The following is a 57671-nucleotide window of genomic DNA, read 5'->3' on the forward strand; positions in this document are numbered from 1 at the left end:
GGCTTGTTATGCACAGGCTACTGTCCCTACCCCTCAGGACTGTTTAAGCCTGTACGACAGAGCTTGGAGCTTGAGCAGTACCCCAAGGTGTCATAACCTGCCTAACGTAGCCCGATGGGAGTTACTCCCCTGGCTGAGGCTAGTCAACTATGGCTTATACCAAGCCACCACCTCTATAGATGGGGGGTAGTTGACCCCGTACATGAGATCGTCTACTTTTTTCAGAGTCTGATTCAGAGTGTTCTCGAAAGTCGATATTCCATAAGAAAAAGTGGGTCTGCAAGGATGAATTTTTTGAAAATCAGAGAGAATCTTTTGAGCAATTTCACTTGCTTTCTCAACGCTGCATCCTTTCAATATCAATAAGAACTCATCTCCACCCATTCTCACAACGGCATCTGATTGTCTTGTGTGATTTTTAATAGTCTGAACGAGCTGTTTTAGTATCATATCACCCACTTCATGACCATAAGTGTCGTTAATCTCTTTAAAACGATTAACATCCAGATACACAAGCACATCTTTTTCATCGACATTGAATTCTGCAAAAATTCCTCGATTATAAGCACCCGTGAGAGAATCAATCAAACTTTTTGCATGTGTAACAGTGAGTCTAACGAGCATTTCTTTGTAATTATTGACAAGGTAGTACACAAAGCCTAAAAACATGGCTGCAATTCCATAGCTTGAAATCAACTTTGCTCCTTTTATACCGAGCGCTATGACAAGTGCATCACTCATGACACACATGATGAAAAACAGCACGGTACTTAAAAGAACTTTTGACTGAATCAGAACGAACTTCGAAATCAGGTAAAAAACATCCAAAAGAAGAACTATTGAAATACTGCTTATGAATGATTCCAGTGCAACAAGATTCGGTGCTATCCAGAAGGAAAATCCTGCTATCAGATTTATGAAAAGAAAGATCCTGTCAAAGATCTTTTTTTTACTGGGATAATTATGTGAAAAACCAAGAACAAGAAATGACAGTGCAAAATAAGCGGAACTCACGGTGAGCTTGCGATATTGAAGAAGAAAAACTCTACCCACATGTGATAAGCCTATTAGATCAAAAAGCCATATAGAACCAAGAATGGAAGCCATCCCCAGATAAAAGTAGATCTTTTTGTCAGTTGTTGAAAGAGCGAGCGATATAATAATCAGAACAATACCGATTGAAAATGCCATGCCGATGTTCATCAGAATGGCTTTTTCTGTTAAAAAAGAGAGTATTCTATACTTGACCAATTCAGAAGACGGAATGATATAAATTCCCGAGTCGGTACCTACTCTGTACAGCCCAGATATTTCCAGAGTGATCTTTTTAAAATTATCAGGAAGTTCAAAAAGAAGAGGTTGATTCCAGAAATATCCCGATCTTTTCTCTGAAAAACCGTTGCTGCCGATCTTAATTCCATCCACGTACACGGCAATATAAGAATGATAAAGTTGGGGAATGTAAAGATATTTTCTACTTCCATTAAAGAGCATTTCCGAATTCTCGATTTCAGTGGACAGAAACACGGTAAAAGGATCTTTTGAAAACTTTTCAAAAAACGGTCCAGTTACCGGTGTGGACGATTTGTCTTCTATCCAGGAAGTTATGATTATACCTTCTATGTTCCTGGTATAAGAAAAAGTGAAAAACAACAGCAAAAACAAGGCACATGCTATTACTATAGACACAAAGTGATACTTCAAAAGATATAAAAGACCCATTGATGTCCCCCTTTTTTAGAAAATTATACCAAAAATTAAACTTCACACATGCTGTTATCCCATCTGTCTTTTCAAAAGCAGTCACCGTGTCAGTTGTAATTTATGCCGCGGGCTAAAGTAACTGGTAGCTCACACAGACCATATATGAAAAAGCGATGGTGCATACACACCACCGCGTCTAACACAGCCATGTCATTATTGGCTGCCTGACATCATTTTCTTGCTCAACTTCGCGTACACTTCTGCCAATTTGCCTATTAGATCAAACAGTGTGCTGAAGCCTTCACTTGCATCTTTCTTGAGAGTCTCAAGCTGCTGAAGTATTTCTTCGTCATTTGAATTTTCTGCAATAGTACCAAGCTCTTGAAGTGATGTTTCAAATTTGGCTATTGCCTCCTGTATCGCATTGCTGTAATCTGTCATTGCCTTAAAGAAAGAAGTAACCATGTTATTTCCTCCTTCCAAAATAGCATCTCTCTTAACATTTTCATCGTACATAATCACTGTAACGTTCTCGACAATCCTCGCAAGCGTGTCGTTTATATCCGTCGGACTAACAGGCAAATAGTAATGTACCTTACCGTCTTTAAGCACTGCATTTGTAAGCACTTTAACGCAGCTGTCCTTTTTTGAATTTACGAATGTAATAGTCAAGAACATCTCAAGACCTTTACTTTCATCGTCTTGGCGCACACTTGAAATGGTCGCGTATGCATGATCTGCTGCAAGAATCTTGAAATCTGCGGCATTCACTTTGTACGTTGCACCGTTCAATTTGAGTATTTCCGTAAGTGTTCGCTTCAACGCATCCGGTAATGCCTCAAATGCTTTTGGTATACATGACAACCCAGCCACCTAATCACTCCTTTTGATTAACCTGTGCCTATACCTGTTTTTGTCATAGGACGTGCTGTATTTTTTGCGGCATACTATCCAAAAAACTTTTTTATGAATATTGCCGCGGCTTAACAACACTTCTGGATTACTTTACTTGAAAATTTTACATCACCCCCCGCGCTTACTTTCTTAATACCAGAACAACTGTGAAAAAAATCATCTTGATCGTCAACGCAAGAAATTCCAGCAGTCACAACAACTTGGATATGATGAAAGCAAACGTTCTTGCGTGGCGTATACGATGGTATAGCGTTATACGTAGGTCTTACATATTGGGGTTGTTCGATCTGTAAATTTGCGCACTCAAAACGAGGTTCGTGCACTTTCGTATGGTGGCGTTTGCAGAAATACCGAGCAATTTGGCTTTGGAACTTTCGCTTGCACCCTGTTCAAACAGCGCTAACCTGTATATACTACCAAATTTTGCCGCAGCGGTTGACGCTGTTTTCAATGGTGTAATTTTATTTAACAAACCTGTTTCACCGAGTATTTTTGCAGCAAATACTTTTTATCATCTGAAACAGTAAGTGCAAAACCGGATAGTTTTTCATTCGAGTTTCTGTGATTTAATCATAATAAGAAAGTGATTTTTCAATTCAGTGATTTAGATCTCAGTTTCAACTAAGTTCTGTCTCTGGCTTTTAGAAAGAGTTCATTTTGGTTTTTTGATCAAACAGCTTTTTACAAGAGGCTTTTGGTTATTTTTTGGATAATCCATTTTCGTATAATATATTATGGAAGGCGCCTACCAGGATCCTGGAAAAACCATGAATCGTATTATGGCATAGGTCTAATCTCTCAGGAGCGAGCTACCATTCACATAGTCAAGGCTTTTGCTTCATCTATTCATTTTATAGAGGATGAAAATTTCTTTTGGACTTTAAAAAAGTGGATGTTGTGCTGAATTGAACAAAATAGCATACAATAATGATCATCTTTTTTTGAAAAATTCATCTAAAAGCGGTTTGAACACATCATAGAATTTCACCATTTTTTCTTTTCCCCAATTTATGTTTTCTTCATCAAGGTTATTACTATCCCTCTTTATATAAATTTGTGCCCACTCTCTACCCCACTTCTTCATAAATACCAGCCCATCTTCCATGAGCTTTTTCTCAATTTCCTCTTTTTTGGATAAAAAGTACTCGATCAGCTTTTCATTATCCTCATACCTTTTAAGTTCAAAGTGCAATGCAACATAAAATCCTTTTGTAAACCCTTTGATAGGTTTTTCTTTGAAATACCATTCGAAGTGAATACCACTGTGACCGGTTGGTAGTGAAAACCAAGATTTTTCTGGGGCATCTTGTTTTTTGACATACGGTTTTACTTTTTTGAATTCTTCCAAAAGCTTAGACCAGAATTCAAAATATCTTTTTTGACGCTCATTAAGTTCATGGTCTTTCGAAAACTGCACAGTATGTGGTAATTGCCTGTTTGGAAGAGTTTCTTTTATAAAATACTGTTTCTGTCTGTTCTTATAAAGATTCTCGGCATTTTCTATTGTCCTATCAGAAACAACATTCTCTTTTGATAAAAACTCTTCAAATTTCTTGGCAATTTCTTCACTTTTTTGATCGTATATATCAATAGCATAAAACTTTCTCTGCTCCCAGCTTCCTTCACGCAAGGGCAAATAAAACCACCAACTAATTCCATTTGTTAAAATTGCAAGTTTTACTCCTTCCCGAAAAGAATAATTCAGAAGCTGTTCCTGATGTCTTTCCAAATTCTCACTGACTTTTTTCACCTCAATAAAGGCTTTGTTTATACCGCCATGTCTAAGAACATAATCCACCCTTTTACCACCAACAGAGTATTCTGGACAAACCTCATCTATGTTGAATGGATCCCAGCCCAAGGCTTTCAAAACCCTTAAAACCAGAGCCTGTTTGGTACGCGCTTCATCAAAAAAGGAAAGTCTGTCATCTTTTTTGAAATCCTCTATCAATCCAAGTAATTCCTCACTCATATTCACCAGCCCCTTAAAATCCCAATAATGATCTTTTGAAAAGCCCCGGCTTATTTTCTCGGGGCTTTTGTTTTATTCCTGTACAGTTGATTTTCCTTTCTTTTTCAAAGACAAGCCAGTTATGAGACGGTCGCTATTGAAGATCTTTGTAATCAAACTCACCAGTACGAACGCGAGTATGCCATTATAAATACACCCGTATATTACGAGAAGATCTTTGCCAAAAAGCAAGTTTCTTATAGAAATCATGGGATGCGTGAAAGGTATGGCAAAGACAACTACCTTGAGCGGAACGGATAGCGAAGAGAAATCTTTGAACATAGTTATGAGCATGCTGAAAACAGCAAGAGCCGTGATTGGAAAGGTCATCATCTGAGCGCTTTTGAAATCTTTTGATATAACTCCAAGCAACATCGCCATGCCGATACCACAGAGCAGGGCAGTGAAGAGCGAAATTCCTATCATCAGATAATCTGACATATCAAGACTAAGTCCTAAAGAAGCTGTTGAGGAAAAGGTAAATGATTTCATGTAAAAATTGAAACCAATCATGTATATGCCAGCCGTGATAGAACCTGCTATTGTTGCAGCAAGAATTTTCGAAAAAACAATATAACTTCTTTTCACAGGCATCGTCATGAGTGTCTCCAGAGTCTTGTTTTCTTTCTCCAGACCCATTGACGAGATGACGGTACTACCTGCCATTATTATCAGCATCATTATAACCACCGATGTCATAGTCGTTTGAGAACTTGTCAGATTCAAAAATTCCGACGGCGACATCTTTTCAAATGTCATCTGTCCAAAAATAGTCGTGTCTGTCTTTTCAACTGGATCGATTACAAACTGCGGATTCTTGATACCGTGCTGAGCCATGATGGCTCTTCTGATTTGGTCTTCGATACTTTTATAAAATCCTTCAAAAACGCTCGACGAAATCGTGTCGGCTATACCAAGGCCTTTCAACAACCAGAATACATTTATTCTGGCTTTTTCTTCGGATTTAAGATGTGCAGTAAAATCCCTGTCTATGAGAATGAGTGCTGTTCCACTTTGTTTTTTCAGCTTTTCAAGACCTTCTTGAAAGCTGCTGCCGCTGTACAGGACATGTGCGAAGCTCACAATACTCTGTTCGACTGTCTTTCCAAATTCACCTTCGTCGAGATTGACAACGACTATTGATGGTTTCTTTGATGCTTCTTTCTCGATATTTCCCACCGATCTACCGATAAATGCGTAAACAAAAGAAATAACCACTATGGTGACTATGCTGGAAACGGTCAGAACTTCTTTCAGTTCTTTTTTCAACAGGTTCCAGAACATCGTATCACCTCTGTGAAAACCTCCTCGATATTCGATGCGTTGAATTCTTCTTTCAAACTGCTGGGTGTGCCGGTTTTAACGATCAATCCTTTGTTTATCAGAGCCATTCGATCACACAAAAACTCAACTTCAAGCATATTGTGCGACGAAAGCAGTACTGTTACACCGCTGTTAACAAACTCTTTGATGGTATTTCTCACTTCACGGGCATTCAAAACATCCAGTCCGGATGTCGGTTCATCGAGAACTGCCAGTTTTGGATTAACCATTAGAGCTCTTGCTATTAAAAGTCTTCTTATCATACCTTTACTGTACGTGCTTACTTTTGCATTCAAGCGGTCAGACAGATTTGCTATTTGCATTCCCCTTTCCACCATCTGCTGAAAGTGCTTTTCATCTCTTGAAAAAAACCTGGCGATGAACCTTAGATATTCTATACCTGTGAGTTCTTTGTAAGCACCGGCATCTTCCGGCAGATAACTTATGACCTTTCTGATTTCATCAGGTTCACTTAAAAGATCATGTCCAAAAACCTTCACAGTTCCCGCATCTGGTTTCAATAAAGTACAGATAATTCTCAAAGTGGTAGTTTTGCCGGCTCCGTTTGGTCCAATGAGACCAAATATCTCACCTTCTTCAATCTCAAAGGTGATTCCCTTTAGGGCTTCAAAGTTTTTGTAGCTTTTCCTTAGATCATTAACCTCGACTGTTTTCACCGCTTCACCCCCATAAAAATATACGATGAAAATAAAAAGTTTCGTCAATCAATATTTTTGAGTTGATCATACAACATGGAGACTTTTTGCAGAGTATGCTAAAATTGGCTTGAGGTGTTCTGATTTGGCAGTGATTGAGTACCTCAGACATGTTGTGGAAACTGCAATAACAGGCTTTATTGCCGTTGTTTTGGCGGTCGTACCGCGTGAATACTCAAAGGCGCGGGTTGCCGTTTTTTTTGGAGACCAGACCCCAGTAAAAGTGGGGCGTGTTTCACTCAATCCATTTGTCCATCTTGATCCGATAGGCACTGTAACATTCATCTTTCTGGATTTTGGCTGGTCGCGTCCTGTACCAATAAGACCATGGAATCTGAAAGGGAAAAAGAAGACCTTTTTACTGGTTTCTCTTGTTGGACCAATTGTCGGCATACTGTGTTTTTTCGTGTACGGGCTTTTTGCCCGAGCAGTGCAGAGCAAAGAAAGTTATGTCTTTGAGACACTCTTCAAAGCCGCAAAATTCAGTCTGACATACGCACTTTTTTCATTATTTCCAATACCACCACTTGATGGATCAAGGGTACTGGGTGCGCTTCTTCCAGAAAATTACACAGAGTGGTATCTGAAATACGAAGTTTACGGCACACTGTTTTTGCTGGCTCTGGTCGTTCTGTGGATCATGCCGCTTGTGATGAGTCCGTTTGTCAATTTCATCGACAAACTCACGATTTTTGTGACTGGTTGAAAGGAGCTATACAGATGCTGGTGATACGATACCCGCTTTCTGTGAACGTAGTCAGGAGATTGAAAGCATCAGATCTGGTCAAATACACCGGACGGATCATCGTATTGAGCAGACCTGCTTTTGAAAGGATCGTGGTATACGAAAAAGCCGAAGGGCTCATACCCGAGTACATAAATGGCGAGCTGATCTGCTTTGGTTCTGTTCAGGGTGATTCTGTAAAATTGCTTCAAGCCAGAGAATACGAAGATCTTCTGGAAAAGGCTTTTCTCTTCGGTGCAGTTTCTGTTCTGTCAAAAGATTCAAAAATCAGTAATTTTTATTTCAAAAGGTATGCAAGAGCCATGTTCGTTCCAACCTGTGATGTAACTGGCAGATCTTTCAGGATCCTGGCGTATGCAGATTTGAAAAACGAATCGGTCATGGAAGTTGAAGTTGAAGATCTTTTAATGCGTGTTGCCATCGATTCGAAAGGGTGTACAAAGGCTCTGGAGGTTGACCAATGAAGTCCTGTTTTGTCTTTGGCACAAGACCAGAAGTGATAAAAGTAGCTCCGGTATATCTTTATTTCAAAAACCTTGGTGAAAAAACAATTGCAGTTGCAACAGCACAACACAGAGAAATGATGGACATGATGACAAGTGTTTTTGATATAAAACCAGAGTACGATCTGAACATAATGACCCAGAATCAATCTTTGAACGCGATAGTTGCACGTGTTATGGAAAGACTTGAACCGGTTCTGATCAAGGAAAAGCCAGATATCGTTTTTGTTCAGGGAGATACCACCACCGCTTTCAGCGCCTGTCTGTGTGCATTTCACCTTTCTATACCAGTTGCTCACATCGAAGCCGGGTTGAGAAGCGGTGATCTTTACGACCCGTTTCCCGAAGAGCTCAACAGGCGATTGATCGATGTATCCTGTAAATACCTTTTTGCACCAACTAAAAAAGCAAAAGAAAATCTTCTCAAAGAAGGTATCGAAGAAAACAGAATTTTTGTCGTTGGTAATACCGTTATAGATGCACTGCAGCTCATAAGAAAAAGAATAGACATGGCATCTGTGAGAAAAAAACTCGTCGATTCAGACGGCTACATTCTAATGACACTGCATCGCAGAGAAAACATCGGAGAGAGAATGAGATCTATTCTCAGAGCAACAGCCGATTTTGTGCAAAAAAACGGTATCAGAGTGGTCTTCCCCGTTCACAAAAATCCAAAGGTCAGGCGGATTGTCGAAGAAGAGGTCGGTAGAAACCAGTACTTCATTTTGATCGAACCCGTTGATTACCTGCACTTTCTGTCGCTTCTGGACGGTGCAAGATTTGTTGTAACAGATTCAGGAGGAGTTCAGGAAGAAGCACCGTCTTTTGGAAAGTTCGTTGTGGTTACAAGACAAACGACAGAAAGACCAGAACTCATTGAGGCTGGGCTCGGCGTACTGGCTGGAACATCGCAAGAATCCGTTTACGATGCATTGAGCAAAGCAAATGGAAAAAATATCAATTTGCTTGAAAACCCATTCGGCGATGGAAAGACTTCAGAGCGAATATACAAAATCATAAGGGGTGATACCACTTGGCACTGAAAATGGCTCTGATTGGCTGCGGGAGAATTTCTCCAAAACACGTCGAAGCCGTGATTGAAAATCGAGAAACTGTAAAGCTCTCAGCGGTATGCGATCTGGTCGTTCAAAAAGCCCAGACAGTGGCAAATCAGATAGACAAAGTTCTTGGTTACAGACCCAAAGTGTACACAGATTACAGAGAGATGCTGCGGACGGATGAGATAGATTTTGTGGCTATAGCAACTCCAAGTGGGACGCATTACCAGATAGCAATTGATTGTTTGAATTACGGCAAACACGTGCTTGTTGAAAAACCAATGGCTCTGAGCACAGCTCATATGGACGAAATGGTGAGCTTGGCAGAAAAGAAAAATCTCAAACTCGGTGTGTGTTTTCAAAACAGATTCAATCCACCAGTTCAGGAACTGAGAAAAAAATTGCAAAGCAATGCCTTTGGCAGAATATTCTACGGAACAATCAGCGTGAGATGGAACAGAAATGAAGATTATTACAAGCAGGCACCGTGGCGTGGTACGTGGGAACAGGATGGCGGGGTTTTGATGAACCAGAGTATCCATGGTATTGATTTACTCCAATGGATGCTTGGTGGAAAACCAAAAAGAGTGCTTGGTTTGATAAAAAACATGAACCACCCGTATATAGAATCGGAAGATCTGGGCATTGGAATAGTGGAATTCGAATCGGGTGCAGTTGGAATAATCGAAGGCACATCGAACATCTATGACAGAAATCTGGAAGAAGTTCTTTCCATTTTCGGTGAGAAAGGAACGGTGAAGATCGGAGGACTTGCGGTTAATCGCATTCTCACCTGGAGGTTTCCAAATGAAGACAGCCACCCGTATATGAATCTCTCAGACCCAGATACCGTTTACGGAAGTGGACATGTTGCACTGTACAAAGATTTTTGCCAGTCGGTGGTGCAAAACCGTAAACCGTATATAGACGGAAAAGAAGCGCAAAAGGCTGTACAGATAATTTTGGGGATTTACAAATCATCCCTTGAAAATAGATGGGTTGATCTACCAGTTGATTTTTCCACCACAGAGATGAAAAGGTGATTTACTTGAGAAAGTTGAAATGGTCGTTACTGATAACTCTGAGTTTAATAGTTGGATTTTATTACAGACCAGCTGTACCAAGCCTGATAGATATACTCTTCACTCTGTATGCGCTGATTGTCGCTTCTCTTTTATCGAGTGACCTTGGTTCAATACTGATTGTTTTTACAGCGTTACCGTATGCTTTTTACATGCAAAGTACATTCGCACCCTTTGTGGTAAGTCTTGGGGTGCTATTTCGAATAGGAAGAATCAGTTTCAAAAACAGAATATCTGATGCACTCATCTTTTTTGCGACAACCGCAATTTCCATGAGCATATCATGGATGTTTGCTGATCCGTACATTCGCTTTTTGTCTTTTGCCCTTCTGGCAGTTTTCTTGCATGCGCTTTTGAGTTATCTTTTCGATAAACCATCTCTGAGTGTTGATGAAGTTATATATGCTTCTTTCTTTGGATTGATAACTGCAATCGCAGCGAATTTTAGTCATACAATCTCTCCAATTACTGTGATGATGGTATACCCTATTGGCTTTTTGATGTACTTAAAACTCCTTTCCAATAAAAAAACCCTGAAACTGTACCAGTTAGAACACGAAAAATTTAAAAAATTCAGACAAAAACTCGCCGATTTGATAGAGCTGACAAACACGGTTTCGCAAAAAAGTACTGTTCAGCAGAGTCTTTCAGCCGTTGCTGAAGCCGTGAGCCATATCAGTGGTTATAAATATGTACTGATAAACATTCTGGACAGAGAAAATGGCAAAATAATCAGAGCGGCACATCACGGAATGAGTCAGGAAGAATTTGAAAGGCTCAGGTCAAATCCCCCACCGATAGAATTCATTTCAAAATTCATGCAGGAACGATTCAAAATCAGCAACTCTTATTTTATTCCACAGAATGCCTTAGATCTACCGGCTGAGTATGTGGCGGTCTTTTTAAATTCCCAATCAGATCTTTTAAAAGAACCAGATGCATGGCAGCCAGAAGATATGCTCATCGTTCCTGTTTACAGCCCATATCAGGATCTTGTGGGATACATATCGGTTGACGTGCCGTTGGATGGGAAGCGACCTTCTATTGAAGATGTTCAAATAATGGAATTGATCGCAAACCAGATTTACAAGTTGCTCGAGCGTTCCCAGACCTATCAGAGCATCGTGGTCAAACAGCCTTATGATCAGCACACACTGCTTTTGACACACTCGGCTTTTCTTGGAGTTCTTGAAGCAGAATGTCAAAAAGGACAACTATTTGCGGTGGCTATAATCGACATAGACGATCTGACGAAAATAAACTCCCTGTATGGTCATGAAACTGGAGACAGGATCATAGAAAAAATAGCAGAGATACTCAGAAACAAAACCAGAAAATCAGATGTGGCGGCACGCTACGGTGGTGAAGAATTCGCAATTATTCTGAGAAATGTTTCAAAATCCAAAGCAATCGAAATTACCAACAGAATCCTCGATGAAATCAGAAGTGTAAAAGAGGTCGTCAATGTCACAGCAAGTGCCGGCATCGGCATCTTCCCGGACCACGGAACTGACCGGGAAAGTATCATAAAATACGCGTTGAAAGCCCTTGAAATAGCCAAAAAATCCGGTAAAGACAGACTGATGGTGCTTTAAAGGATGAGCGTCAGGACCGGTTCAACTCCGGCAATCTGCAAAAGTTTTTGATCGCTGGTGAAAATTATGATCTGTCTGTGTTTGGATTCTTCTTTCAGTATCTGTACGGCTTTTTCAAGTCGAGTCTCGTCAAATCTTATCAGAAAATTGTCCATGACCAGCGGTATGGGATCTTCTGGTTGCAGTGTGTTGTACAGCGCTATCTTGTAGCAGAGCAACAGTTGGTCCAGTGTAGCCCGGCTGAGCGTGTCGACTGTGCTAGCGAGCTGATTTCTCACAAAAAACCTCACCGAAAGATCCTTCTCAACAACCATGCTCTTTGACAAATCGGTGAATCTGCTGAACAGATCTTTCAAAATCCTTGAGAATTTCTCCGCGTAAGCGCCAGTCAGGTTAGCCAGTTCGCTGTGCAAAAGTTCCTTCACACAGGCTGACTGGCTTCTCAACCTTGAGTATGCCTCTTTTTCGAGCTTTTTCAAGGAAAGTCGATGTATCTGATCTGTGATATCCACCGAAAGATCGATCTGGGAGATTTGTTCATCTATCTTTTTGATTTTCTCTGAAAGATTTTCCTGCTTTTTCATTAGATCTGCCACAGATTCTTCTATGCCTTTCTTTTGATCCACGAGCTCTGCAAGTCTCTGGTAGTTCTGTGCCAGAGCAATGAGGTCTCTTCGTCTGGAAATTTGCTGAACTTTGAGTATCTGATCTATTTTCTGTTGAATCTGTTCTATCTTCGAGCTTCTTTCAAATGCCAGTTGAAGCTGCTGCATATTCTCTATTCCAAATGAATCGATCTTCGACGAAAACTGCGCTGACAAATGCGACAGGTCCTGTTTTGTTTTTTCAAGTTCGCCTTTATTCTGTTCAATGGACTGCCCGAGTAAAAAGTATTCCAGTTGCTTTCTTTCAAGGTTTTCAACAAGTTCATTCAGTCTAAGTATCACGCTTGGAACATCTTTTATATCTTCTGCCCCGAATCTTTTGAGTTCACCCACCAGAGCTTCTTGCTCCAGAGAAATTTTTTCTTTGAGCTTTTCCATTTGTTGATCTTCATTCAACCATTTATTGTACTGTTCATAAGCCTCTTTCAGCTCTTCCAGACTGTTCACACCGAAGGTACTCAGAACACGCTGAACGGCTGATTGTTTTTTCTTCTCAGCCGAACGAAACTCGAGCTGGAGCTTTATTTTCTGTTCGTCTTCCTGTTCGAGCTTTTTCATAGTTCTGCTCAGCAGGAAAAAGAACACAGCTGAGCCCGCACCGCTGAGTACAGATACATAAAACCATGCAAAGTTTATAAATCCCAATCCTATTGCAACTGCTGAAAAGACAAGTGCAGCAAGGCTCAAAATACGCTCCAACTTTGCACGATCCCTGTGTCTTGAAATTTCAGATTCTATGAACTGCAATTTGTTGTTTATTTGCCTCATTTCAAGCTCTATAGAAGTGGGCACTTCCGATTCAAGAGAATGAAGGATTCTATCCCCTTCGCGTTTGAAAATCTCCCAGTTTGGGCGGTACTTTGCCCTGTGATTTTCAAGTTGTTCCAACCTGTTTTCCAAAATTCTGTAACTCAGCTCGAAGTTCTTTACCCTCAATTTGACTTTCTCCAGATCTTCCTGCCAGCCAAGCTCGTTTTTCATATCGTTTATCTGTTTTTCAACTTCTGAGCGTTTTTTGATGAGCTCCTCAACTTTATTCTGAAGTTGTTCATATCTTTGCCTGGTGTTTTCAATCTGCTGGTGGAGTCTGATAATCTCTTCATATTCTTTTGCACCGATAATTGGTAACTGTCTTTCTGTGCTGAGCTCTTCTTGAAGCTCCTTCAGTTGTTTATCAAGCTGTTCATCGATTTTCTTTAATTCTTCGTTTATACCAGAATTGACCTGTTCAAGTTCATCGAGTAATTTCTGTCTGTGATTAACAAGCTCGTTCATATCGCTCTGTGCACTTGATTTTTCTTTGATCAGCGCGAAAAGCCGATATCTTTTTTGTTTAAATTCGTCGATCTGTTTTTGTAAAAGATCGATCTGTCCGTCGATGTTTTTTTCAATTTCCAGCAGTTTCTCTTCAAACTCCGGCTGTCTTCTCAAAAATGTTGAAATTCTCTCGGCTTCTTCAAGCTGTGCCATTTTGTTTTTGAGTCTGGCTATGATGGTCTCGTCTGTTTTGAGCAACTCGATCACATCTTCTTCGTCTGAAAGCAAGCTGATCGATTCGACATACCTTCTGTCAAGCAAAGGCTGCTGGATTGCAATCTCTTCCTCTGTATCCCTTTCGACGATCAGAGAGCCACCGAATTCATCCAGATTCCATGGTTTGTAACGGGCTAACTCGTCTTCGGAAAGTCCGCCCAGACCGGACAGTATGAACCGATAAAGAGTGGTTTTACCCGACTCATTCGGTCCAAAAACGACATTTATGCCGTCTGTAAAATTCACCTGACAATCGTGGAATTTCCCAAAGCCTTTTATCTTCAAGCTTTTTATCTTCAGAATGCTCACCCCTCACAGAAATCTATCAGTTGAATTAGAAAACAGACAGCCTTTTGTGTCATCTTCTCGCTGATTCTTCTTTCAAGTGCGTCCTTTGGATCTCTACAAACAAAAGCGACTTTGTTGCCAAACAACTCTGCCTGCTGTGCTTTGGAAAAGGTCACAAAATCAGCAAGATAACCAATTACGCCGGTTGGAAGATTGGCTGGATTTTCAATCTGCTTTGGCACGATACCGCCGGTTGAACTTTCCACAACCTGCCATTTGCCGTCATCTGACAGAAGAAAAACCGGTTTTTCAGTCAAAATAGGATTTGAAGAAAATTTCGTGTCGAGTTTCTTTTGAACCAATTCTATATTGCTCAGTTTGAGATTGTCCAAAAGGCCGTCGCTTTGATCGATCTTCAAATTACATGGAGCAAGCGAAAGGATCTGAACAATCTGCGAAGGCAGTGCAAGATCACCGAAAAGATCCACCGCGATATGTTCATCAGCATCAAATCGGAGAAACTCAAGAAAGATCTCCTTTTTAGCGTTCGTCACCTGCTCATAATCCAAGGGAAATTGAGCGTCTTTTGAATCATAAAGCCTCAAACCCAGCAAATAAATCTCTTTCACACACTCACCACCTACTTGAAGTCTACTTCGTACAGGACAAAATCGTAACCTTTCAATCTGCAAGCTAAAGTTTTAGATGGTTTTTCTTCGTTCCAGCCTGATCTGTTCCACATCCTGACTCTTTCAACATCCAGGGACCTGCCACAGGTTTTTTCAAGTTCAACCAGAATTTCTCTCTCATTTTCATCGAGGTTGGCAATTACCACAATCGCTTTGGAGTCCTTCCAGTACGAGATGTTGGCTGTTTTTCCATCCTGCCAGTTCAGGTATACCGGTTTGTACGTTCCATTCACGATAAGATCCGAAAATTGTTTTCTGAGCTGAACGGTTTGAGACAAAAATTCCATTAACTCTGATTCTTTCCAGTGCATCACGTAGTGATCGAAAAATGCGAGTTTTCCCTGAAATTCGTCTTCGCAGGAGAGCGTGAATCTGCCACATGCGTCGTTGTCAAGCCCCAGGTTCATCGGTTGTGTTTCTTCAATTTCCTGACCTGAATTGATCATCAAAACCCCATTTGGAACAAAGGCACAGAGAAATGCCGTCAGGTACTTCAATTTTCCGTCTTTTCTGTAAGCAATTCTTGGAGTATCTGGCGTCTCGGCACATGCAATATATAAAAGAGCAATATCAACAGCCGTTGACTGGACAAATTCATAGGTCTTTTCATGAACCCTCGGAAGCATCCACCAACTGTTTCCAATGATGAGATCGTATCCTGCGTCCTTAGCTTCCTTAGCTCTGTGCATTTCAAGTTCTTCGGCTATGAAGACAAAAGATGGATCGTATGATCTTGCATTCTGAATGATCATCTGTTCAAGCTCATCTGGCAGGGCATGTCCCATGTCCAACCTTATGCCATCGATGCCGAATTTTTTCTGAAAATACGGAATCACCGAGGCAATGTAATTCCACAATTCTCTGTTCACAACCTTGCCGGGAAAGCGGCTCGCTTTGATCACATCAAACAGGACATAAGGCGGTTGGTTGTGATCGACTTTGCCTTCTGCGGTCATGGGATGATCAAGATAAAGTCTCAAGAAAGTTACATCATCCCATGTGGGCTGCGGATCGTTTATCCAGTCTGAAAAACCCGGCGCAGTTACTATACCAAAATGCTTCACAATGTTTTGCATGAAATTCTCTTCAGTTGAATCTTTTTTTATCTGTTCCCATTTTTGAGGGTCGATCGTTTTCGGATCGAAAGTGAATTTCTTAAGATGGTTTTTCACCTGTTCTTTATCGTATATCTCTCTCATATTCTCAAAATCCGGCTGGCAAAAACCAAGTCCCGCAATCTGCGGTGGTCTGTAATCTACCAGTTCATCTACTTTGATCCAGTAGAACCAATCCGGATGCTCCATGATCAAATTACAATCTCTTGCGCTGGTTCTGGGTATGAAATCCAGTACCACCCTTATGCCGAGTATGTGGCATGCCTCGACCAGAGCCAAAAATTCATCATCAACAGTCCAGCCTTCAAGTAATGGATCATGATAAGCAGGATCTATTTTCAAAAAGTCCTTCACCGAATAAGGTGAACCGATCTCACCTTTTTTGAACATCTGACTGCTCTGGGTAATGGGCAAAAGGTACAGCACATTTACACCAAGTTTCACAAGATGCGGCAAAAAAGCTATCATTTTCAAAAATGTGCCGGTTTCACGATACCCGAGTATGTCATCTGGTTCGAACCTGCCGGATCCTTTGTGGTTGTAAGCCGTGGTGCTCCTGACCAGCGAAGAGTATATAACCGCGTCTTTGATCCAGCTTCGATCCTTTATTCCTTTTTGCAAACTCAAAGATATGCCATAATCACTGCCTTTTTTCTTTTCCAAGATCCATTCGATTATTGATTTAAAGTAAGCACCGGGTTCTACGAAAACTCTGTCGTTTTCGAATTTTGCCGGTCCATTGTATTTCTCAAAAAACCAGTTCTTTGGTATGCAATAATCGGCTTTCTTCCTTTGCTTTATGGATATTTTCTCGATCATCTTTGATCACCTCAATAACTTTCAAGGTATCTTTTTTGCTCGACTGACAGTTCATCGATTTTCACATTCATCGCCTGCAGTTTCATTCTGGCTACTTTTTCGTCGATCTCTTTTGGAACTGGATAAACATCGGGCTCAAGATCGTTAGTTGATAGATAGATCAGAGACATAGCCTGAACGGCAAAAGAAAGATCCATTATTTCGACAGGATGTCCATCTGCAGCAGCCAGGTTCACGAGTCTTCCTTCGGCGAGCAAAAACACAGTCCGACCATTGTTTAAAACATATCCCACGACATTTGGACGTGCTTCGAATTTTTCAACGCATAGATGTTCAAGTGCTCTGACGTCTATTTCAACGTTGAAATGACCTGCGTTTGCAAGAATCGCACCATCTTTCATTTTTAGAAATTCTTCTACGGATATCACTGAAGTGTTACCGGTGACTGTGACAAAAAAGTCCCCAAGGGCAGCCGCATCTTTCATCTGCATTACTTCAAAGCCGTCCATCAATGCTTCAAGGGCTTTTACGGGATCGACTTCGGTGATTATAACCCTTGCCCCCAGTCCCTTTGCCCTCATCGCCACACCCTTACCACACCAGCCATACCCAGCCACTACAACTGTTTTACCGGCAACGGAAAGGTTTGTATTTCTCATAATGCTGTCCCATGTAGACTGACCTGTACCGTATCGGTTGTCAAAAAGATGTTTTGTGAACGCATCATTAACCGCTATAACCGGCACCTTCAGCCTGTTTTGTCTGTGTAGGGCACGAAGTCTTTTCAGACCAGTTGTTGTTTCTTCCGTCACACCCCTTAAGTTCTCAAGCGCATCCGGCATCTGAATATGTGCGGTGACAGTGAGATCGGCACCGTCATCCAGCAAAAGATCAGGCTTTGCCTGCAGTACCGAATAGATGCCTTTCATATAAACAGCTTCATCGCTTGTGTGCTTTGCAAACACATTGAGCCCATTTTCTTTGAGAGCCTCTGCAACGTCATCCTGCGTGCTCAGCGGGTTGCTGCCTGTTATGAAAACCTCTGCACCCAGTTTTTTTATCAGCAGGGCAAGATACGCTGTTTTTGCCTCAAGATGAATCGACATTCCAACTCTAAGACCATTCAGCGGCTTTCTTGAAGCGTATTCAGCCTCAATGGAATTCAAAAGTGGCATGAATCTGCTGACCCAGTCGATTTTTTTCTGCCCAGAGTTCATACAATCACCTCACATAAATTTTCTAACAAGATCGATCGCATTGTTGGGACAAACCTCATGACACACATAACATCTAATACATTTATCGTAATCAATCGCATATTTTGAAATTTCAATAGCCCGTGCAGGACATCTTTCTTCACATATTTTACATTGAACACACCGTTTTTTGGAAATCTTTGGTACCCTGATCATACTCCTTGCCACATTTCTGAGAAACCCCGGCACAGGCAAAGCCTGAGCGGTCACGGGAAGTTCTATTGTTGAACTCCATTCTCCATCTATTTCGTAAGATGGCACAAGGTTTCTTTTCAGTGCCTCTTTGAGCACAAAAATCTTTTCTGGCTCGATCCCCAATCTTTTACAGATGGCATGATCAAGTGCAAAAGCGTTTTCACTCACCGCTATGACTCCGAACTTTTTTATCTTTCCGCTGGCTGGTCCATTTTTTTCCATCCCGATGACTCCATCTATGATATTGAGAACCGGATTGACAAGAAGATGAACATCCACAAGCAGTGAAGCAAAATTCTCGTTTGTGGCACACCTTATATGCCATCCTGATTTTTCAAGCCCCGGTATACAGCCAAAGGTGTTTTTCACCGCAAGGGTAAGGATCATCTGTGAATGTGTCTTGAGCTTTGCTATGTTTACAACCTTATCCACCTTGAGTACTTTTGAACTGATCTTTATTTTCCTGTACACCTGCCCGTCCACTTCAGCAGGATCGTCGAGTTCAACTACTGGAACTGAAAGTTTTTCACATACCTGTGCAATCCCAGATTCATAAGCCGCTCTTTTGAGATTCGTCGAAGCCGGGTTGTCCCCAACAACCGGCACAGTTCCAAGATCGATCAGGAACCTGAGAACAGACTCCACCACAGCCGGATGAGTTGTCACTCCCTGTTGCGGTTTTTTTGCAGAAAGCAAATTTGGTTTTACAAGAACAGATTCTCCTTTTTTGAAAAGATCAGAGAAATTTCTCTCGAGCAATGGTTTAAGCACACTGTCCACCTTTTCGTAAGAATCACAATTTTTCAGAAAGACTTTCAAAGGTCTTCCTCCTTTCTTTGAATATTCTACTTGAATTTGGTTAACATTCTCGCTATCATAAACTCCTGCGTGTATGATTGTACTGGAAGGTGATTCTCTGACACAGACCGTGGTGAATCAGGTACTGATGATCTTTTTATTGATAGGTTTTGGATACTTTTTGAGAAAGATAAATATCATGAACGACGGATTTACAAAAGGTGCCACTGATTTGATAATCTACATCACACTACCAGCCATGGTGCTATCTTCCATGGACAGGGATTTTTCAAAAGAGCTTGCTTCAAACGGCATGATCATATTTCTGCTCGGTGCACTGATGTATGCCGTGCTCGCTGCTTTAGCTTTTGTATTTGTTTGGATCAGAAAGATCAATGCGCAGGATAAAGGCGTATACCTGTACATGGTGATCTTTGGAAATGTCGGGTACCTTGGATATCCAGTTGCAAAAATCGCATTTGGGGATATAGGAGTTTTCTACACCGCATTTTTCAACATATGGTTTCAGCTTCTAACCTGGACCTTAGGTGTAAAAATCATGTCAAAAAGCAAAATAAAAATAATTAGATTGATTCTCAATCCGGGACTTTCTGCGACATTGCTCGGTGTGATGATTTTCTTTTTTTCATGGGATCTTCCGACTGTCATCAAAAACACCCTGGAAACAGTTGGTGGCATGACTGTGCCCCTTGCCATGTTTGTTGTCGGCGCATTTCTTGCAGATGCAAAGTTCTCTGACTTTATCACAAAGATCGATCTATATCTTGCCTCGATAACAAAATTAGCCATAGGTCCTTTGATAATGGCAATGATACTCTACAGGACAAATTTGCCCATTATCATTAAATCCATCCCCATAATAATGAGCGGCATGCCGTCCGGTGTGAATACAGCCATCTTTGCCAGAATGTTTGACACAGACTACAAACTCGCATCCCAGGGTGTCGTGCTCTCAACAGCACTGTCTTTGATAAGCCTGCCGATTTTGCTGACATTGGTGCTTTGAAAATCATGTTCAGAAAGACTCTTGTCACCTGCGAAGATCTGTGCTAAAATCATTTTCAGTGCCGAGGTGGCGGAACAGGCAGACGCGACTGACTCAAAATCAGTTGAGGGATGACCTCGTGCGGGTTCAACTCCCGCCCTCGGCACCATCTTCCCCCTTTTTTGAAAAACTCCATGTCAAAGTTCATTCAAAAACTGGTAAAATCTGTATCAGTATAACCTTTCAATTCTGGAGTGATCACGTGGTTGAAAGAAAATATTTTGCCAGATCTTTCATTTTTATAATCCTGATGGGCTTGAGTATAGCTTTCTTTGGCTTTTTTGTACTGATCGACGTTTTTCTCAGGGTGAGTGATTCTGTCAAACAGGATATGTTACAGGAGCTCAGCAGTAAGCTCGACATAGCTTTTCTTTTGATAAACCAGCATTATGAAAGTTATACCAGCGGTTTTTTTGACCAGTCCACAGCACAGGAAATGACAAAACATCATCTGGAAAATATCTTTTACGGTCCAGAAAAACTGGATTATTTCTTTGTTTTGAGCAAAGAAGGCGTTCTAATAGAGCATCCATACCTGAAAGATTATCTGAATAAACCCTATAAACAGATAGAAGATCCCGTGTATCAAAAAACCGTGGAAAAATACTTCAGGCTGTAAAAGACAACAAGCACTATGTAGAATACGAATTTTACAAGTACAAAAGTACTCAGATAGAACAAAAAGTGAGTGCGATAAGGGTTTTTGAACCATGGGGATGGATCGTCGGAACAGGTTACTACAGAACGACTCTTCTGTCAAAGATCAGATCCATTCAAAAAGACATTTCAACAGCTCTGTTTGCGCTTTTTGGTCTGGTTTTTGTGATTTACTTTGCCTTTTTAATTCAGTACAAAAATGACAGCCGCAAAATAACAGAGCTTCTAAGACAGGCTGCAACGGAAAAAGACCGCTTGAGAAAATTGATTCAATCCATACCGCAACCCATAGCCGTTTTTGACCAGACTGGAAAGCTCATTGACTTTAACACGGCATATTCGCAAATACAAAATTATGATCCAAAAACCAATTGCACCGATTCTCCAAAACTTGGTGAAATTACCCTAAAAAATGAATCTGGTACAAGGTTCTACACTGTGCAGTGCCTTTCAGTTTTGAGCCATGATGGAAATCTCGAAGGTTTCATAAAACTCTTCACCGACATAACAGAGCAAAAATTGCAGATTATTTTCTGGCATGATAAAGCCAATCAGGATCCATTGACAAACATCGCAAACAGAAATGCCCTGGAAGAACTGATGGACAGTTTTCCAAACCTTGGACAAGAATTCTCCGTTATAATGACGGACATAGATGGATTTAAGCAAATAAACGACACATACGGACATTTAATTGGCGATCGTGTTCTTGCATATTTTGCAAAGACAGTCAAAAACTCGGTCAGAAAAGATACCATCATCGTGAGATACGGCGGGGACGAGTTTCTTTTCATCCTGCCTCAAAGTGGAAAAGAATCTGCAAAGATCTTTGTCGATCGTCTCAGGAAAGAGTTCCAGGAGCCTTTAAAGATCGATGAAATGCAGATAGCACTGAGCTTTTGTGCGGGAATAGCAACTTTTCCAGAGGATGGCAAAAAACTCAGAGATCTGATTGAGCGAGCAGACAGAGCCATGTATGCGGCAAAATCGATGGGAAATGGTCAAACCGGTTTTTGAAGCTCAGAAGGGAGAGAACAATATGAGGGTTGCTCTTGTTTTTGACAGCAGTATAGATATACCTGCCGGATATGAGTTTCCCTTACCATACTATGTTCTGCCATTGAAGGTTTATGTTCAGGACAGAGAATTTCAAGACAAAATCGAAATCACAGATGAACAATTTTATTCACAGGCATTATCCGGCAAGAAAGTTGGGACTTCCTTACCAAATCCCCTGCAAACTTCCCAGCTACTGACAAAACTCTCAAAAGAATATGACCATGTCTATATCGTGACGATCTCGAGCAAATTGAGCGGTACCTGGAACATGATAAGACTGGCTTTAGATCAGATGAATATCAAAAACGTCACGCTGATAGATTCAAAAAGTGGCAGCGTCAAAAGTTTCTACGTGGTCCACAGACTGATAAAAGACGTGCTCGATCAAAAACAGATCACAGAACAAACAAAACAGCAGTACGTCGAAGACTCTCTTTTGCTGTTCAGTGTCACAACCCTTGATTACCTTCAAAGGGGTGGAAGAATAGGAAAAGCAAAGGCTCTTGTTGGCAAGATTCTAAAAATAAAACCCATTTTATCCACGAACGACGAAGGAGAAGTAGTGAGCCTTGGTCTGGCAAGGTCGATTAAACAGATCATCGATGAAATGGTTAAAAAAGCAAAGAGTTTTTTGAAGTTTGAAGACTACGTTATCATTGGTGGATACGGCGTTCAGCAAATGAAACAGCATCTGGACGAACTTCTATCACATTTTCCAGCTCAGAAAATACTCGGGATTTCCAGGATAGGTCCCGGCGTGAGTGCCCACGTCGGTCCGGAGGTTTTTGGGTTTGTGGTTGGTAAGGCTTGACAGAAAAAGTAATGTAAATCACATTATTCAGAAAATTCCAGTGTTAGGAAAGCAAGATCATTGACAAAGTTCAGCTCAACGTGGTAGAATTTTACTTGCCTGCCGAGGTGGTGGAACTGGCAGACACGCATGGTTGAGGGCCATGTGGGTATGAGCCCGTGCGGGTTCAAGTCCCGCCCTCGGCACCAAAGGGAGCTTTAAGCTCCCTTTTTTGTTATACTCTTACTGGTGATGAATTTGGCAAAGTTAATCTGTATAGATCTTGATGGAACGTTGTTGAACGACGAAAAAAAGATCTCTGAGAAAGACAGAAAAACCATTGAACTTGCCAAAAGGCAGGGCTTTCACATCACGATATTCACAGGGAGAAACTACTATTCTGCCCTTCCCTATCTGCAGGAACTCTCAATAGAGATTCCCGTGGTTTTTCAGAACGGAGCACTCATCGCTACTACATCTGCAAATGAGATCTTTCGGATGATCAGTCTGGATTCAAAAATCGCTCTGAATGTGGTGAAACTGTGCAAAAAATATGATCTGTACTCTGTCGTGTACGAATCTTTCTTCAGTAAAGAAGATATGATCGTCGAAAGGGAATATCATGGTGCATTTGAAAATTATTTCAATTTCAACAGACATCGGATTAAAAAGGTTGATCAGCTGGAAAATGTTCTGTACAAAGTCAAAAGCGTAGCCGAGGTTGCGGTAGTTGGTAAGGACGATCTGGTAGAAAGCCTCGTACTGAGTCTTTCGAACACGATGGATGGGTTCACACCCGTGAAAAATCAGCACTTAGATGGTGAGATTTTCATGGAGATCTTTGGAAAAGATGTTGGCAAGGAAATAGCTCTCGATTTTCTGTTGAAGTTTTTTGGTTTGAACCTGTCTGATGTGGCATACATAGGCGACAACTACAACGATCTGAAAATAATGCAAAAAGTTGGCTTTGCGGTTGCAATGGCAAATGCACCGCAGGATGTCAAAAATGTGGCAAAGTTTGTGACGTCTTCAAATAATGAATCTGGCGTATCACTGGCAATAGAAAAAATCATGGGGGCGATCACATGATACAGCTTTCAAAACCCTATATCACTCAGATCGAGATAGAAACAGTTCTTGAAGTTCTCAAAAGCGACAGATTGAGCATGGGCAAGTACACGGAGCTGTTTGAGAAAGAAATTGCACAGCTTGCCGGGACAAAGTTTTCAGTAGCTGTTAACAGCGGCACATCGGCTCTTCACCTGATTCTAAAAGCACTTGGAATACAGCAGGGGGATTACATGATAGTACCATCCTTCACATTTGTTGCATCGGCGAATGTTGCACTTTTTGAAAAAGCCATACCGATTTTCGTGGACATAGATCCAAAGACGTACAACGTCGATCCTGCGGCTCTTGAGATCCTTTTGAACAAAATAGAGCAGGGTCGAGTGCATATAAACGGTCAGCGCGTTAGAATCGACAGAGTACGCTTTTTCATGCCGGTCGATGTCTTTGGACAGCCAGCCGATTATGACAGGATAGAGCCGATTGTGAAAAAATACGACCTGAAAATGATAGAAGATTCCTGTGAAGCCCTTGGATCTGAGTACAAAGATAAACCATGTGGTAGCTTCGGCAAAGCCGGGGCATTTGCGTTTTATCCAAACAAACAAATCACCACAGGAGAGGGAGGAATAATCGTCACCAACGACGAAGAAATAGCCAGACTCTGCAAAAGCATGAGAAATCAGGGACGGGGAGAAGATGAAGACTGGCTCAATCACGTGCGCCTTGGTTACAACTACAGGATAGATGAACTGTCTGCGGCTCTTGGTTACGCTCAGCTCAAACATCTTAAAGAAATTCTGCACAAAAGAGATGAAGTTGCCAGACGCTATTATCAATTGCTGAGTGAGTTGAGCTGGGTTGAACCACCCTTCCTTGCCGATTACACGACAAAGATCGGCTGGTTCGTCTATGTGATAAAACTCGACGAAAAAATCAACAGGGACAGAGTTATTGACTACATGTCTTCACGCGGCGTGCAGACGAGAAACTACTTTGCCCCGGTTCATTTACAGCCTTTTTACAAAAAGCTTTTTGGTTACACAGAAGGCATGCTGCCGGTTACCGAACGGGTTTCAAAAAGTACACTTGCAATACCTTTCTACACAGATATGACCCTGCAGGAACAAAAAACAGTTGTAGAAGTTTTAAAACAAGCCGTGGAGAGGGTGGGTTGAGTGCTTTTTCTCATTCTTTCGTCTGTTTTGACCGCTCTTTCGATGCCGGGTTTTGTCGCCGGTTTTATCGTCTGGTTTGCACTCATACCGTTTTTCAAATCGCTTGAAGAAAAGGGACCGTTTTTTGGAGCTCTGTACGGTTTTCTGTACTTTTATTTCTTTTCTGCGATAAACCTTTTCTGGGTACTACCAGTACTCACAGAGAACCTGCCGAAGGTCTTTGGTAAATTTCCCGGCTGGCTCGGCTTTTTCATCTTTTTGCTCATGCTTTTTATAGAAGCACTGCCGTTTGCAGCCTTTGGATTTCTTTACGGACTTTTGGAAAAAATTGTGAAAAAAAATCAGATCAAAGAGATACTGTTCACCGCTTCTCTGTACACGCTTTTTGATTTTGCCAGAAGCATTGGTGAAATGGGATTCACAGGTGGTACGCTTTCCGATGCCCTGTACAGAGATTTAGGTGTACTGCAACTTGTTTCGGTAATCGGACCTTACGGCTTGACTTTTTTAATCGTCGCCGTGAACTGCTGGCTATACATAGTTTTCAGAAAAAGCACAAGACCGATTGAAAAGATTTCCCTGTACATACTCACGATAGTTTTTCTGTCATATCTGGTCTCTCTTTACCTACCTGTGGCAAAGAGTACAGACAAAACCATCACTGCGATTCAAACAGATGTATCTCAGGATACCAAGTACAGTGAAAGTCCCTCTTATCTCTTCGGGCAACTTGAGCCGTTTTTGGCACAGGTCAAAGACACTGTAGTTGTATTACCAGAAGATGTTTTTTCCTTCGATCCAAGAAACAACGATGTGGGAACAGAATTGATAAAACTTTGTGCAGAAAATGATTTAGACATTCTAATAGGTGCTGTATCTTCTGATTCGAAGACCTACAATTCTGTTTTTCTTGTCAACGAAAACGGTTTTGTGGACAGATATTCTAAAGTGAAACTGTTTCCATTTGTTGAGACATTGCCGTATCAAAAGGTTTTTGGTGTTTTTTCCTTTCTGAAAGGTCTTTCTTACTTTGAGCCGGGTGAAGAATACAAACCACTCACGGTAAGAGATTATCCACCGTTTGGTGTACAGATATGTTTTGAGTCGTATTTTTCCGAGCCGTCAAGAGAGCTTGTAAAAAAAGGTGCGCAGGTACTCTTGGTCTGTACAAACGATGGATGGTTCAGTTTTGACACAGCTCTCAAACAGCATTTTGCAAAGTCCGTGATAAGATCTGTGGAGCAAAGAAGGCAGGTCATACAGGTCTCAAATGCAGGCATTACCGGTATGATAGACCCTTACGGGAGAATTATGAAAACTGCCAGTCTCAGGCAATTTGAAAAAATAACCTTTGAACTCATGCCGAGAAAAGACAGGACCATTTACTCGAAAATCGGGGACATCGCAGTGTGGTTTTCGCTTGGACTTGTGGTATTCATTCTACTTTTCCCCGGTAAGAAAACAATCAGTACAAGAAGGAGGATATGGCAATGAGAGTAATTGCTATTGTGCTTGACAGTGTTGGTATAGGCGAAATGCCGGATGCCGATCAATACAACGACAGAGGGAGCAACACACTTGTAAACACAGCAAAAGCAGTTGGAGGTTTGAATCTACCAAACCTGGCTAAAATGGGACTGGGAAATTTGGACGACATACCGAATGTTCCAAAAATGGAAGCGATCGGTGCTTATGGTATAATGCTTGAAAAAAGTCCCGGCAAAGATTCAACAACGGGGCACTGGGAGCTTGCTGGAATTATTCTGAAAAAACCATTCGATCTTTTTCCGAATGGTTTTCCTAAAAAACTCATAGAAGAGTTCGAAAAAAGGACAAAAAGAAAGGTCATCGGCAACAAACCTGCATCCGGTACTGAAATCATAAAAGAACTCGGACCTGAACATGAAAGGACAGGTGCTCTGATAGTTTACACATCGGCAGACAGTGTTTTCCAAATTGCGGCAAAAGAGGAAATTGTGCCGGTACAGGAACTTTACAGATACTGCGAAATAGCAAGAGAACTGCTCGATGAGATGGGATATAAAGTGGGAAGAGTAATTGCAAGACCGTTCAGCGGTGAATACCCAAATTACGTTAGAACGCCAAGAAGACATGATTACTCACTGCAACCAGAAGACGAGATGCTACTTGATATACTCACACAAAGCAACATCCCCGTTTACGGTGTCGGAAAGATCTACGATCTTTATGCAGGCAGGGGTATAACGGAGAGTTTTAAAACCGAAGACAACGCAGATGGTATAAATACGACAATAAGACTGATGGAAGAAAAGAAAGGTCCATGCATGATTTACACGAATCTGGTCGATTACGACATGAAATACGGTCACAGAAATGATCCACATGGTTATGCCATGGCGCTTGAAGATTTCGACAGGAAACTGCCGCAGATTTTTGAAAGAATGCTTGAAGATGATTTTCTCTTCATCACGGCAGATCACGGCTGTGATCCCACCACTCCTTCAACAGACCACTCAAGAGAGAAAGTACCAATCCTGGTGTGTGGCGACAGAGTTTGCAGAAACACCAATATCGGCATTCGCGAAAGTTTTTCAGATTTTGGTCAGACAATAGCAGATATCTTCGGTGTAAAAAAACTCAAAAACGGCGAATCTTTCAAGCAACTGATCCTGTGCCAAAAGAGGGTGGATAACTAAACATATAACAAACGACTCAAATTTTCACACAAGTGTTAATATAAAAATATGAATAAGGCTGGTGTCCAATTTTCAACCAGCCAGAAGGGGGTGTTTGTGATGTATTTCAAGAGGTTCTTACCGTTGATCCTTTTAGGAGTATCGCTTTTAGTCTTTGTCCTCTCATGCGCTGGACCAGTTATCGATCAAAATGAGCTAAATGAGCTTGTGCAAAATGCCACAGATTATCTGAACTCCGGCGATATAGATAATGCAAAAAGTGCTTTTGAAGATGTGCTGAAGAAAGATCCACAAAACCCAGAAGCGAATGCTGGTATGTCCGTGATACTTCTGTACGAAATAGTTCAAGAATATTACGACGAAATATCGGACATTGCAAACCAGCTCATGAACTTTTTTGGAGTAGCCAATCCTTTAGATTCTCAAACAAATCCTCTTTCTCTCGCAGGACAGCTCTTTGTGAAAATGAACATACTCCGCCTCCGCCAGCAAAACCCAATAGAAATCTGGAACGATTCTTATCAAAATATCGCCGATACACTCTCAAGACTCCATCCTGAACTTAAAAAAATCGAGAAGCATCTTGAATGTGCAATCACTAAAGATGAGACAATCACACTCTATCTGAACAGACTGGACTGGGACGGAGATGGAAATTGCGAACCAAACGCACCGCTCATATTCACAGACGGCTCAAGCACCTTTACGGCTCTGGACCTGATAAGAGGCAATGTCAACAACTTACATGGAATACCCGAAATTGACAAAAGTGGAGGAGATGCTTGGTTTGACTTTGAAACATTGCTTGCCGGGCAGAATAATGAAAACGTCTCCTTCGACGACAACGACTATCTGCTCCTGGACAAAGGCGAATTTTCTGCCATGCTCTTTGTCGTGAAAACGGCTCTTTCGTTTTCAGATCTTTTAATCACCTGGGATCTGACGATACCTTCTGATCTACCACTACCATCGGACAGTCAATGGCTTGAGGCTATTTTAAATTACCTAGACACCAACAAAAACGGTATCATAGATAACACGGGAGATGGTGGTGAGTGGAACAATTTGAACCCGCTCTGGACTTTCAAAAGCAATGGCAGTGAATATTTGAAAGATCTTTCAGACAGTATTTTGAAAGTAATCCAGTCAATCCTGTGGCTCAATCAGGATATCACAGAGGACAATCCCGGAGATTTGCACAACATTACGCGCTATACTTTTATTGAACCGTTCCTTGATGAAAACATCAAGTCTAAACTGCAAAATATAGTGAACACACGCCGAGTGAATCTTGAAGACGTTTTTGGTCAGAAGATCACTTTCCCATACAAAATGACACAAACAGAAACAAAGGTTGCAACGATCACGGCGCTAGACCTTGGCGTGCTGAAAGACAATCCTTCCAGATTTCAGAATCTCAAGTTTTTCTTCCCAACTGTCTATTTTTCATCAGGGTATTTCGAGTTCAAAGATCCAACCTTTGGAGGATTTTTGGTGATTGAAAGGTGATTGAAACTGAATAAAGGGATGCGAATGCATCCCTTTATATTGATTCTCAATAATTTTTGATATTTTTCAGACAACAGTGGATGTTTACCGATCCTGTGCCAGAAGAAGGTGAGTAGATGACTGAATATCTCATACTCTGGACCGAAGATATTGCGAAATTTGAACCAGAAAAGACCGTGGTAGTATCTGTGCTTTCACCGATTGAAACACATGGTAAGCACCTGCCAGTGGGCACAGATGTTTTCATAGCCCGAGAAGTATTACAAAGAACCTGTCAGATTCTCTCTGAAAGATTCAAAATAATCCGTCTTCCTGATATGTGTCTTGGCTGTGATGCACAACCAGTCCCTGGATCGATATCTTTGAAATACAAAACACTGAAAAACATGATCATCGAGATAGGCGAAAATCTTGCCAGAATGGGATTCAAATACTGGATCATTTTCGACAACCACGGAGGACCAAGACACCAGCTTGCTTTGGTGGATGCAGTTAATTATTTGAAGAAAAAACACAACTTCTCGCTAATAGTACCTTTCCTGCACATATTTCAAGAAATGCTTCAAGATTCTGAGCAGATAGGAATACCAGCCGGTATGAACGGCGATCTGAACGATTTGCACGCAGGCACAAACGAAACTTCCATAATGCTCCACGTGCATCCTGAGATGGTTAAAAATTACAATCTTCCAAAGTATTTTCCATTGAACAAAAGCCACCTGGGGAATTTTCTCAGATTTCTGGGATCAAGGGAATTAACAACCACTGTTGACTGGATCAAAGATCCGAAAAATCCCTATTATCTTGGAGATCCTTCAAAAGCAGATTCTGAACGCGGGAAGAAAATGATAGATTACCACGTAAAAAGATCTGTGGAGTTGTTTCAAGATGCTTTGGATTGTAGATACCGTCCGCCAAAACTCTTCAACATGATCGTGCGCTGGCTTTTGAGAAGATAATTTCAACCAGAGCAATCACGTTGTTTCATTTTTACCAAAAACCAAGCAAGAAGACACCACCGTGAGATTAATTGTTGCAAATATGATACAAAACTCTTAACGTACATCCCGCAAATGAATGAAACCATGATGGCAAGATTGGTTGATGAAACAGAAAATCTTCGGTGAATGTTAGTTCATCGGGTGTATAATACAGTCATCCAAGGGGGTGTCCTTATGAAAAGGGCGTTAATCGCGCTGTTTGTTTTGTGTTTCACTGTCCTTTTATCCTACCAGATCGAGCTCAAGGAAAATCAAGTATGGTGGCCAGGTGAACTGTGGAACGGAGTGTGGTGTTCTGTCAGCGTTAAAGACAGCGCAGGGAATTTTGTGAGAAATCTCAAACTCGAGGACTTCAAAATAATCGAAAAAGCTTACGGAAAAAACGGTGAACTGCTCGAGGAAAAACCAGCCGACTTTCAAGGCAGTACTCATTACAACTTTGGCGGGAACGGGTTCTGGGAAAAATCGATCAACTCAGACAAATTAGACATAGCCTTTTTCATCGACGGGACAGGCTCGATGTCAAAGTATACAGATTCAATTGCAGAACAGCTACACGGATTTTTGGACAGATTGATCAAAACTGGTACTGATTTTAGAATCTTCATAAGTATGTACGGAGCACAGGATAGACCAGGATGGACTATAACTTCTTACACAAACAGATTTTTTGGTCCAACAATGATAGACGAAATAAGAAAAGCCATAGACGATATAGACACCGGGGGTGAATGGTGGGATCTCTCATGGGGCTATGATGTCTTTCTGTGGTCTTTGAACCTTGACTGGCGTGAAGATGCAAGAAAGATAGTGGTCATAATAACCGACGTATATACCGACTCTGTCTATGGACCAAACTGGTATTTTTCTGCAGGCTGTGTATCATCCATGAGCGCAGTAGACCTTGCGATAAAAGAAACAGGCATACAGCTTTATTACTGTCAGCCAGAAGAAAAGCAAATGGCAGAAACAGAACTGTCAGAAAACTACTCAGATAAGGTTAACATCAAAGTGAAGGAAAATAACTTTGACAGACTTGAAAAGAGAAATCCACTGGTGAAAAAATTATCATGGCCATTCAACCAACAGGAAATCGAGCTTAAAAACCTCCCTGTTGTCGATTCAAGATATTACTTTGCATGGGTGAGTGATTGGAATAAATACACTTTTACTTTTATCAGCAGAGTTGATGTGACATTGTCTATCGCTCAAACAGGAGAATCTGTGAGCTTCAGCTTTTATCCCCTTAAGAACCCCGATGGCACAAAAGCCAATGAAAGTGTGCGGAATGTGAAATTCACACTGAAAGATGAATCCGGTCTTTCAATGCTCGGTCAGAACAATGTATGGATCTATTTTTACAAGGTGATGGGAGATCTTGACAGAATGGACATTATAGGTGCAATGCATCAAATAAGTGACAAGAATGGAATAGTTTCAATGGGAAGTGTTACTCCAGGAAAGTACTACTATATTTTGACTGCAGCAGGTTTTTCAGATTTACTGGCTTACCATTACGATATTCTTAGCTACACCGCAAGGGGATGGGTTGAGATCAGCAAAGAAGGCGTAAAACCGGATCAGATAACGGCGTATACGTGCCCAAAAGATGCTGAAATTTACAGAATGCTCGGCTTGCTGGAGGAATTGGAAAATCTGGATATCTCAACTGCAAAGTTGAAAGCACTGGCTCATGATGCTCGCGAATGGCTCGAAGAAATCAAAAAAGATGGGATAACTCTTGTCGAACTTGAAGCGATAAAGAGATTCAACATCGGCATTGGTGCAATGATAAATTGTGCTGGTTATGCCGATGTAATACAAAACCGCACCATTGAAGATTTCGTACAGATAGTACAAAAAATGACAGACATGGTGAGAACAGCGAGAAAAGTGGCAGAAGAAGTTGAATCAGTAATGCCAACGCTTTTGAAAGCGACAAACCTGTTCATCGATATTATCACCGGCAACTGGAGTGGTGTGGCGGCAAATCTCACTATCCAGGAAGTTGTAGATAAATTCGTTAATTACATCAAAAACGAATTAGTGGATGATATCATCAAAACCGTTGAAACGAAGCTGCTCGATGTGCTCAATCATCCAGAAGAAATTCTCGATTACTTTCACATTTATGTCGAAAACTGGGTAAAACAGCAATTGAGACCCGATCAGATAACTCAAAACGTCTTCAACTTCGTCAACGGTCAACTGGTCTACAACAATTTCACAAGTGATCTTGAAGAACAAGCCAGAAAACTCTTGCTTAATTCAAAAGAGCTGGTGCAGGAAAACTATGAAAAATACTGGGATTACGACAAACGATCGGGGCTGATGAGAACAGATTTTTATGAAACAAGAAAGCAATTAATGGGTGATTTATTCGACAAATCTTACAAAGCCCTGAGAGATCAAGAAGCGATAGATGACTGGGAAAGTGTGCTCATACTCTTTCGTGAAACGATTCCAATGATCGTTGAATTCATAGAACTCTTTGAAGTGCGCTATCCAGAATTGAGTGAGGTTAAAAAAAGCCTTAAGACACTCTATTCAGTCCTGGATGCCATTGGAACCCTGACAAGAACTTATGAAATGGCTTTGAAGGTAAATCATCTACAAGATCTGCAAAGTCGTGTGAGGCAACTGGCAGATTCTGTCTACAAAAACAAATAAAAGACCAAAATGTGCACTTCATCTCAATAACACAAATGTCAGTCCAAAATAAAGCCCCGCATCTGCGGGGCTTTTACTTTTCAACCGTCAATTTCTTGGAAAGACTATAAACTTCAGGGCTGTTCTTGTCTCTTTGTCGATCTCGACATCTGTGAAGGCTGGAATACTGACAAGATCAATTCCGCTTGGTGCCAAATAACCCCTGGCTATGGCAATTGCCTTGACAGCTTGATTCACAGCACCAGCACCGATCGCCTGAAGTTCTGCCTTACCGCTCTCTCTGATCATACCAGCAAGAGCACCTGCAACTTTGTTGGGATTGGAATTAGAGGCTACCTTCAATACTTCCATCTTTTCTACCTCCTTTAGAAAAGCGATTTCAATTACTCAGCTACGTTGACCAGGGGATTGGCGCGCCTGGCAGGACTTGAACCCGCAACCATCGGATCCGAAGTCCGACGCTCTATCCATTGAGCTACAGGCGCGCATCCTGGGGTGACCAGCGGGATTTGAACCCGCGACCACCTGATCCACAGTCAGGCGCTCTACCAGCTGAGCTATGGTCACCATACTGGTGCGCCCGGCGGGAATCGAACCCACAACCCTCGGATTAGAAGTCCGATGCTCTATCCTATTGAGCTACGGGCGCTGGAGCGGGCGACGGGATTCGAACCCGCAGCCCTCGGCTTGGAAGGCCGATGCTCTACCATTGAGCTACACCCGCCTGCATAAAGTATTTTACTACACCGCTGGGAAAAATCAAGAGTGAGTCATCGAATACAAATTTCACCGTTTTCAAAAAAGACTCTTTTCTTGAACCCTTCCAATTCGATACTTTTGTAATCATGTCCAGCATGTGCTGGATAGACACCAAAGAAAATCAAATGTCAAATCCTCTTCCAAATCTGTCCGGTGGATATTTGAAAGTTTCTATTGACTGGAATCAGATCGATACCTCAGTTCCAATTGAAAAACCAGAATTACTGCAAAAATTCCTTTCAGATGTTCTTGGAACAGAACTTTTGTCCAAACCAACGCGATTTGGAATGATCGCTATTAAAGAGAAAATTGGTACAGCAGTTTATGTCCACTTTGTGTCAGTGATTATTCTCCAATAACTACCACAAAGGGCACAGCCCGTGCCCTTTGTGGTTTTAAGTTATTTTATTATTCTTGTTCCGGTCTTACCTTCCAGAGCCAGTTTCAATTTTGTCATGTCTGTTATAATGCATTCTCTGCCCGTTTCTTTGACAAAATCTATCGCGGATTCTATCTTTGGTCCCATACTTCCAGATGGAAATTGACCTTGATTCAAATACATCTGGGCTTGGTCCACACTCAGTTCATCAAGGTCTTTCTGATCTGGTTTTCCATAGTTCAGTGCAACCTTTTCGACACCTGTCAGTATCACAAAAAGATCTGCATCGATTTCAATTGCAAGAAGTGCACTTGCTCTATCTTTATCTATCACAGCCTCTACTCCTTTTAGAATGCCATCTTCTCTGATCACCGGTATCCCGCCACCACCAGCGGCAATGACTATCACATCATTTTTTAAGAGCGTTTTTATCACTTCTTTTTCAACAATGTCAAGTGGTTTTGGTGACGGAACAACTCTTCTGTATCCTCTTCCTGCATCTTCTTTCATGATCCATCCTTTTTCTCTTGCAAGTTTTTCTGCCTGCTCTTTCGTATAAAATGGTCCAACTGGTTTTGTTGGATTTTGAAAAGCCCTGTCGTTTTTATCAACAACAATTTGAGTTATGATACCAGCTACTTCGTACATCTTGTTTCTCTTTGCCAGATTGTTTCTAAGCGCCTGAGCTATCATATATCCAAGGCTTCCCTGGGTCTGTGCGTCGTTCACATCGATGGGAAACGGTGGAATGACCTCTTTTGCCATCTCCTGCTGGATCAAAATGTTGCCGACTTGCGGACCGTTGCCATGGGTGATCACAAGATCGTATTCTTCGAGCATATCAGCCAGATATCCCATCGCTTCTGTCAGAGCTCTGAACATATTTTCTGCCGTTGGCTTTTCACCAGGTCTGTTTACCGCATTCCCACCTATCGCAACAACGGCGAGTTTTTTCATCCTCTCTCAACCTCCCTCAAAGAAACAAAAGAGGGACAGATGTCCCTCAAAATCAAAAAGCATTGTTCTCAGAGTTTTATGAATGGCAGAAGAGCCATATGTCTTGCACGCTTTATAGCCACTTTGACCATTCTTTGATGTTTTGCGCAGTTTCCGGTGACTCTTTTTGGTATTATCTTTCCTTTATCTGTGAGATATTCACTGAGCAAACGAATGTCTTTGTAATCCACATAATCGACCTTCATTTCACAGAGTTTGCATTTTTTGATCTTTCTCTTTCTTCTTTTTTTCTGTAACTGCTGTGCCATTAATTCACACCTCCTCAAAATGGTGGTTCATCTGGATCGTGTTCATCGATCTCATGTTCCTCGGGCTCCGAGATTTCTTCTTCTTTTGGATAAAATGGTTCTTTTGGTAAAAGTTCAGCTTCTTCAGTGGTTTTCTTTTCCATGAATCTGATGTCCCTTGCCCAGATCTCGGCAGTTGTCCTGTTTGATCCATCTTTGGCTTGCCATTTTTGAAGCCTCAGCTCACCTTCTACCAGGATCAACTGACCTTTCTTCAGATAGGTCTTTGCAAAATCTGCAAGTTTGTTAAAAGCCACTATCCTTATAAAATCAGTCGTCTGTTGATCATCAGAGGCTTCCTGCCGGACTGGTCTGTTCACGGCAAGGTTGAAATTCGCCACACTTCTGCCGGAGGTAGTAAGTTTGATCTCTGGATCTCTGGTTATCCTTCCAACAAGGATTACCTTGTTAAAATACGACATTACACTCATTCCTTCTTTTCTTCAGCCTGGGCTTGTTCTTCCCTTTCTTTTTTCTCGAGATCTTCTCTTCTGAAAGTCTGCCAGCGAAGAATCTGTGGAGTAACCCTGTAGAATTCTTCAAGTTTGTTCAGATCAGTCGAAGGAGCCTTGAACAGAAGAACGGTGTAGTCTCCCTCTGTCTGATGGCTGATGGGATAAGCGAGTTTCCTGATGCCCCAGCGGTTTACCGTCTGAACAGTGCCCTTAACACGTTCCGCGATGATTGACTTGACTTTTTCGACAAGCGCTTCCCTTTCCTCGTTTTTCAAGCGCGGATCCATGATGAACATGGTTTCATAGATTCTTTCCATCACTTACCTCCTCCCTCGGTCTAATGGCTTTGCCCACCTCCGGCAAAGCGGGAGCACACAAAATTATACACAAATCGGTGGTATGTTTGGTTACAAAAGTGTGAAACACTCAGTTTTCAAGTTGTTTGAGCAAGCACTCTACAAATTCTTCAGGACATTCCTGCTGAGGCAGGTGCCCGCAGTTTTCAATAACACACAAAGCGGCTTTCAAAATTCTGGCAAGTTCTTCACTGTCTTTCAGCGGTATTATTCTATCCTGCCTTCCATGGATCACAACGACCGGACAGGAAATCTTTCCAAGCTGATCTTTCAAATCTGCGTACTTTGCGGCTTTTGTGAATTCCCAAAGCGCCTTTTTCCAGCCCTTGACTTTTGTAGGTCTTGTATAGGCTTCTTTGTCCTGTTCGGTGATCTTTGATGGATCATAATACGCCTGAGCTAGTGATTTTTCAAAGGAGTCTGTTATTATTTTCGCGATCAAATCCGGTCCAACATGATTCACCTGAGGTATGTTCATGACCAATCTGATGAAATCATTTGCCCAATCTTTACTGAAAACAGCAGCGTCCACCAGAACGAGTGCTTCAACCCTTTCTGGATAAGACAGAGCAAAATTCAGCGCAACAAATCCTCCAGCAGAATTTCCAACCAGAACAGCCTTTTTTATACCAAAGTGATCCATCAGCTTTCTGAGTAATTCCACCTGATACTCATTTGTATATGGATTGTACTTTAGATCAAATTGCCTTTCTGTGAGACCAAAACCTGGTCTGTCGTAGGAAATCACCGTGAATCGATCAGAGAGCTTTCCAGCGACCTTTTCCCATGTATAAGTACTTGAACCAAAACCATGCAGAAGAATCATAGATCTTTCACTCTGTCCGTATTTTTTGTAGTGAATCTCAAGTTCATCTATTTCTACAAACTGGCTATCAGGATATGCCAGCTCTCTGTGGGTAAACTCTCCATCCTGATAAAAATAGAAAAACGGTGCAAAGAAAAGAACTATCATTATCGAAAACCACACCATTTTCAAAGATATCACCTTGTAAAAATCATACCAGCACCAATCATCTTTGTAAAAGATATAATTTAAAAAAGGTCACAGGAAAAATCCGAGCCTTAAGGAACAGCAGATTCATACGATGAAATATATGAAAGAGGTGTTTTTATGAAAAAGTACCTGATCATACTGTCTGTTTTGATTTTATTACTGGTCTCGTGTCAGCAGAGATCTGAGATAAACATTTCTTTATCAATCGATCCACCATCGCCAACTGCAGACAGTACTGCAACAGTGAGGCTACTTTCCTCTTTTGATGTTGGAATAACATTGGCTTCAATAAGCATAGACGGCAAAACCGTTAAAAGTGGAGATACACTTCCACTGGAGTACCTGTGGAGACCTTCTGAAGCAAAAGATTACATAGTCGAAGGCTATGTTGAAAATATATTCGGACAGAGAAAAACCAGTCAGACAATTCTCACAGTTGTTGACAAAACTGCACCAGTCATAGATCAGATCAGGATTATACCCACTTTCCCGGAGTCTGATTCTCCCATTTATCTATCGATCGATGCACATGACAGTGAAAGCAGAGTTCTAAAAGCGGTCGCAAAAATTGGATCTGAATCAAAACAGGTTCAGACGACAGACAATCCCATCATTATGGAACTGCCACCTCAGAATCAACCAGGCCAATATCCACTGAGTATCGTTGTATCAACCAGTGATTTTGCAAAAAGTGCCACTTCAACCGTATTGAATGTTTACCCGCCTGATCTATCAGCTCCCACAGTTGATGTGAGTTTGCTGAAAAGTTCTTTTTCCAAAGAAGAAGATGTTGTTTTGAACATAACAGTTGAAGATGACACCGAACTTTCATCGGTTTCAGTCGAATGCAATTCAAGCGTGATATACACAAAAGATTTTTCAAAGACCAATTCTGCGAGTTTTTCGGTCAAACTTGGAAAATTCGACCCGGGTTTTCACTCTGTTGTGGTCACAGCAAAGGATGTTCGTGGTAAATCAACAGTCTCGGGTGCAGTCTTTGCAGTCGGATTGGGACCGGTGGATGTCAGTCTTTGGATCAGCAACTCAAGCCCAAGCCCGGCAGACTTGATTACACTGAGTGCAGAAACCAAAGAAACGCTCGTAAAGCAGATCACCTTTTACGTGGATGACAGGATCATCTCTCAAGGAACGTCTTTCTCTTGCTACTGGAAGGCTGTTTCTGGAAGGCATGTTCTTTCGGTAGTTGTTGAAACAACAGATGGCAGAGTAGGAACAGATTTCATTCAAATAGATGTGCAGGATGAAAAACCACCAAAGATCGATTCTTTCAAAATAGGAAGTACAGAACTGAAAACCGACAGTTACACCACTATCACGGCTGGATATTACGGCGTGAGAATGAACATCAGTGATGATACCGCCTTAAAGCAGGGTGGTACTATCACGGTCATAATTTCTTCCAAGCCTTTTCCTGAAATAAAACCGGTTGGAACTATGATACTCATTCAGGAGAGTATTTCAGATGATCTCAAACAAGCCAGCTATGTCGGAGCCACTTCTTTTGCTCAGGGTACATACTATCTGATGCCAACTGGTATAAAAGACATTTACGAGAATCAGACTGGAAATCTTTATTTTCCAATCGAGGTGAAATGATGAGAAAAACGATCCTGTTTCTATCCATACTATTTTTGGTAGTTTCCTGCGCGATGCTGGATAAAGTTCCACCTGTTCTTGAAGCATCTATCTATAAAATCACTGATATAGCCGGTGAAAACATCGTCTTGAATATCTCTGCCACAGATCAGAGCGGCATAGACAGAATAGAAATTTACGCGAATGATAAACTCATATTCAAAACAACCCAGACAGGGCAGATATCTTTTCCAGCTCCTTATGGTTCATTCACACTGAAAGTCGTTGCATACGACAGGGCAGGTAATCCTACAAGTAAAATAATCGGTTCATTCAAAACCAAGGACCTCATTAAACCAAAGGTGTCAGTCGACTACACACCAAAAGGCGCTATGCCAGGAGAAATTGTCACAGTCACAGTCTCAGCCCAGGACGATGAAAGTGGTATCAGGGTTGCTGGACTGAAAATTAACAAAAAAGAGGTCCAGCTCACCAACAACAGATACTCTTTTCAGGCTCAAGCCGGTACCTACGAACTTGAAGCCTATGCAATCGACAACGAGGGAAATGAAAACTACGACAAAAAACAACTCAACGTTTCAGTCCCAGCAGATACAGCCGGTCCATCCATAGACTTTCCAGATCTTGTCAGAAAAGTCAAACCTGGGACAAACGTGAATATAACAATCTCTGCAACCGATGAAAGCGGTGTTTCAAAGATCATCTTCAACGATGGTAAAGAGACAGTTTATGTGCCAACCATGCCCGCAACACAGCTTTTGTGGAACGTGACAAGAAATGTCGGAACAGAGAATCCATACAGTTTCACAGTCACAGCCTATGATTCAAAAAACAACTACACGATAAAAACCGGTGCAATTGAAATTGGGATAAACCTGCCGCCTTCTGTAACGATAGAAGTCGACAAACCCACACCAAAGGAAAAGGAGAAGGTCAAAATATCAATCGACGCGACAGATGATTCGAGGGTGATACAGGTTGTTCTTTACATAGACAATGTAGCCGTCAGGACATTCACGCAGGAACCTTATGTGTACGAATGGACAGCGGTAAAAGGCATTCACAAAATAAAGGCTGTTGCAACAGACGATTCAAAAGAATCAACTGAAGCCTACTACACGATCAACGTTGGAGTAGTAGATACCGAAGCACCCACAGTATTTTTCACACCACCTTACGGTGTACCGGTGAACGAAGCATATACGTTCTATGCCTTTGTAACAGACAACGTTCAGGTAAGCCAAGTCAGTTTCATTTTCACAGGACCCGAGCAGAAAGGTCCTATTGTTGCCTCAACAATGGGAGGCGGTGTTTTCACGATCACCGAAACCTTTACAAAGAAGGGGACTTACCAGGTGACGGTCATTGCAACAGACAGTTCTGGCAACAGTTCTTCGCAAAATGGTCAGTTCCCGGTTGACGAAGCTTACATAGTGAAAGCCCCAAAAATAGATCAGTTTTCATATTCACCTTCGGTACTAAGTCAGGGAGAAAGAGTCCACTTCAAAGTTGTCGCACAGGATGATCAGAGCCTGAGTAGGTGTGATTTTTATGTAAACAACATAAAAAGAGATTCTATAAACCCATCGGTCAACATTTTTGAATGGAACTGGGTTGCCACAACCCTTGGCGTTCACGATATAAAAGTCGTCGTTGTGGATTTTGAAGGCTTCACAGCACAGGCAACCGGTACTGTAACTGTGACCACTGAAAGACCTGTCGCAAAGATTTTGCAGCCTCAGAATGGTTTTAGAACACCTTTTGCCCAGAATATGAGTCTTTCCTTAAATGCGCAGGTGGTCGATACAAACAAACCTTTGACCGCTTACTTTGATATAAAAGGACCTGTAGATGAAAAAATACCGGTTAACGCCACAGGAGATGGACCAGTTTACACATTCAGCGCGCAGTGGAAAGTTCAAACATACGGTGAGTATCAGATAGATTTTTATTACAAAAACGATATAAACTTATCCGATGCGACCTCTGTTTCTGTGAACATACTTGATCTTGGAATCGTATTTGAACAACCCTTACCCGGTCAAATACATCAGTGCGGACATGATTTGATCTTGCGAGTAAAAGCAAGTGTATATCTGACCGAAGATGAAAAGTTTGAAATCTCCTACGCAAATAGATCAGAAAAAATTCTAACACCATCGCCTGTTGCTACAACTTCGACTTACAACATATATGAAGCAACTGTTTCTTCAACGTTTTTCACAGAACCAGGGTCCTATTCGATAACCTTCAGTGGCAAAACCACATCAGGCGAAGAAGGTAGTGCAAAAACAATCATCAACGTCATCGACAGCGAGCCACCAGTTATAACTCAGGCAAAAATCAATTCAAGTGATATATTAGATGGCGGTATTTACAACGTGTCAATGTCCAGTACTCCCGCGGTGAATGTTACAGCAACAGATAACAGAAAGATAGCCAGTATACGGCTTCAAAAGAAAATAAGCGGTGCATATACAAACATAGCAGTTTCAAGTAGCAACATACTCACTTACAATATACAGAACTTAGATCCATTTGAAAATTACTTCAAAATCGTTGTAACAGACCTCGACAGCAATCAGACCTCATTAGGATTTGTAATTTACGCTTTTGAAAAGAATCAACCACAGGAAAGTGGTTTTAGGACCATGCAGCTTTATCCAAAGGCTGATGTCTATGATATGAATGTACCGGTTCAGGTTCAGATAAGAGGAAGCCTGAACAACAACACTCAGTTCAAAGTCACAGATGACACGGGTATAAAAGAAGTCAGAGTAAGGATCGTGGACAGCCAGACAAATGGAAGCCTTTACAGTGAAACAGTTAAAAAACTATACGAATATTCCACCGGAAATATACCCAAAGAACTTTACATAAACAATCAGGATGTTCCGACGTATACACCTTCACAGGTCGGCACCTTCCTGGTAAATCTGGAAGCTGTAGATGTGTTTGATAATACACGCATTATAGCGCAACAGAACATGGTTGTTGAAGATCTCACACCACCAATCGTGAGCATTGATATACCGCAGGGCAAATACTATGGAACAAACAGCAAAAACCAGAAAATACTCAGAACCGTCACCGATGTAAAGGTCAGTTTCTTGGACAACACAGAACCCATAGACAAAGTTGAACTGTGGATCACAGACGCTTCTGGCTTAAAGCAAGAAATCGGCAAAAAATCAGACCTTGCAACCAGTAGCTGGACCTTTGAAAACATATCACTGACAACTTATTCAGATGGCATTGCCATATTGAGTGCTAAAGCTACCACGGTCTCTGGTGCAACCGGTGAAGGAGAAATTTCAGTGGTGATAGACAACAAAACATCACCAGTTGTCACTATACAACTGCCATCTGCCCCGACATATTCAGGAAAACAGATTTACAGAGGTTCTGTTGATGTCACAGCCCAGATAACAAACACAGATCCTTATGATGTACAGAAAGTGGAACTTTACGTCGATGGTGTGAAAAAAGGTGAAACCACAGCACCTATTCAGGAAAATGATGAATCGAAGTTCAAATTATCACTGGAAACATCAAGATACAGCGATGGAGAACACACTGTTGCCTTGAAAGTTTACGATCAGGCTGAGAACAGCTCTGAGCTGACAGATAGCAGATGTTTTGCAAATGTGATATTCGACAACAGCGTACCCGTTTTACTAACCGACAGTGGAAGGATTTACACAAACAAATCCACTGCAACCTTGAAAATAGATGAAAGTTATGGAATATCAGAAGCCATTTTGAAATATCAAGACATCGCTATATACATACCAACAGATACTCTGTCTTTCTCACACAAACTTTCAGAGAACTCATCCAGAGAATTTTCTCTGTACATAAAAGATACCGCAGGCAATATCGCAAATTACTCAGCAACTTTGTATTACGACACACAAAAGCCTGTGGTAACAGCACAAAGCCCAACTAATATGGCTTCAGAAACTGGTTTAACATTCACACTGAGCTTTTCTGACAATCTCACAAGTGTCTCTACGCTGAATATCTACCAAGACGGTTCACTCATAAAATCCCGCAATTTGTCCTGGAATCAAACCAGTGATACATGGGCGTACAATCCACCGGTAAATTATGAAGAAAACATAACCATCGAATTTGAAATCTATGACAGAGCTGGAAATCTCAGTGATCGTGAACAAAAACAATTAACTGTCGATACATACCCACCAAGAATAGATTCATTCACATGTGATGCTACCAATGAGAATGGAGACTACTATACCAACTCTGGATCGGTCAATGTTCACTGGTCGGTCACAGACAATTACTTCTCAAAGGTCGTTCTGCAAAAAGGTTCAACAATACTGATTTTTGATGGGCCACAAACAGGCAATCACATTGTGGGACTGGATAATGGTTTGAACATTATAACACTTTCCGCATACGATCAGGTAGGTCACAAAACAGAGAAAACGATCAAAATCATCTTTGACAACCAAATTCCACAGATAAGCAATGTCAAAATTGCAAATACCAATGTGTCAGAAAACGCTACCATAACAACAGAAACTGGTAACAAATCTCTGAGCTTTTCGGTGTATGAACCGTATATCGATTGGGAAAACTCTTCAATCCATGTCAATGGCAATAAAGCTTCTTCTGGCATTGATTGGAACAAAACCGGTACAGGTCCAGACTACAATGTTTCAACCTCGGTGAACATACCCGGCGATTCGACAATCGAAATCATTCTGAAAGACTTTGCAGGTAACGAAAGAAGATTCACCTTTTATGTTCAGGTTCAATAGAAAAAACTCAAACACGGGGGGCAGGTTTGTGCCCCCTTTTTTCTTAACAAAAATTCAACTGAACAGAACACTGTTGAAATGATTTTTATTCCTGTACAGCGTGATAATTGACTTGACAAAAACCATGGAGGTGGTTTTTACGAAGGTGGGGTTAGCCTATAATTTACCAAGAGGAACCAGACCGGATGTTGAAGATTGGGAAGCAGAGTACGACAGTATGGAAGTTGTCATGGACATCAAAAGATCTATCGAAAGTGGAGGGCACGAGGTTGTTTTGATGGAAGCTGTGCCCGAAAAATTTATTCCTGCCCTTACATCTGAGAAGATCGACATCGTCTACAATTTCGCAGAAGGCACTTACAGCAGAGCCAGAGAGGCACAGGTTCCAGCTATTCTTTCTTTCTACAACATCCCCTACACATGTTCAGACGCAACAACTCTTGCAGTCTGTCTTGACAAAGCACTCACAAAACAGATACTTTTAACCAAGGATGTCAAAACCCCACGTTTTCAGGTGATCAGATCACCGCAGGAAAAGCTGAGAAAGAACATGAGATTTCCACTCATTTTAAAGCTGAACGCCGAAGGTTCTTCAAAGGGTATCTCTGAAACAGGGCTTGTACACGATTACGAAGAATACAAAAAAGAGATCGACAGGCTGTTTTCCGTTTACAACGAACCAGTTCTGGTGGAAGAGTTCATTCGCGGAAGAGAATTCACCATAGGTGTTCTGCAACAGGGCAATAAATACCACGTGTTACCGATAATGGAGATTCACTTCAAGCACGGAAAAGAATTCTACAGCTACAAAGTCAAGAAAAATTCAGATTACTACGTAGATTACACCTGCCCGGCAAAGATCGATCCTGTGCTGGAAAGAAAGTTGAAAAACATGGCGGTGAAGATCTGCAAAACCTTAGAGATAAAAGACGTGGCAAGGATGGATCTGAGAGTTTCTCAGGAAGATAACAACCCTTATTTCTTGGAGATCAACCCGCTCCCGGGTATGGCAAGAGGATTTTCTGACCTGCCGAGAATAGCTGAAATTGCCGGATTTTCATACGAAGATCTGGTGCTTCATATCCTCAACAATGCCATACAGAGAAATGCCCTGGTTCAGCATGCCCTTGTTTAGCCGGGGGTGATATATGGTGAATCCCATGGACTTTAAGAAAATCGCAATTATTGGTGCAAGTGAAAATGAACAGAAATACGGCAATAAAATCGTGAAAGACCTTCTCAGTAAAGGATTTGAGGTCTTTCCCGTGAATCCAAAGGGTATTGTGATTGAAAACATCAAATGCTTCAAAACCATTGAAGAACTACCAAGGGATGTCGAGCTTCTTGTTTTCGTCATTCCTCCGGAAAAAGGTCTGCAGGAAGTGCAAAAAGCCGTATCCATTGGCTATAAAAGATTCTGGTTTCAGCCCGGTGCAGGTTCAAAACAGATCGAAAATTTTCTGAAAAACACCGATTCAGAATATTCCATAGGAAAGTGCATAATGATAGAGACAAGTTTTTAACCCCGCCAAAAGCGGGGTTAAATTTCACCTGAAAAATGGTTCTCAAAACGAACAACAGTGCAAAATAAGAAGAAAGAAGTAAAAATCAACTAATATCCGTTTATTTTGCTTGAATTAAGACAAATAGAAAAAAGAACAGGAAAAAACAGAGAAGATCGAGAAAAAAGATCTTTTGTACATAATCATTGTAATTGCCTTATCCTTTGTCTGGGTGTATCTAATGGATTGGGTTTTTGGTTTCACAGTGGGTAGCATAATTTTTATGACCATCATATCAATCATAGTTGGTGGAAAAAATCTGAAATTCAGGCAAATGCTTGGCAACATGGTGGCTTTCGCTCTAATAGCGATCGCATTCTGGTATTTACTCGCAAAGTTGCTGGTTGTACCACTTCCAAGAGGCTTACTATTCTAAAAATCAGGAGGTATTCTCATGTATGAAAAAGACATTGAAAAACTTTTGAAGAAAGCTCAAAAGCCTTCTCAGGACGCAATGGAACTTCATCCATTTTACAAGGGAAAAATTCAAATCGCTCCAAAAGTACCTGTTCGAACATACGATGATTTTGCCATCTGGTACACACCGGGTGTTGCAAGAGTATGTCAGGAGATCGCAAAAGACAGGGAGAAAGTGTATGAATACACGAACAAAGAAAACACAATCGCCATCATAAGCGATGGAACGAGAATCCTTGGGCTTGGAGACATAGGACCAGAAGCGGGACTTCCCGTGATGGAAGGAAAGGCATTGCTGTTCAAATACCTCGGTGGAGTAGATGCAATACCTCTGTGCATCGGAACAACAAAGGTAGAAGAAACGGTACAATTCTGCAAATGGATTTCACCGTCAATCGCCGGAATAAATCTGGAAGATGTTGAAAAACCAAAGTGCTTTGAATTGCTCAAAAGGCTTCAAGAAGAACTATCCATACCCGTTTTTCACGATGATCAACAAGGTACTGCAACCATAACACTCGCCGGTTTGATAAACGCCCTTCGCATAGTGGGGAAAAAAATCGATCAAATTAGAATAACACTTATAGGTGCAGGAAGTGCCAACTACGCATTTTTGAGACTTCTTGAAAAAGTCAATGTTGATCTTGGAAATGTCGTTGTCTGTGATTCAAAAGGCATACTCACAAAACAGAGAGCCGAAACTTTAGATGAAATAAGCAAACAGATGTGGATCAAAACCAACGCAGACAATATCTCTGGTGGTATAGAGCAGGCTCTAAAAGGTGCAGATGTATGCATAGCTTACTCAAAAAGTGGACCCGGTGTGATAAAACCAGAGTGGATAAAGGCAATGAACAAAGATGCAATAGTCTTTGCCGGAGCCAACCCTGTTCCAGAGATATGGCCATGGGAGGCAAAACAGGCAGGTGCAAGAATAGTCGCAACTGGTAGAAGCGATTTTCCAAATCAGGTCAATAACTCCCTTGGATTTCCCGCCATCTTCAGAGGGGTGCTGGACGTCAGGGCAAAGAAAGTGACAGATGAGATGTGCGTCGCTGCCGCTCAGGCAATAGCAGACTTCGCTTACAAAAAAGGCATAAACGAAGAATACATAGTCCCGACGATGGAAGAAGACCAGGTCTACGTCGAAGAAGCAATTGCTGTTGCCAAAAAAGCCATCGAACAGGGTGTTGCACAAAAATCTTTGAGCGATGAAGAGCTTAGAAAGAAAATTGAAGAAAGAATAAAAGCTGGAAGAATTATGGAAAGAGTCCTTGTGAATGCCAACATCATTAAACTTCCATAGGAGGCTTTCTTATGGATGCCATAGTTTTCAGCAAAAAAGACAATGTGGCAACTGCCTTGAGAAATCTTTCAAAAGGTGAGGAAGTTCAGGTGAGCTTTGAAAATACAACACTCAAAGTAAAGTTGAACCACGACATACCCTTTGGACACAAATTTGCCATCAAAGACATCGATAAAGAATCGCAGGTTTTTAAATACGGCGAACCAATAGGCATAGCTACAGAGGATATAAAAATCGGTGATTATGTTCATGTACACAACGTATCAGGTAAGCGCGGCGTGAGGAGGTATAACCCGTGAAACTCTATGGATATAAAAGGAGCAATAACCGTGTTGGGTTTAGAAACCACTTTTTGGTCGTGCCCACGGTAATCTGTGCAACAAGAACAGCTCAACAGATTGTGGACCAAGTTGATGGTGCCGTACTTGTGGATAACCAGCACGGTTGCAACCACATGAAACAGGATCACGAAAAGGTTTTCGATGTGCTATCCGGCATGGCTTCAAACCCAAATGTCGCCGGTGTTCTCTTCATCGGCTTGGGATGCGAGACAATTCCAACAAAACAGATTGCCGAGCAGGTTAAAAAGACAAACAAACCCGTTCAGTGTCTGATCATCCAGGAAGAAGGTGGAACACTCCAGACTGCGCAGAAAGGGATTAAACTCCTTCAGGAAATGATGAGAGAGTTCAACGCAGAAAGAACTGAAGTTGATTTTTCTGATCTCATCGTTGCAATAGAGTGCGGCGGCTCAGATACCACTTCTGGCATAGCTTCAAATCCGGTTGTCGGATACGTCGCAGACAGGATAATAGACCTTGGCGGAACGGTGGTGTTTTCTGAGACCACCGAGATCATAGGTGCAGAACATCTTCTGGCAAAAAGAGCGGTGAATGAAAAAGTCGCAGAAGAACTCTTAAAACTGGTCGACAGATGTGAAAAAAGCGCTCTTTTAGGAGGAGAAGACATAAGAGGTGTGAATCCAACGCCGGGTAACATACAGGGTGGTATCACAACATTGGAAGAAAAATCACTCGGTGCGATATACAAAGCAGGTACAAGACCAATACAAGATGTCCTGAATTATGCAAAACCCATTAATAAAAAAGGCTTGTTGTTCATGGACAGCCCGGGTCACGATGTTGAATCGGTCACAGGTATGGTCTCAGGTGGCGCACAGGTGGTGATCTTCACAACAGGTAGGGGTACTCCAACAGGCTGTCCGATAGCGCCCGTTATAAAAGTCTGTGCAAATTCAAAAACATCTCAAAAGATGCAGGACAATATAGACATCGATGTCAGCACAGTGATCGACGGCAAAGAAACCATAAAAGAAGCGGCAGAAAGACTTTTCAAAGAACTTGTCGAGGTACTCAACGGTAAAAAGACAAAAACAGAGATTCTAAAACACCACGAGTTTGCAATATATCTAACCCAACCAACTCTGTGAGGATGATGAAAATGAGACAGTTCACACTCAAATACGGTGAGCAAACTGTTTCTTTCACCCTGAATGACGATGTACAAATCGACACACTGTATCCAAACAGAGAACTGGATGCGATTGAAGACCCTGTAAAACAGATCAAAGAATCTCTCAAAAACCCAATCGGGACTGAGCCACTCAAAGATTTGATAAAAAAAGAAAATCCAAAAAATGTTGTCATACTCGTGAGCGACCTGACAAGACCCTGCCCATCTCATATTATCGTTCCACCTTTGGTGGACGAACTTCTTGAAGCTGGCTTGAGATACGATCAGATAACTATCGTTTTCGGGCTTGGTTTTCACCGCAAAATGACAGATCAAGAAAAGCAAAAAGCGGTGGGGAAAGATGTCTTTGAAAAAATCAGATGTATGAATCACGATATTTCAGAATGCGTATTTATCGGTAAAACCAAAAGAGGAACACCTGTGGAAGTCTTCAAGCCCGTTGTCGAGTCCGACTTTATCATTGCAACCGGGAACCTTGAACTTCACTGGTTTGCAGGATACAGCGGTGGAAACAAGGCTCTTCTACCGGGTGTGTGCAGTAAAAGAACGATCGAGACCAATCACTCCTACATGTTTTTAGACGGTGCGGTTGCTGGAAAGATAGAGAATAATCCGGTCAGGGAAGACATCGAAGAAGCGGGGAAAATGGCAAAAGTGAGGTTCATAGTCAACGCGGTTTTGAACAGCAAAAAAGAAATTGTGAAAATCGTTTGCGGTGATCCGATACTTGCCCACAGAGAAGGCGTCAAGTACATCGACATGATGTATAAGGTTAAAATAGACAAAAAATATGACATCGTGATCGCATCATGTGGTGGATTTCCAAAAGACATCAATCTGTATCAAGCACAGAAGGGTCTGGACAACGCTTTTCACGCTGTTAAAGATAACGGAATAATAGTGCTGGTTGCGGAGTGTCGTGAAGGTTTTGGAGAAAAAACCTTCGAAGAGTGGATGAAAAAAGCCAAAAGCCCCGACGAACCACTGGAATGGATTAAAAAACAGTTTCTCCTGGGCGGGCACAAAGCCGCTGGATTTTGTAAAGTGATGAAAAAAGCCAGGATTTTCCTGTATTCGAAAATGGACAAACAGACCGTCGAAAAAATCTTCATGACGCCATTTGATTCTCTGCAGGATGCAATAGACTGCGCATTGAAAGAAAGTACACAAAGACCAGAGATACTACTGATGCCGTATGCAAACTCAACACTGCCTTATCTTGATTAACCCTGCCACCTGGCAGGGTTAATTATCTGTTCAAATCTTCAAAATTGACAATTTCCAAGATATCCCCTTTGACTATCATTGCATAGATACCCTTTAACGTCAAAAGCTCTACTGTTTTTGCTTTCATATCCAGCGCCGCATAAATTGGATAAAGTCTGTAGTCTTTCAACACAGGCAAGAACTCTCTGAGCTGTTCAAGCTTTTTCATAAAATCTTCTATATACTCCACCTTATCCGGATTTGCCTTGACTTCAACTACAAAAGCTTTCTTTTGAGACTCACTCAGCGCAAGAATGTCTATTTCCAAAGACTCACCGCCGCGCCTGATGTACTTTCTCACATCGATTATCTCAGGTGAAATATTGAAATATTTGCTCAGAGCTATTTCCATGGATGGAGCAAAGATATCTTCGACGAGTATACCCATCTTGTTTGCCAGCGCTCCCCATTGTTTGTTCATATTCTCTATGTTTTTCCTGCTCCATTCTTTGAAATCACTCATCTCGTCTTTGAAATCAAGCATTTCGTCCTTGAATGCTTTCATCTCATCTTTGAAACTCAACATTTCGTCCTTGAATACCTTCATTTCGTCTTTGAATGCTTTCATCTCGTTTTTGAAATCCAGCATTTCATCTTTGAATGCCTTCATCTCGTCTTTGAAATCCAGCATCTGGTCTTTGAACACCTTCATCTCGTTCTTCAAATTTTGGATTTCTATTTCTGTTTTTTGCTGAATATAAACAAGACGCATCATTGCTTCTTCGATTTTATCCACTCGTTCCTGTACTTCCATCTCTCTCACCTTCTTTTATCTTATTTTATCAAAAAAATAAACAAAAAGACTCTTTCTCAGGATGAAGATGAATGGCAATATGAGCTAACTTCTCACAGCGCCCAATTCTGTGTAAGTGTATGGTAATTCACCACAAGTCAGAACGCTTTCAAGAATAAAGTCTTCCATCTTTAAGGAAAAATACCCTGTCGCAGAGTTTTGATAGCTGTTTTTTATCGTGTGATACCACAATCACATTGCTTTTTGTGGATAGTTGCATAATGAATTGCTCAACAAGCTTTTTACTGTCTTCATCCAGATCTGATGTTGGTTCATCCAAAAGCACAACTTTGGGCTCAAAAACAAAGCCGCGCGCAAGACACACCCTTTTTGCCTGACCCCCTGAGATCTGCCATGCTTTCTTATCCAGAAGATCAGCTATTTGCAGTTTTTCAGCTATCGTGTAAACGCTTTTTTGTACATCCTTTGATGGAATCTTTCTGATCTTGAGTGGATAAGCGATATTTTCAAAAACAGTTCTTCTCAAAAGCACAGGGTGCTGTGGAACATAGGTGACCATCTTTCTAAAATCAAAAACAGCTTCTTTGCTGACCTCTTTTCCCATGAATTTAAAAGAATGCCACTTACCGATGTACAAAAAAGCAAGATTCAAAAGAAAGGTGGTCTTACCCGCACCGGACGGTCCTGTTATTCCAACTATTCTCTCGTTCATTTTAAAACATTCGACAAACAGTGTGAATTTTGAATCGTAACTGAAAGAGAGTTTTTCTATTTCATAAACCATTTTTTGCTCTCCAGCCGGGAAAAGTGGTGATCAGGATATTTATGAAAAAAGCAATCATCAAAAGCACCACACCTGCCATTATAGCTTCTTTGAACCTTCCCATATTTGTGTAAAGAACTATGGAAGTCGTCAAAACCCTTGTCTTGCCGGCGATATTTCCCCCAACGATCATCACCGCACCGACTTCTCCAACAACCCTTCCAAAAGCCGTCAAAATACCGTTTATCACACCAGAAGAAGACTCTCTGAGAATGCCAATCATTGTCTGTACGTTGCTCGCACCAAGCGTCTTCATGACCAATCTCAATTTTTCGTCCACCGCGGAAAAATGAGTATAGCACACAGAAAAAATTATCGGAATCGCTATCAAAACCTGCGCAAAGATCATCGCTGTCGAAGTAAAAAGAAGTTCCAGATCACCCAGCGGTCCATTCCGCGACAGAAGAAGATACACCAACAATCCCACAAGAACGGGTGGAATACCTGTCATGACCTGAAAAAACACGACAACCACTCTTTTGAATTTGAAAGAAAAAAAGTCAATGAGCAATGCCAGAGGCACTGCAATCATGGTCGATAAAAAAATCGCTGTCGAATTGACATAAACAGACCTTAAAGATATTTCAACAATCTCACTCATTTTGGCTCGAAAAGCAGATTAAAAAGCCTTGTCCCGTTCACAGAAAAGTTTTTGATTACCTTTAAAGTGTCCGGATCAAGAATAAACCTGACAAAATCAAGAGCTCCTGTGTAGTTGATCTTATCACTCTTATCTGGATTTACCACGATAACACTGTAAATGTTCAGCAGCTGCGGATCGTTTTCAAAAAAGATTTTCATATCGAGTTTATCTTTAAGAGCAATAAAAGTAGATCTGTCTGTCAACGTAAAAGCCCTTTTTTCGTTGGCAACCAAAAGCGTTTTTGCCATGTCTTGACCCGTTTGAATATACCAGCTACCGGAAGGATTTTTGCCTGCCAGATTCCAGATTTGCCTTTCCTTTTTGTGCGTGCCGGACTCATCAGAGCGCGACACAAAACTCAGCCTGTTTTCATAGATATATCTGAAGACTTCCTGAGCACTTTTCAAAGGCGGAATATTTTTCTCAGTCGGACCGACTATTACAAAATCGTTGTACATAAAGCTCACTCTCAAAACACCATGACCCTGTTCCATGAACAGAAGCTCGTCTTGAGGTGAATGTACCAAAAGTACATCTGCATCTGCTCTTTTACCATACTCAAGTGCCATACCGGTCCCAACTGCAACAACACTCAGAGAATGACCATACTTTTTTTCAAACAACGGCTTTAGCACATCCAAAAACCCCGTGTTGTAAACACTGGTTGTGGTTGCAACGATGAGCTGTTTTGCCGTGCATACAGAAGCAATCAGAAGCAGAAAAAAGATGGTTTTTTTAGATGTTTTGCTCAAGCTCATTCAGAACGACCTCTGGCGGTATATTTTCAAGTGCCGCTATGCGTTTGTGAATTGGCGGATGTGTGCTGAAAAGATCTGCAAAAAAGCCTTCTTTGTTGTTGATACTTCTTTTGAGCGGGTCTGAAATAAAAAGGTGAGCCGTTGCAACAGTTGCACCTTTGACTTTTCTTGAAGTTTTTTGAGTTTTTGCTATCTTTCTGAGTGCACCAGAAAGTCCTTTTGGGTTTCTTGTCAATTCAACTGCCTTTGCATCTGCAAGGTACTCGCGAGTCCTTGAAACCGCAAAGATGGTTATTCTGCCAATGAAAGAGAAAAGAGTTGCTATAAGCGCTATGATTAAAAGTGCAAGGATTATATATGCGGTGCTGTCGCCTTTGTTTTTTCTGTTAGAACGACCTCTGCTGGTCCATGCCATGAACCTCAATGAGCGCCACGCAAACAACTGCACCAGCACCATCGTGCCGAGCACCGCACTTATCGTGGTCATCAAAAGCGTATCTTTGTTCAGAATGTGGCTCACCTCGTGAGCAATTACACCTTCTGTTTCCTCCCTGTTCAAATTGTTCAAAAGACCCCTGGTGACACAGATCGCACTGTCTTTTTGTTTAAAACCAGTTGCAAAGGCATTGATGTTTTCATCTTCCATTACATAGACTTTGGGAACGCTCGTCAAGCCAGCGGCGATTGAAATCTCCTCGACGATGTTTTTGAGTTGTTTTTCTTCAAGCACTTTTTCATTTACCGGTTTTGCACCCACCGAGTTCAGCACCAAAGAAGCACCAGACTGAGTCCCGGCGATTACCTGAACAGATGCGATCAATATGAGTATCACCGTTCCAAAAGGAAAGGTTCCGAAAAGACCGTCTATGATGATCCCCAGGGCTGTCATCATGAGCATGAAAATGAAGATCAAAAAATAAGTTTTTCTGAGATTTTTCTTTTGAAGGGCAAGATAATCCATCAGCTCACCTCATAAAGAAAGATCCACCTTCGGAGTTTCCTTTTCCATAGCTGCCGCTTCAAAGAACGGGAACGGCTTAAAACCGAACATCCTTGCGATCAGATTGGTTGGAAAAATCTCTATGGACGTGTTGTACTTCATAGTTGTGTCGTTGTAAAACTGCCTTGCGTAGGTGATCCTGTTCTCTGTGCTGGTGAGTTCTTCCATCAACTGGCTGACCTGCTGATTGGATTTGAGCTCTGGATATCTTTCAAAAACTGCAATCAAACGGGACAAAGCACCGGAAAGCTCCCCTTCAGCCTTTATACGATCGTCTATTGAGCCACCTGAAATGGCTTTCGCACGGGCATTTATGACCGCTTCAAGGGTTTCTTTTTCAAACTTCATGTACCCCTTCACCGCGTTCACGAGGTTTGGAATAAGATCGTGCCTTCTTTTGAGCTGAACATCGATCTGGCTCCAGGCATTCTCCACACGCTTCTTTTTGCTCACAAGTGAGTTATACGCACCTATGAACCAGATGATCAATATAAAAACAACGGCAAGTACTATCCCAACTACGATCATTCAAACACCTCCTGATCAAATATACCACAAAAAATAAACCCCGGCGTACGCCGGGGTTATCATGAACCGTCTTAGCTTAGAAGCTGACAGACATATCCCAAGAAATCTTTGTTGTCTTGTTAGCCGCATCAAAGACCAACGAGATCGTGTGAGAAATAAGATCTTGAGTCCAGCTTGCCCAGCCTGCTGCGTTGAATGCCAACATATTGGTAACATCAAGAGAAACTTCGGCACCAATTGTTACTGGGTCTAAAACGTTGGTATTCACAGCAAAGCCAAGTGTTTTCGGACCAGCAAACGCTACACTGCCGTTGAACTTCTCCATGCCAAAATCAACACCAAGCACGTACTTAGTCGGAACAAAACCAGTTGTTGGAACTTCCAAATAAGCATAACCATTCAGGCTACCAGCACTGATTCCAAGAGCTTTTGCAACATCGACCTTACCACCAACAGCTATACCTGGCAACGTTCCAGCCTGTGCATTGCTGAAGACATCTTTCACAAGAATCTGCAGTGTGACAAAAGAGAATTTCAAGGAGTTCCGAACGTCAAAATCTACCTGGGTTGAACTTGGTAAGTATGCGTAAAGCGCCAAGTTATCAGATAGATCTCCAGCTTTCATTGCAAAATCAAATGCCAAAGCAGGTGTTTTTTTGGGATACGAAAAACTAGGTTTTGTGACATACCCCTTGAAATTCGAGCCAGTAACATAAAATCCACGGCTGAGTAAACCTGCTCTGAGTGTTAGGGTCAAAGGATCAGAGACATAAAGTTTCTGCCAAATTTGTGTTCCCCAGGCCATTGCTGGTGCCCATGTTGATGAAGCATCATTACTCATTACAAGAGTTTTGGGGTAAGCGACAGATAGAGTGAATCCAGTAAGACCCTGTGATGAACTTGCACTGAAGTCAATTTCACCTGTTACGTCAAAACCAAATCCTGTTGAGGCGTTGCTGGCATCGTAAGTTAAATTAAGCGATGTACCAAGCCAACCAGAGAAGTTAACTGCACCAAAAGCTGCGACTGTTGCCAGAGCGAGCAATACCACTAAAAGCTTTTTCATACTTTAACACCCTCCTTCACCTTTAAAGATTAGTGTTGATTTTACCCCACATGGGGGATCACATTGCACCCACAATCATCGCTGCCACTGCAATTACTATAGCACCAATTACAGCACCTGTGAGAGCGGCATTTGCCTTTTGAAGCTCATTGATCTTTTCCATAAGCTCGTTTTTGACGTTTTCAATAGTAGTTGTTGTCTGAGCAAACTGTGAGTTCGTATCTTCTTTGAGAGCTAACAGACCTTCACGCAATTCATCGATCTGGTTGTTCACGCTGTCAAGTTCGTCGAGAACATAGTTGATCTGTTCTTCGTGTGTAGCTGTAAAATCGTTGAAATTGGATTCAAGATTTGATAATTTTGTTTCAAGCTCGCTCATTCTGTTGCTGTATTCCTGCTTTAAAGCTTCGATGGCTTTGGCATTTTCATCGATGAGCTTTGCTTTTGTTTCAAGTGCCGATACTCTGTCTGTCAGTTTGCCAAGGTTTTCCTGAGTTCTGTCGAGCTTGATGGAAACATAGCCAAGCGTCATGACTGCGTTATCGAGTGTTGCACTGATATCACCTATTTTTTCTTCTGCTGCGGAGATTCTCTCACCCTGAGCCATGACCTTTGATGTTAGATCTTTCAGAACATCTTTCACTGGCTCAAGGGCAAGGAGCTTTTTCTGAACGGTTGAAACCTTGCCATCAAGCTGACTTACAGCCTTTTCCAGTGCAACTACTCTGTCAATGATCTGTGCATCTGCGCTGCTCAGTTCAGCGAATTTTGCTTCAGAACTCTTCTGCAAATTCGCAATTGCCTCGTACAGTTTGATGACATCTTTGTCATGAATGTTCACAGTCTGTCTGAGCATCTCAACAGACCTGGAAAGATCAGAGATCTGCGACTTGACAGAATCAATCTCTCCAGAGGTTGTGCTCAAAGCGTTGATCTTTTTCTCAAGTTCGTCTACCTTCTGAACTGTGGCTCCGAGTTTCAGACTGATCGCATCGAGCACTTTCAAAACATCGGCAATATGTGGTGCAACTATTTCGGTTTCGAGTAAACCAATCAATCTGCTGATCATTGCTGCTTCTTCATAGCGAGTGATGTTTCGATCTCCTTTGAAAGTACCATCGGGATAACCAATGACAATACCCTTATCTTTCAGGTGGCTGACATACGGGTATGCCCAATGGGTGGCAGGAACATCAGGAAACATCCCCGCAGCAAGTACCCCTACTGTTGCAAATAGTGCCAGGACTAAAAGGAGAAACTTCTTCATAGCTCCAACCTCCCTTCATATTATTTTCTACGGTGGGATTATCTTTCCCCCCACTTTTCAAAGACCAGAACTAAAGATCATGGTAGATTATAACACCGTTCAGTATCAAAAATCAAGAGTACAAATAAGTTTACTGCCTCACGAGTTTGAAAAACTGTCTTTTGCCAACTCTCAGAATTTTTTCTCTGTCTACGGAGATTTTAGCATATATGTCTGTTATTTTTTCATCGTCCAACCTTACTCCGCCTTGAGCTATGATTCTTCTTGCTTCGCTTTTACTCGATACAATTTGCAACTTCACAAGTAATTCTACCAATTCGACATCGTCTTTGTCAAGTACGACAACTGGCATCTCGCTCGGTAATTCTTTTCTTCTAAAGATCTTTACAAATTCATTTTCGGCATTTTTTGCCTGCTCCGGTCCGTGGAAGAAACTGGTTATTTCAAAAGCCAGTTTCATCTTAACATCCCTTGGGTTTATCGATTTGCTGTGAATGAGTTTTTCGTACTGATCTATCTCATTTTCAGGCAGATTTGTCAAAAGCCTCATGTACTTGATTATCAATTCATCGGGTATGGACATCAATTTCCCGTACATATCAAACGGTGCATCGTTGAAGGCGATGTAATTTCCATAACTTTTGCTCATCTTCATCTTTCCGTCCGTTCCTTCTATGATGGGCATTGTCATGACAACCTGTGGCTCCTGTCCCACTTCTTCCTGAATCTTTCTTCCAACCAGCAGATTGAAGTATTGATCTGTCCCGCCAAGCTCTACATCCGCCTGAATCGCTACGGAGTCGTATGCCTGAGCCAGTGGATAAAGAAATTCAGCGATTGATATGGGAATATTCGAGGAATACCTTTTTGAAAAATCATCTCTCTCAAGCATCCTTGCAACCGTATACTTGGAAGCAAGCTTTATGACATCTTTAAAGCTCATCTTAGAAAGCCATTCGCTGTTGAAACGAATTTCTGTGTTGTTTTTATCCAGAATCTTAAATGCCTGTTCTTGATATGATTTTGCGTTTTGCCTTACTTCTTCTTCAGAAAGCATTGGACGGGTTGAGTCTCTACCAGATGGATCACCTATCTGTGCGGTGAAATCACCTATTATCAGAATCACTTTGTGTCCGAGTTCCTGAAACTGTCTTAATTTGAACAGAACAACGGCATGTCCAAGGTGAAGATCCGGTCTTGATGGGTCAACACCGAGCTTGACCCGAAGCTGTTTTTTTCTTTCGAGCTTGCTCAAAAGATCCTCCTGATTCACAAAATCCACGACATTTCTTTTCAGGATCTCAAGCTGATCTTTTGGCTGCATTGCATCACCTCGACATGAAAAATGCCGTCAGAACACTGCTCAGGAAAAAGGCTATACTCAAGCCAAGAGTGATCTTACCTGCTGTATCAAGACCTTTTTTTCTGC

At 41.6% G+C, this 57671-nt stretch carries 51 protein-coding genes, 6 tRNA genes and 1 pseudogene (1 of these 58 running past the window's edge); 28 read left to right on the plus strand and 30 right to left on the minus strand.

Annotated features, from left to right (window positions below; genetic code table 11):
* Nucleotides 1–147: 147 nt before the first annotated feature.
* The 5 genes from AC4E92_RS07775 to AC4E92_RS07795 form a co-directional block, all read right to left on the minus strand.
* Complete coding sequence (locus tag AC4E92_RS07775) at nucleotides 148–1722, minus strand: GGDEF domain-containing protein (RefSeq protein ID WP_490240030.1); 1575 nt, start codon at nucleotides 1720–1722, stop codon at nucleotides 148–150.
* A gap of 195 nt (nucleotides 1723–1917) precedes the next feature.
* Nucleotides 1918–2577 (minus strand): hypothetical protein, encoded by a 660-nt coding sequence (locus tag AC4E92_RS07780; protein ID WP_490240031.1) that lies wholly within the window; start codon nucleotides 2575–2577, stop codon nucleotides 1918–1920.
* 973 nt (nucleotides 2578–3550) lie between these two features.
* Complete coding sequence (locus AC4E92_RS07785; RefSeq protein WP_490240032.1) at nucleotides 3551–4489, minus strand: DUF4268 domain-containing protein; 939 nt, start codon at nucleotides 4487–4489, stop codon at nucleotides 3551–3553.
* Nucleotides 4490–4663: 174 nt separating this feature from the next.
* Entirely contained in the window at nucleotides 4664–5914 is a 1251-nt protein-coding gene (locus tag AC4E92_RS07790) for an ABC transporter permease (RefSeq protein WP_490240033.1), read from the minus strand.
* Nucleotides 5896–6630, minus strand: coding sequence for an ABC transporter ATP-binding protein (locus AC4E92_RS07795; protein WP_490240034.1), 735 nt, complete (start codon nucleotides 6628–6630; stop codon nucleotides 5896–5898). Before AC4E92_RS07795 ends, AC4E92_RS07790 begins: the two co-directional genes overlap by 19 nt.
* Before the next feature lie 130 nt (nucleotides 6631–6760).
* Between AC4E92_RS07795 and AC4E92_RS07800 the strand changes: the two genes are divergently transcribed.
* Genes AC4E92_RS07800 through AC4E92_RS07820 form a run of 5 tightly spaced genes read left to right on the plus strand, consistent with a single transcriptional unit; the run spans nucleotide 6761 to nucleotide 11652 of the window.
* On the plus strand, nucleotides 6761–7375 hold the full coding sequence (locus tag AC4E92_RS07800; protein ID WP_490240083.1) for a site-2 protease family protein: 615 nt from the start codon (nucleotides 6761–6763) through the stop codon (nucleotides 7373–7375).
* A gap of 14 nt (nucleotides 7376–7389) precedes the next feature.
* On the plus strand, nucleotides 7390–7878 hold the full coding sequence (locus tag AC4E92_RS07805) for a hypothetical protein (protein ID WP_490240035.1): 489 nt from the start codon (nucleotides 7390–7392) through the stop codon (nucleotides 7876–7878).
* Nucleotides 7875–8960, plus strand: a complete 1086-nt coding sequence (wecB, locus tag AC4E92_RS07810; protein WP_490240036.1) for a non-hydrolyzing UDP-N-acetylglucosamine 2-epimerase — start codon at nucleotides 7875–7877, stop codon at nucleotides 8958–8960. The genes AC4E92_RS07805 and wecB overlap by 4 nt, the downstream gene beginning before the upstream one ends.
* Nucleotides 8951–10018, plus strand: a complete 1068-nt coding sequence (locus tag AC4E92_RS07815; RefSeq protein ID WP_490240037.1) for a Gfo/Idh/MocA family protein — start codon at nucleotides 8951–8953, stop codon at nucleotides 10016–10018. Before wecB ends, AC4E92_RS07815 begins: the two co-directional genes overlap by 10 nt.
* On the plus strand, nucleotides 10015–11652 hold the full coding sequence (locus tag AC4E92_RS07820) for a sensor domain-containing diguanylate cyclase (RefSeq protein WP_490240038.1): 1638 nt from the start codon (nucleotides 10015–10017) through the stop codon (nucleotides 11650–11652). The genes AC4E92_RS07815 and AC4E92_RS07820 overlap by 4 nt, the downstream gene beginning before the upstream one ends.
* Here AC4E92_RS07820 and AC4E92_RS07825 read toward each other — a convergent pair.
* The 5 genes from AC4E92_RS07825 to AC4E92_RS07845 are packed head-to-tail and all read right to left on the minus strand — an operon-like array spanning nucleotide 11649 to nucleotide 19031.
* On the minus strand, nucleotides 11649–14159 hold the full coding sequence (locus AC4E92_RS07825) for an ATP-binding protein (protein ID WP_490240039.1): 2511 nt from the start codon (nucleotides 14157–14159) through the stop codon (nucleotides 11649–11651). The genes AC4E92_RS07820 and AC4E92_RS07825 overlap by 4 nt on opposite strands.
* The gene (locus AC4E92_RS07830) at nucleotides 14156–14767 is read right to left on the minus strand and encodes a hypothetical protein (protein ID WP_490240040.1); all 612 of its coding nucleotides are present in this window, start codon (nucleotides 14765–14767) and stop codon (nucleotides 14156–14158) included. Before AC4E92_RS07830 ends, AC4E92_RS07825 begins: the two co-directional genes overlap by 4 nt.
* Before the next feature lie 11 nt (nucleotides 14768–14778).
* On the minus strand, nucleotides 14779–16761 hold the full coding sequence (locus AC4E92_RS07835; RefSeq protein ID WP_490240041.1) for an alpha-amylase family glycosyl hydrolase: 1983 nt from the start codon (nucleotides 16759–16761) through the stop codon (nucleotides 14779–14781).
* A gap of 11 nt (nucleotides 16762–16772) precedes the next feature.
* Entirely contained in the window at nucleotides 16773–17978 is a 1206-nt protein-coding gene (locus AC4E92_RS07840) for an adenosylhomocysteinase (protein WP_490240042.1), read from the minus strand.
* 9 nt (nucleotides 17979–17987) lie between these two features.
* Nucleotides 17988–19031, minus strand: a complete 1044-nt coding sequence (locus AC4E92_RS07845) for a DUF362 domain-containing protein (protein WP_490240043.1) — start codon at nucleotides 19029–19031, stop codon at nucleotides 17988–17990.
* A gap of 73 nt (nucleotides 19032–19104) precedes the next feature.
* Between AC4E92_RS07845 and AC4E92_RS07850 the strand changes: the two genes are divergently transcribed.
* From AC4E92_RS07850 to AC4E92_RS07910, 13 genes are all read left to right on the plus strand, one after another.
* Nucleotides 19105–20037, plus strand: coding sequence for an AEC family transporter (locus AC4E92_RS07850; RefSeq protein ID WP_490240044.1), 933 nt, complete (start codon nucleotides 19105–19107; stop codon nucleotides 20035–20037).
* Nucleotides 20038–20097: 60 nt separating this feature from the next.
* Nucleotides 20098–20185, plus strand: a tRNA-Leu gene (locus AC4E92_RS07855).
* Between the two features lie 93 nt (nucleotides 20186–20278).
* Entirely contained in the window at nucleotides 20279–20695 is a 417-nt protein-coding gene (locus AC4E92_RS07860) for a cache domain-containing protein (RefSeq protein WP_490240045.1), read from the plus strand.
* Nucleotides 20680–21750, plus strand: a complete 1071-nt coding sequence (locus tag AC4E92_RS07865; protein ID WP_490240084.1) for a diguanylate cyclase domain-containing protein — start codon at nucleotides 20680–20682, stop codon at nucleotides 21748–21750. The genes AC4E92_RS07860 and AC4E92_RS07865 overlap by 16 nt, the downstream gene beginning before the upstream one ends.
* Before the next feature lie 22 nt (nucleotides 21751–21772).
* Nucleotides 21773–22603: a DegV family protein gene (locus AC4E92_RS07870; protein ID WP_490240046.1), complete on the plus strand. Its 831-nt coding sequence runs from the start codon at nucleotides 21773–21775 to the stop codon at nucleotides 22601–22603.
* 101 nt (nucleotides 22604–22704) lie between these two features.
* Nucleotides 22705–22791: transfer RNA gene (locus tag AC4E92_RS07875), tRNA-Leu, on the plus strand.
* Nucleotides 22792–22834: 43 nt separating this feature from the next.
* On the plus strand, nucleotides 22835–23671 hold the full coding sequence (locus tag AC4E92_RS07880; RefSeq protein ID WP_490240047.1) for a Cof-type HAD-IIB family hydrolase: 837 nt from the start codon (nucleotides 22835–22837) through the stop codon (nucleotides 23669–23671).
* Nucleotides 23668–24828: a DegT/DnrJ/EryC1/StrS family aminotransferase gene (locus AC4E92_RS07885; RefSeq protein WP_490240048.1), complete on the plus strand. Its 1161-nt coding sequence runs from the start codon at nucleotides 23668–23670 to the stop codon at nucleotides 24826–24828. The genes AC4E92_RS07880 and AC4E92_RS07885 overlap by 4 nt, the downstream gene beginning before the upstream one ends.
* Nucleotides 24829–26322 (plus strand): apolipoprotein N-acyltransferase, encoded by a 1494-nt coding sequence (lnt, locus tag AC4E92_RS07890; RefSeq protein ID WP_490240049.1) that lies wholly within the window; start codon nucleotides 24829–24831, stop codon nucleotides 26320–26322.
* Nucleotides 26319–27506 carry a phosphopentomutase gene (locus tag AC4E92_RS07895; RefSeq protein WP_490240050.1) on the plus strand — a complete coding sequence of 396 codons (1188 nt, stop codon included), beginning with the start codon at nucleotides 26319–26321 and terminating at the stop codon, nucleotides 27504–27506. Before lnt ends, AC4E92_RS07895 begins: the two co-directional genes overlap by 4 nt.
* Nucleotides 27507–27605: 99 nt before the next feature.
* Nucleotides 27606–29015, plus strand: coding sequence for a tetratricopeptide repeat protein (locus AC4E92_RS07900; protein ID WP_490240051.1), 1410 nt, complete (start codon nucleotides 27606–27608; stop codon nucleotides 29013–29015).
* A 116-nt stretch (nucleotides 29016–29131) separates the two neighbouring features.
* Nucleotides 29132–29974 (plus strand): creatininase family protein, encoded by an 843-nt coding sequence (locus AC4E92_RS07905; protein ID WP_490240052.1) that lies wholly within the window; start codon nucleotides 29132–29134, stop codon nucleotides 29972–29974.
* A 216-nt stretch (nucleotides 29975–30190) separates the two neighbouring features.
* On the plus strand, nucleotides 30191–32686 hold the full coding sequence (locus AC4E92_RS07910; protein ID WP_490240053.1) for a vWA domain-containing protein: 2496 nt from the start codon (nucleotides 30191–30193) through the stop codon (nucleotides 32684–32686).
* 87 nt (nucleotides 32687–32773) lie between these two features.
* Here AC4E92_RS07910 and AC4E92_RS07915 read toward each other — a convergent pair whose 3' ends face one another.
* The 5 genes from AC4E92_RS07915 to AC4E92_RS07935 all read right to left on the minus strand — a co-directional run bounded on the left by AC4E92_RS07915 (nucleotide 32774) and on the right by AC4E92_RS07935 (nucleotide 33410).
* Nucleotides 32774–33037, minus strand: coding sequence for a stage V sporulation protein S (locus AC4E92_RS07915; protein WP_041081631.1), 264 nt, complete (start codon nucleotides 33035–33037; stop codon nucleotides 32774–32776).
* A gap of 58 nt (nucleotides 33038–33095) precedes the next feature.
* Nucleotides 33096–33171, minus strand: a tRNA-Arg gene (locus AC4E92_RS07920).
* A 6-nt stretch (nucleotides 33172–33177) separates the two neighbouring features.
* Nucleotides 33178–33253: transfer RNA gene (locus tag AC4E92_RS07925), tRNA-His, on the minus strand.
* 5 nt (nucleotides 33254–33258) lie between these two features.
* Nucleotides 33259–33335, minus strand: a tRNA-Arg gene (locus AC4E92_RS07930).
* Nucleotides 33336–33410: transfer RNA gene (locus AC4E92_RS07935), tRNA-Gly, on the minus strand. It abuts the tRNA gene before it with no gap.
* A 130-nt stretch (nucleotides 33411–33540) separates the two neighbouring features.
* On the opposite strand from AC4E92_RS07935, the gene AC4E92_RS07940 reads away from it, so the two are divergent.
* Complete coding sequence (locus AC4E92_RS07940; RefSeq protein WP_490240054.1) at nucleotides 33541–33804, plus strand: hypothetical protein; 264 nt, start codon at nucleotides 33541–33543, stop codon at nucleotides 33802–33804.
* A 41-nt stretch (nucleotides 33805–33845) separates the two neighbouring features.
* On the opposite strand, the gene arcC is transcribed toward AC4E92_RS07940, so the two are convergent.
* The 5 genes from arcC to AC4E92_RS07965 form a co-directional block, all read right to left on the minus strand.
* A complete protein-coding gene (arcC, locus tag AC4E92_RS07945; protein WP_490240055.1) occupies nucleotides 33846–34781 on the minus strand; it encodes a carbamate kinase in 936 nt (311 codons plus the stop codon).
* Between the two features lie 68 nt (nucleotides 34782–34849).
* Nucleotides 34850–35089, minus strand: a complete 240-nt coding sequence (gene rpsR, locus AC4E92_RS07950; protein ID WP_490240056.1) for a 30S ribosomal protein S18 — start codon at nucleotides 35087–35089, stop codon at nucleotides 34850–34852.
* Nucleotides 35090–35103: 14 nt separating this feature from the next.
* Entirely contained in the window at nucleotides 35104–35550 is a 447-nt protein-coding gene (locus AC4E92_RS07955; RefSeq protein WP_490240057.1) for a single-stranded DNA-binding protein, read from the minus strand.
* A gap of 5 nt (nucleotides 35551–35555) precedes the next feature.
* Nucleotides 35556–35900, minus strand: coding sequence for a 30S ribosomal protein S6 (gene rpsF / locus AC4E92_RS07960; protein ID WP_490240058.1), 345 nt, complete (start codon nucleotides 35898–35900; stop codon nucleotides 35556–35558).
* Nucleotides 35901–36009: 109 nt separating this feature from the next.
* Complete coding sequence (locus AC4E92_RS07965) at nucleotides 36010–36912, minus strand: alpha/beta fold hydrolase (protein ID WP_490240059.1); 903 nt, start codon at nucleotides 36910–36912, stop codon at nucleotides 36010–36012.
* 159 nt (nucleotides 36913–37071) lie between these two features.
* Here AC4E92_RS07965 and AC4E92_RS07970 point away from each other — a divergent pair, with 159 nt between their 5' ends.
* The 9 genes and pseudogenes from AC4E92_RS07970 (at nucleotide 37072) to larAH6 (ending at nucleotide 49364) form a co-directional block, all read left to right on the plus strand.
* The gene (locus tag AC4E92_RS07970) at nucleotides 37072–38571 is read left to right on the plus strand and encodes a hypothetical protein (RefSeq protein ID WP_490240060.1); all 1500 of its coding nucleotides are present in this window, start codon (nucleotides 37072–37074) and stop codon (nucleotides 38569–38571) included.
* A complete protein-coding gene (locus tag AC4E92_RS07975; RefSeq protein WP_490240061.1) occupies nucleotides 38571–43358 on the plus strand; it encodes an Ig-like domain-containing protein in 4788 nt (1595 codons plus the stop codon). The genes AC4E92_RS07970 and AC4E92_RS07975 overlap by 1 nt, the downstream gene beginning before the upstream one ends.
* A gap of 145 nt (nucleotides 43359–43503) precedes the next feature.
* Nucleotides 43504–44493 (plus strand): D-alanine--D-alanine ligase family protein, encoded by a 990-nt coding sequence (locus AC4E92_RS07980; protein WP_490240062.1) that lies wholly within the window; start codon nucleotides 43504–43506, stop codon nucleotides 44491–44493.
* 13 nt (nucleotides 44494–44506) lie between these two features.
* Nucleotides 44507–44881: a CoA-binding protein gene (locus tag AC4E92_RS07985; protein WP_490240063.1), complete on the plus strand. Its 375-nt coding sequence runs from the start codon at nucleotides 44507–44509 to the stop codon at nucleotides 44879–44881.
* 145 nt (nucleotides 44882–45026) lie between these two features.
* Nucleotides 45027–45296: pseudogene (locus tag AC4E92_RS07990) on the plus strand (hypothetical protein); the annotation flags it as partial.
* 18 nt (nucleotides 45297–45314) lie between these two features.
* The gene (locus AC4E92_RS07995; protein WP_490240064.1) at nucleotides 45315–46643 is read left to right on the plus strand and encodes an NAD(P)-dependent malic enzyme; all 1329 of its coding nucleotides are present in this window, start codon (nucleotides 45315–45317) and stop codon (nucleotides 46641–46643) included.
* A gap of 11 nt (nucleotides 46644–46654) precedes the next feature.
* Nucleotides 46655–46942, plus strand: a complete 288-nt coding sequence (locus tag AC4E92_RS08000; protein WP_490240065.1) for a UxaA family hydrolase — start codon at nucleotides 46655–46657, stop codon at nucleotides 46940–46942.
* Nucleotides 46939–48093 carry a UxaA family hydrolase gene (locus AC4E92_RS08005; protein ID WP_490240066.1) on the plus strand — a complete coding sequence of 385 codons (1155 nt, stop codon included), beginning with the start codon at nucleotides 46939–46941 and terminating at the stop codon, nucleotides 48091–48093. Before AC4E92_RS08000 ends, AC4E92_RS08005 begins: the two co-directional genes overlap by 4 nt.
* 11 nt (nucleotides 48094–48104) lie before the next feature.
* A complete protein-coding gene (gene larAH6, locus AC4E92_RS08010) occupies nucleotides 48105–49364 on the plus strand; it encodes a nickel-dependent malate racemase, LarAH6 family (protein WP_490240067.1) in 1260 nt (419 codons plus the stop codon).
* 22 nt (nucleotides 49365–49386) lie between these two features.
* Here the strand turns inward: larAH6 and AC4E92_RS08015 are convergent, their stop codons facing one another.
* The 10 genes from AC4E92_RS08015 to secG form a co-directional block, all read right to left on the minus strand.
* Nucleotides 49387–50157, minus strand: coding sequence for a hypothetical protein (locus tag AC4E92_RS08015; protein ID WP_490240068.1), 771 nt, complete (start codon nucleotides 50155–50157; stop codon nucleotides 49387–49389).
* 148 nt (nucleotides 50158–50305) lie between these two features.
* Complete coding sequence (locus AC4E92_RS08020) at nucleotides 50306–50941, minus strand: ABC transporter ATP-binding protein (RefSeq protein WP_490240069.1); 636 nt, start codon at nucleotides 50939–50941, stop codon at nucleotides 50306–50308.
* Entirely contained in the window at nucleotides 50931–51581 is a 651-nt protein-coding gene (locus AC4E92_RS08025) for an ABC transporter permease (RefSeq protein WP_490240070.1), read from the minus strand. Before AC4E92_RS08025 ends, AC4E92_RS08020 begins: the two co-directional genes overlap by 11 nt.
* Complete coding sequence (locus AC4E92_RS08030; RefSeq protein ID WP_490240071.1) at nucleotides 51578–52381, minus strand: ABC transporter substrate-binding protein; 804 nt, start codon at nucleotides 52379–52381, stop codon at nucleotides 51578–51580. Before AC4E92_RS08030 ends, AC4E92_RS08025 begins: the two co-directional genes overlap by 4 nt.
* Complete coding sequence (locus AC4E92_RS08035; protein ID WP_490240072.1) at nucleotides 52359–53342, minus strand: M48 family metalloprotease; 984 nt, start codon at nucleotides 53340–53342, stop codon at nucleotides 52359–52361. Before AC4E92_RS08035 ends, AC4E92_RS08030 begins: the two co-directional genes overlap by 23 nt.
* A 9-nt stretch (nucleotides 53343–53351) precedes the next feature.
* Nucleotides 53352–53909, minus strand: coding sequence for a LemA family protein (locus AC4E92_RS08040; RefSeq protein ID WP_490240073.1), 558 nt, complete (start codon nucleotides 53907–53909; stop codon nucleotides 53352–53354).
* 76 nt (nucleotides 53910–53985) lie between these two features.
* Nucleotides 53986–54975, minus strand: a complete 990-nt coding sequence (locus AC4E92_RS08045; protein WP_490240074.1) for a hypothetical protein — start codon at nucleotides 54973–54975, stop codon at nucleotides 53986–53988.
* A gap of 58 nt (nucleotides 54976–55033) precedes the next feature.
* The gene (locus AC4E92_RS08050) at nucleotides 55034–56242 is read right to left on the minus strand and encodes an S-layer homology domain-containing protein (protein WP_490240075.1); all 1209 of its coding nucleotides are present in this window, start codon (nucleotides 56240–56242) and stop codon (nucleotides 55034–55036) included.
* A 130-nt stretch (nucleotides 56243–56372) separates the two neighbouring features.
* Complete coding sequence (gene tyrS, locus AC4E92_RS08055) at nucleotides 56373–57566, minus strand: tyrosine--tRNA ligase (RefSeq protein ID WP_490240076.1); 1194 nt, start codon at nucleotides 57564–57566, stop codon at nucleotides 56373–56375.
* Between the two features lie 4 nt (nucleotides 57567–57570).
* Nucleotides 57571–57671, minus strand: partial view of a preprotein translocase subunit SecG gene (secG, locus tag AC4E92_RS08060; RefSeq protein WP_490240077.1) — the end only. It continues 130 nt past the right edge of the window; only the last 101 of its 231 coding nucleotides appear in the window; the start codon falls outside the window, past its right edge; the stop codon is at nucleotides 57571–57573.

Origin of the sequence: Pseudothermotoga sp., from assembly GCF_031962025.1 — a bacterium.
Lineage (GTDB): Bacteria > Thermotogota > Thermotogae > Thermotogales > DSM-5069 > Pseudothermotoga_B.

What these genes read in the sequence shown, in the direction of transcription:
- AC4E92_RS07775 (WP_490240030.1), bottom strand. Translation starts at nt 1,722, where the DNA reads ATGGGTCTTTTATATCTTTTGAAGTATCACTTTGTGTCTATAGTAATA.
- AC4E92_RS07790 (WP_490240033.1), bottom strand. Translation starts at nt 5,914, where the DNA reads ATGTTCTGGAACCTGTTGAAAAAAGAACTGAAAGAAGTTCTGACCGTT.
- AC4E92_RS07805 (WP_490240035.1), top strand. Translation starts at nt 7,390, where the DNA reads ATGCTGGTGATACGATACCCGCTTTCTGTGAACGTAGTCAGGAGATTG.
- wecB (WP_490240036.1), top strand. Translation starts at nt 7,875, where the DNA reads ATGAAGTCCTGTTTTGTCTTTGGCACAAGACCAGAAGTGATAAAAGTA.
- AC4E92_RS07835 (WP_490240041.1), bottom strand. Translation starts at nt 16,761, where the DNA reads ATGATCGAGAAAATATCCATAAAGCAAAGGAAGAAAGCCGATTATTGC.
- AC4E92_RS07840 (WP_490240042.1), bottom strand. Translation starts at nt 17,978, where the DNA reads ATGAACTCTGGGCAGAAAAAAATCGACTGGGTCAGCAGATTCATGCCA.
- AC4E92_RS07850 (WP_490240044.1), top strand. Translation starts at nt 19,105, where the DNA reads ATGATTGTACTGGAAGGTGATTCTCTGACACAGACCGTGGTGAATCAG.
- AC4E92_RS07870 (WP_490240046.1), top strand. Translation starts at nt 21,773, where the DNA reads ATGAGGGTTGCTCTTGTTTTTGACAGCAGTATAGATATACCTGCCGGA.
- AC4E92_RS07880 (WP_490240047.1), top strand. Translation starts at nt 22,835, where the DNA reads ATGAATTTGGCAAAGTTAATCTGTATAGATCTTGATGGAACGTTGTTG.
- AC4E92_RS07885 (WP_490240048.1), top strand. Translation starts at nt 23,668, where the DNA reads ATGATACAGCTTTCAAAACCCTATATCACTCAGATCGAGATAGAAACA.
- AC4E92_RS07895 (WP_490240050.1), top strand. Translation starts at nt 26,319, where the DNA reads ATGAGAGTAATTGCTATTGTGCTTGACAGTGTTGGTATAGGCGAAATG.
- AC4E92_RS07900 (WP_490240051.1), top strand. Translation starts at nt 27,606, where the DNA reads ATGTATTTCAAGAGGTTCTTACCGTTGATCCTTTTAGGAGTATCGCTT.
- AC4E92_RS07905 (WP_490240052.1), top strand. Translation starts at nt 29,132, where the DNA reads ATGACTGAATATCTCATACTCTGGACCGAAGATATTGCGAAATTTGAA.
- AC4E92_RS07910 (WP_490240053.1), top strand. Translation starts at nt 30,191, where the DNA reads ATGAAAAGGGCGTTAATCGCGCTGTTTGTTTTGTGTTTCACTGTCCTT.
- AC4E92_RS07915 (WP_041081631.1), bottom strand. Translation starts at nt 33,037, where the DNA reads ATGGAAGTATTGAAGGTAGCCTCTAATTCCAATCCCAACAAAGTTGCA.
- AC4E92_RS07940 (WP_490240054.1), top strand. Translation starts at nt 33,541, where the DNA reads ATGTGCTGGATAGACACCAAAGAAAATCAAATGTCAAATCCTCTTCCA.
- arcC (WP_490240055.1), bottom strand. Translation starts at nt 34,781, where the DNA reads ATGAAAAAACTCGCCGTTGTTGCGATAGGTGGGAATGCGGTAAACAGA.
- rpsR (WP_490240056.1), bottom strand. Translation starts at nt 35,089, where the DNA reads ATGGCACAGCAGTTACAGAAAAAAAGAAGAAAGAGAAAGATCAAAAAA.
- AC4E92_RS07955 (WP_490240057.1), bottom strand. Translation starts at nt 35,550, where the DNA reads ATGTCGTATTTTAACAAGGTAATCCTTGTTGGAAGGATAACCAGAGAT.
- rpsF (WP_490240058.1), bottom strand. Translation starts at nt 35,900, where the DNA reads ATGGAAAGAATCTATGAAACCATGTTCATCATGGATCCGCGCTTGAAA.
- AC4E92_RS07965 (WP_490240059.1), bottom strand. Translation starts at nt 36,912, where the DNA reads ATGATAGTTCTTTTCTTTGCACCGTTTTTCTATTTTTATCAGGATGGA.
- AC4E92_RS07970 (WP_490240060.1), top strand. Translation starts at nt 37,072, where the DNA reads ATGAAAAAGTACCTGATCATACTGTCTGTTTTGATTTTATTACTGGTC.
- AC4E92_RS07975 (WP_490240061.1), top strand. Translation starts at nt 38,571, where the DNA reads ATGAGAAAAACGATCCTGTTTCTATCCATACTATTTTTGGTAGTTTCC.
- AC4E92_RS07985 (WP_490240063.1), top strand. Translation starts at nt 44,507, where the DNA reads ATGGTGAATCCCATGGACTTTAAGAAAATCGCAATTATTGGTGCAAGT.
- AC4E92_RS07995 (WP_490240064.1), top strand. Translation starts at nt 45,315, where the DNA reads ATGTATGAAAAAGACATTGAAAAACTTTTGAAGAAAGCTCAAAAGCCT.
- AC4E92_RS08000 (WP_490240065.1), top strand. Translation starts at nt 46,655, where the DNA reads ATGGATGCCATAGTTTTCAGCAAAAAAGACAATGTGGCAACTGCCTTG.
- larAH6 (WP_490240067.1), top strand. Translation starts at nt 48,105, where the DNA reads ATGAGACAGTTCACACTCAAATACGGTGAGCAAACTGTTTCTTTCACC.
- AC4E92_RS08015 (WP_490240068.1), bottom strand. Translation starts at nt 50,157, where the DNA reads ATGGAAGTACAGGAACGAGTGGATAAAATCGAAGAAGCAATGATGCGT.
- AC4E92_RS08020 (WP_490240069.1), bottom strand. Translation starts at nt 50,941, where the DNA reads ATGGTTTATGAAATAGAAAAACTCTCTTTCAGTTACGATTCAAAATTC.
- AC4E92_RS08025 (WP_490240070.1), bottom strand. Translation starts at nt 51,581, where the DNA reads ATGAGTGAGATTGTTGAAATATCTTTAAGGTCTGTTTATGTCAATTCG.
- AC4E92_RS08030 (WP_490240071.1), bottom strand. Translation starts at nt 52,381, where the DNA reads ATGAGCTTGAGCAAAACATCTAAAAAAACCATCTTTTTTCTGCTTCTG.
- AC4E92_RS08035 (WP_490240072.1), bottom strand. Translation starts at nt 53,342, where the DNA reads ATGGATTATCTTGCCCTTCAAAAGAAAAATCTCAGAAAAACTTATTTT.
- AC4E92_RS08040 (WP_490240073.1), bottom strand. Translation starts at nt 53,909, where the DNA reads ATGATCGTAGTTGGGATAGTACTTGCCGTTGTTTTTATATTGATCATC.
- AC4E92_RS08045 (WP_490240074.1), bottom strand. Translation starts at nt 54,975, where the DNA reads ATGAAAAAGCTTTTAGTGGTATTGCTCGCTCTGGCAACAGTCGCAGCT.
- AC4E92_RS08050 (WP_490240075.1), bottom strand. Translation starts at nt 56,242, where the DNA reads ATGAAGAAGTTTCTCCTTTTAGTCCTGGCACTATTTGCAACAGTAGGG.
- tyrS (WP_490240076.1), bottom strand. Translation starts at nt 57,566, where the DNA reads ATGCAGCCAAAAGATCAGCTTGAGATCCTGAAAAGAAATGTCGTGGAT.